The organism is Flavobacterium sp., from assembly GCF_039930565.1.
In the GTDB taxonomy this organism is placed as follows: Bacteria; Bacteroidota; Bacteroidia; order Flavobacteriales; family Flavobacteriaceae; genus Flavobacterium.
This window is the reverse complement of record NZ_JBDTTP010000019.1, coordinates 1-56,762: the sequence shown is the minus strand read 5'-3', so window position 1 is coordinate 56,762 and position 56,762 is coordinate 1. Positions and strand designations below refer to the sequence as shown.

Here is a 56,762-nt window from a genome sequence, read left to right as displayed (position 1 = left end):
GGGCGGCCGCGACGTCCATAGCGCGATGTCGTCCAAGGGCAAATGGCTGGGCAATAATGACTATGGTAGAATTACTTGAAGTATTACCCAAGAATCATCCTGGACACTCTCAGGTTTTAGCACAATTGCAAAAACACATTGCCGGATTAGTACAATATCAGGATGGAACCGGTTTTTGGCATCAATTGCTAGATAGAAATGATTCGTATTTAGAAACTTCAGCGACTGCGATTTATACGTATTCAATTGCTCGTGCCATTAATCGCGGATATGTGGATAAAATGACATATGCCCCTTGTGTTTTATTGGCCTGGAATGCAGTAGCTTCTAAGGTAAATCAGAAAGGTCAGGTAGAAGGGACTTGTGTTGGAACAGGAATGGGTTTTGATCCTGCATTTTATTATTATCGTCCTGTAAATGTATTTGCGGCTCACGGCTATGGCCCTGTTTTATTAGCCGGAGCCGAAGTGATTTTGTTATTAAAAGAGAATCAGTTTGAAAGTAACGATAGTTCGATACAATTGAAAGTACCTGGTAAAAACAATCAGCTAAAATGAAAACAAGAAATCTTTTAAGCATATTATTGGTATGTTTTACGGCAACAGTTTTTAGTCAGATTGGAACACGATTTCCATCAGAAAAAAAGATAATAAAAGATCCTGTTACAGGTGTTGATTTAATCTTTTTAACCACTAAATCAGCAGGAGATTCCAAAACCTATCCTACGCATCCGCAATGGACATCAGATGGGAAATGGCTTATTTTTAGAACCAAAAGAGCCAATGGAGAAGCAGTAGCGGTTAATGAAAAATCAGGTATAATGGTTCAGGTTACCGAAGGCGGTTATACCGGAACTTTATGCATGGCTCAAAAATCAATGAAACTGTATTTTATGCGCAAAGCAGACGGCGATAAAATGCAGATCATGGAAGTCAATCTCGAAGCTGTTTTTAAAGATAGTCAGGCTGGAAAAATGAAGCAGGTTTCTGCTTACGAGAGAATTTGTGGTATCACGAATCCTGAAATGGGTGCCTCTGGCGATATGGCATTAGATGCTGATGAAGAAAAGGTTTACTTTAGAATTGGAAAAGAAGAAGCAGGAAGACATCTGGATCCGAATATCAAAATTGAAAAAAGTTTTGGACCAAGAAACATGGGCGCAGGTCCGGGCGGAATCAGCAGTATCAATTTAAAAACCGGTGAATTTAAACATGTTGTTTCTGTACCTTTTCAGGTGGGACATATTCAGTCAAACATCTGGAATCCGGGTGAATTGGTTTTCTGTTGGGAAACAGGAGGGAAGTCTCCTCAAAGAACATGGACAGTTATGTCAAATGGAACTGGTTTAAGACCTTTATATCCTGAATCTGATTTTGAATGGGTGACTCATGAAGCTGTTATTTCTAAAGATGAAGTAGCCATCGCAATTATGGGACATCGAAAAATCGATATTCAGAAAGATGTATCTGTAGAAACGGCTCTAAACGACGACTTTAGAAATCCTGTAAATCCGGGACAGGAAAGCAATTGGGGAACAACAGGAACACGCGAAAAGCCAACAGGTTTGGGAATAGTAAATCTTAGAACCCGCGAAATGATTATTGCCGGACAAACCAAAAGTGGCAGCGGATTATGGCATGTACATGGTTCTGCTGACGGAAGATGGGCAGTTGGAGACGACTTTTCAAGAAGTTTGTATTTAATAGACAGAAGCACCAACGAAATGATGATGCTTACCACCGGGCATAAAGAAACTGCAGCCGATCATATTCATCCTACATTTAACAGAGACGGTACCAAAATCCAAATCCAGTCCGCTATGCTGTCTGAGGACAATCGCACGATGAATATTTGCATTGTAAATGTACCTAAAGAATGGCTGAAACGAAAAGTCAAATAATTAATTTATAACAATATTCTTTATAAAAATAATCCAAATAATAACAAAAAAATAAAATATTTTAAAATAAATGATACTAAACAGTTGTGATTTAGTTTATAATCGAATTCAAGTTATAACTATTTCACTTTATTCTGATTAGAATTAGGTTTCAACTCATCAGGGCTGTCTTTAGTAAAGGTTTTAAATTGTTCTTTTGAAGGATTCAGAAAAACATCTTGCAATACTTCAAAACTCAAACTCTCTTTTGGCTTAAAAGTATCTGAATTCATGTATTGTTGAAGCGAGACGAATAATTGTTTTGCAGCAGGTTTATTTTCTAAATGAGGCCCTAAATCGGCACTGCTTACTATAATTTTTCCATTACCTACTTTAGCTTCAATTATTAATGCCAGTCTGCGATTCATAAACCAGGTATCAATTGGCTGAACCAACGGACGGAAATCTGCAGGAAAATCTTCCAAATTCATGACCTGTGACCTATTTTGAATTTCCCACCACTGCAAATCACTGTGAAAACTGGTTGGAAAATCAGCAAAAGCAGGACTTTTATCCTGAATTAGCATTCCGGTAACATGAGGCGGACGCATTTTAAACCAGGAGGTATTCCAAAAAACAGGAAGAAAATGCATTTCTACCTCTTTTCCTTTGACAACCTTACCTGAGGCATTCAAGAATACTTTTCCTCCATTTTGCAATATTTCTTTGGCTTTATCATCTAATACGGTAGTGTAATAAATAGAATTTACAATTTCAATTCTGGTGTCAGGATATACCCAAAAATCCCAATCGTTTACAAAAGGAGTATTATTGACTTTTACTTCCAAATTTAGTTTAGATGCCGTCTTAATTTCGTTCAATGGAAAAGTCAGGCTTCCAACATAAATACCATTTCCATTTCCGAAAGTTTTAGCATCGAAATTTCCGGCAGAAAGACTACTTCCTTTTTCGTCTTTGATAGTCCAGCTTATCACAGCATTTTTTAAAGGTGATTTCCCCGAGTGAAAAAGCACTATTTCGGCTTTGAAAGCTTCACCATTCGTGTAAACAAACTTTGGAATTTTTGCTAACGGAACTGTTTCATTACAAAAACGTTTATATTCTTGAGAAGTTACATATCCTTTTTCCTGAAAAAAAGCATCCAAAACGCCTACTAAAGCTGTTCCCTGACCCGGAAAATCCTGTAAACCTAACGATTGGAAACCTGCAAATCCGGGAGTCCTTAACATTTTTTCAATCTCGTTCTTATAACATAATACCTGTAGCTTTCCTGAAGCATTCAGGAAGTCTTTTGCCTGATCTGCCATTTTATGATCTTCAAGGTCCTGACGAAACATTTCGAAATTTTTGGCTCTGTAAACACCTTTGTATTTCTCAATTTCTTCAAAATTAGGAAAAACACAATACTGACCGATTTCGTGTGCCACAAATGGAACTTTAAAGGCCGCAATCCCAGTACTAAAATCCGTTTCGGTTTCAGGTAATTTATTCCAATTCAAGCCTCTTACACCGCCACGTGACTGGTATTCGGCATTAGGAACTACAGGCCAGCTTCCGCCAACCGACATTCCTGTATAAACTCTTCTGTTATCTTTTGCTTTCCAAAAATCGACAAAGTCATTCAGATATTTTACCTGATTTCCTGCAGGTTCATTTCCGGCAGACAACATAGTGAAAGAAGCATAATTACCATATTCTTTTGCCATTCGTGTGGTTTCGTCATATAAAAACTGATCAACAGGCTGACCCAATCCAATTTTAGGTCCATGATTAGGCCAGCTAGGTCCTTCGGGCTGTAAATAGAGTCCAATTTTATCCGCAGCAATAAAAGCGGCTTCTGGAGGACACCACGAATGAAAACGGACATGATTTAATCCATACGATTTAATGGTTTTAAAGATTTTTTCCCAAGCCTCAACCCTAGTAGCAGGATAACCTGTTAATGGAAACTCGCAATTATGAACCGTTCCACGAAGAAAAACCGGAACATCATTGATTAAAAATTTGTTTTCTTTAATTTTAAATTCACGCATCCCAAACTGAACTTTTTTCTCAGAATTAATTCCTTTACCATTTAGTTTTAGATTCAGATGATATAAAGAAGGGTCAAACTCGTCCCAGGTCAGCATTTCTTTTCCAAAAGACAGTTCAATTTCAATCGTTTTGGAATTCGTATCAGGGATATTTATTTTAGTAACAATCTGTTGAGTCTGGTCTGATTTTACAGTGTTAAAACTTTTTGCTGATAAGGATAGCTTTCCATTAAACTCATTTGACGTACTATTCTGAATCGTGATTTTCACACGTGCTTTTCTGTTTTTTATATCAGGATAAATCTGTACATCATCAATATAAACAGGCGAAAATGATTCCAAAGCAATTTTACCAATAATGCCATTCCAATTTCCCTGTGTGTGATCAGTAATGCTATGGGAATCAGGTCCTACATTTATTTTAGTAATTTGATTATCAATTCGAATTGAAATACGGTGTTTTCCAGGTAAAAGTAATGTACTTAAATCGTATACATGAGGAGCTACTAATGAGTTTTGCAACCCTACTTCTTTATCGTTTATCCAAACTCTGGTTTCTATGTGAGCCCTTTCCAAATGAAGGAGAATTCGTTTGCCTTTCCAATTCGCAGGAACATTAACTTCTTTTTGATACCAGGCGGCTCCTACATAATGTTTTGCAGGAGTAAGCCAAAACGGAATATGAATATTCCCAGGTTGGCGGTATTTCTCTAATCGTGGAATAAAATAGAAAGAGCTGTCATATATCGAACCAGTCCATTTTGTTTTTAAAGTTATATCGTCTCCTTTCAGGAATTCAGCCATTGAACCCGGAAGTTTTATAACATCCGAAAGTTTTTTGTTGTACCATTTTTCAGTTATCCCCTTATCATTTCGGTCAATTTCAAAATGCCAGGTACCTTCGAGATTAATCTCGTCATCATTTTTAAAACTGCTTAAAGTCAATAAAACAGTCATTAATAGACATATATAGCTGTATTTTTTCATCATAATCAAGGTTTAGTAAAAAGTAAAAATAACCGAACAGGCTAGAATTGTTATCCTGTTGCATCCTGTCTATTTATTTGATTCTTATAACCGATAGTACAGGATACAAAAAAAAACAGAATAGTATAAATTTGATTGATTAAAAATTAAAATCGTAAAAATAAATCGAAATAATTATTCTATTTTTAAATATTTATGAAAGTTTGTACTCGTAATCATCCTTCAGATAGATATAAGTATTTCATTTGGAAAACTACAATAAAAAATGAATGCTCTTTATTCCAGAACTTCTTTGTTTGATCAAAATGGAAATATAGTTAGCGCTGATGGTGCTATATTATTAAAGAAAAAGACATATTTAAATAATTACATTAAATAAAATTCAATATCAAAATTCAATAACAATGAAAAAAATCTTAACTCTGGCAATTTGCATTTTTGGGATTTCCCAGTTTACCTATTCACAAAAATACAGTAATGATACTTTTCCTGACGGAAGTGCCATTATACCCTGGTTTAAAGATTATACCAAACTTCAATTGAAAGATTTAGGGAAACAATACATTATTACCGATTTTGGTGTTGGTAAAGACAGTACCAAAATTCAGACTGTTGCCATTCAGAAAGTGATTGATAAGGCAGCTAAAAATGGCGGTGGAGTAATTGTAATTCCAAAAGGTGTTTTCCTTAGTGGTGCTTTGTTTTTTAAACCTAAAACAAGCTTGTATGTTTCTGAAGGAGGAACTTTAAAAGGTTCTGATAATATTGCCAATTATCCGATTATGCCTTCACGAATGGAAGGTCAGAACCTGGATTATTTTCCTGCTTTGGTGAATGCTTATGGTGTAGATAATTTTTCTATTTCAGGAAAAGGGACCATCAACGGAAATGGCTATAAATACTATGAGGCTTTCTGGGCAAGACGTAAAATAAATCCAAAATGTACCAATCTTGAAGTTTCAAGACCAAGATTAGTTTTTGTATGGAATTCCAATAACGTTCAATTTCAGGATGTAAAACTGATTAATTCAGGTTTTTGGACAAATCATTTTTATAAATGCAATAATGTAAAACTACTCGATTTATACATTTTTTCGCCACATTTAGAAGTTAAAGCCCCAAGTACAGATGCAATTGATCTTGATATTTGTTCCAATGTTTTGGTAAAAGGATGTTTTTTGTCTGTAAATGATGATGCGATTGCATTAAAAGGAGGAAAAGGACCTTTTGCAGATCAGGATAAAAATAACGGTCCCAACTCTAATATTATCATCGAGGATTGCAGATTTGGATTCTGCCATTCAGCATTAACAAACGGAAGTGAATCAATCCACAATCGAAATGTGATTATGCGTAATTGTCAAATTGACGGAGCAACAAGAATGCTTTGGCTAAAAATGAGACCAGATACACCTCAAAGATATGAGTACATCAGGGTTGAAGATATAATAGGACAGGCAAAAAACTGTTTGGTTGTTTTGGCGTGGAAACAATTTTTTGATTTAAAAGGCCGTCCTGATGTTCCATTATCTTATGGTGATCATGTGACTTTAAAAAATATTGATATGAAATCGGATACGTTTTTTAATGTAGAAAAAGATCCAAATGTTCGTCTATCTAATTTTATTTTCGAAAACCTGAATATTGAAGCCACAAAAACAGCTGTCGATAAAAGCATTGTAGAAGGAATTACCTTAAAAAATGTGCTTATAAACAAGCAGTTAGTTGAGTGATTTTTATAAATTTTAAAGATGCAGGAGTTCAAAGTTGTAACGTAATTGGTTGTAAACTTTGGACTTTTGTTTTTTAGAAGAACTTAATATAATTTAAAAATGAATAAAAAGATATTTTTCGGTCTCATTTTGATACTTAATTTTTTAGGGATCAATTCGTATAGTCAGAATAAAAATCCAGTTGATTTTTCAATTGCAGATTCAAATCAATTGACCTCAATTTATATTGATAAAAATACAGATGCCTTAATTGTTTGGGCTGTAAATGAATTGGCTGATGATGTAAAAGAGATAACCGGAAAACGACCGGAAATAATTCAATCTGATAAAGTATCAAAAAGAGGAATTTATATAGGAGAACTTTCTTCCAGTTTTTTTAAAACCAAAGCAAATCAAAAAGAATTATCCAATCAATGGGAGAAATTTTCCATTAAAAAAGAAAAAGAAAACCTTTTAGTTGTTGGGAGTGATGTAAGAGGAACTGTCTTTGCTGTTTTTGAAATTACTGAGCGTTTAGGAATTTCTCCATGGAAATGGTGGGCAGATGTCAATGCTGTCAAAAAAGAAAAATTAGTATTCAATATTCCCCAAAAAGGAATAGTTTCTTCGCCATCAGTTCAATACCGAGGAATCTTTTTAAACGATGAAGATTGGGGATTGGAACCCTGGGCCGAAAAATCCTTTGAACCCGAAGTTGGCAATATGGGACCTAAAACGTATGAAAAGATTTTTCAGTTGTTATTACGATTAAAAGCCAATACTATCTGGCCAGCAATGCATCCTTCTACGAAAGGTTTTTTTACCATTAATGGAAATAAAGAAATGGCTCAAAAATACCATATGATCATCGGTTCTTCTCATGCAGAGCCAATGCTTCGCAATAACGTTGATGAATGGAAACCTAAAATTCATGGGGATTATAATTATTTTACCAATAAAACCCAAGTCGATAAATACTGGCAGGATAGATTAGACGAAATAAAATTGGCTAATAACGAAACTGTCATAACACTTGGAATGCGAGGTGTTCACGACAGCAAAATTGAAGGCGCCAAAGATTTGAAAGAGTCAATAGAAATGGTTGAAAAAATCATTGTCAAGCAGCGTGAAATGCTTTCGAAGACTTTTAAAAAACCTTTAAAAGAGATTCCGCAAGCCTTTGTCCCTTACAAAGAAGTTTTGGAATTGTATGATAAAGGACTTAAAGTTCCCAATGATATAACCCTTGTCTGGCCTGATGATAATTACGGTTATATCCGTCGTTTGAGTACTGAAGAAGAACAAAAAAGGGCAGGGGGAAGCGGTGTTTATTATCACATCAGTTATTGGGGAAGACCTCACGATTATCTTTGGCTAAGCACAACACAACCGGGATTAATTTGGTATGAAATGACTAAAGCTTATGAAAACGGTGCCCAAAAAATGTGGATTGTAAATGTAGGAGATATAAAACCTGCGGAATATGATACCGAGTTTTTTCTGGATCTGGCATGGAATATCAACAGTGCAAAATCTGACGGAATCAATAAGCATTTGAAAGATTGGATTACGAGAGAGTTTTCTCCTCAAATTGCAGATTATTTAGCTCCTGTATTTGAAGAACATTACCGATTGGCATTTCTTAGAAAGCCGGAATACATGGGATGGAGTCAGACAGAACCTACTATACCAATAAAGATTTCTGATTTTACGGAAGAAGAATGTCTGGAAAGAATAAAAGCCTACGATAACTTGATTAACGAGGTAGATATGTGGAGTTCAGCTGTTGCTGCAGATACCGGCCCTGCTGTTCCTGATGGAAGAGAAGATGCTTATTTTCAGTTGGTAACTTACCCAATTGAAGGAGCGGCTTACATGAACCATAAATTTTTGTATTGGAATTTAGCTGCCATGACAACGGATTTGAAAGAAAAGGAAAATTATTTGAATTTATCGGCGAAAGCTTATGAGAAGATCAAAGAACTGACCGATTTTTATAATACAAAAATGAGCAATGGAAAATGGAATCACATGATGTCAATGAAACCAAGGAATTTACCGGTTTTTGATTCAATAAAAGAAAACCCAATGGTGAAAGAGGAAGAAATTAAAAAACCTTCTAATACTATCACCATTCAGGCCAAAGATTTTATTACAAAAAAAGAAACTAAAAATTATGAATGGAAAACGATTAATGGCTTAGGTTTCAGTAACAATGCAATTACGTTATTTCCGTTTTATCACAGCTATTTTAAAGCAGAAAAGCCTGTTGTTTCATATGAATTTGAAATGGAAAAAATTGGTGATTACGAAATAGAAATTCATTTGCTCCCAACTCACAGCAATAATTTTGACAATGAAATTGAAGTGCGAATTGACGGAAACGTAACAAAGTCATTTTTGATTAACACGAAAGACAGGGATAAAACCTGGAAAGAAAATGTTTTAAGAAACAGTGCCATTGTAAAACTTCCAGTTTATATTACAAATAGAGGAAAACATACCATCAATATTGCAGTAAACCAAACAGGAATTGTACTTGATTATATAACTGTAAATTCAAAAATATAAGTAGAATTAAATTCTAATATGGACTATAAGATTGAACTTTACAATATCAAAAAAACTCAGGAAAAGAATAATGTTTTTTAGGGCCATAGCTAAAAAAATGAAAATTGACCTTCAAACCAATTTAATAAAGTACGTAAAAAAGCAAATTATAATGAGTTTAAGAAGTTTAAGAGATCTGACTATATTTATTTTAAAAAAATAAACAGCTTATAAATTTTGTAATTGCCTGATAATTAGACATAAAATACAAGAATAAAATAATACTAACTCAATTGTAAAAAACTGTGATAATTTTAACACAAAACTTACGTTAACTATACAGCAAACTTTTATTTTTGCTACTTAATTTAACATATATAAGCATGAAAGATCTATTAGTAAAAATCAACGCCGAACTTGACACATTCAAAACTGAATCTGAATCATTATCTGAAAAAGGTGTTAAAGCAGCAGGAGCAAGAGCCCGTAAATCATCTTTGGAAATTGAAAAACTTTTAAAAGAATTCAGAAAAGTTTCTATCGAAGAATCAAAAAAATAATATTGGCATTCAAAAGATAAAACCTCGTTTAATTATTTAAAACGAGGTTTTTTTATGGATTTTTTATTTCGGAATTTCAATATATTCCTTCAATCCGCAATCTTTTATATTTTTGAGACTTTCCGCTACTGCAAGCGCATTAAAAGCAGCTCCTTCTAAGCCGGTATGCGTATGATCTTTGGGGAAAAATGGTTTTACTTTTTCTTTTCCCAAAGCTTCGTATTTCAAGGCAACAATTTCATTCAGATCAATATAAAAAGCATCTTGATTTTCAGCAGCTGTTTTAGACCATTTTCCATACGAATCACTTCTGCGTTCTACTTTATCATTTGGCCATTCGTTTCTGGGTGTCTGGCTTAAAACAATCGGAACAGCTCCTTTTTCTTTGCTTTCTTTAATGAATTTTTCCACATACCAGCCAAAAGTATGAACCGTTTCAGTTAAACTGTCCCGAACGACTTGTTGTGTTTCATCACCGTTTCCTTTTAATGAACCTCTGAATTTTTCTTTGTCAACCGCTCCGGCATCGTTATGACCAAACTGAATCATTACAAAATCCCCCGGTTTCAATTGATTTTTAACTTCATCCCATAATCCCTCTTTTGTATAAGTGCGGGTACTTCTTCCACCACGTGCTTTATTGATGACTTCAATTCTGGTGGTATCGCAATATTGAGGAAATGCAACTCCCCAGCCAACAGCATCCGGATTATTGCCGTTGTTTGCCATAGTAGAATCTCCAATTAAAAATACTCTTTTCTTTGCTGGTAGTATTATTTTCGGATTCTCTAAAATGTATTTTTTTAAAGAATTTTTACTCAATTTTAATTCATTGATTATTAGTGAAGCTGCTAATACTGCCCCTTTTGCAGAGGTGTGTGTATGATCTTTTTTATAGAAATAAGTTCTGGTTACTTTTTGCTCACCTAACTTTTCCATTTCAATAGCCATCTTATCATTCAAATTGATAAAAGTTACTTTTTCCTTTTCTGCAATTTGTTTAGCCCACAATCCATAAGACGTATCATTACGAGGCACTTTTCCCTCTTTCCAGTCATTTCTTGGAATAGGGGAACAAATAATCGGAATAGCGCCTTTTGATTTGGCTTCACGAACTACTTTCTGAATGTACCATCCGTACGTATGTACCGTTTCGTGTTTTTTGGTCAGGATATTATCAATTTCTTCAGTTTCATTTCCGATTCCTTTGATAGTACCGCGCGCACGAAGGCTGTCGTTTACTGCTCCGTTATCATTATGCCCAAACTGAATCAGTACATAATCACCTTTTTTGAGTTTATTCAAAACAGCAATCCACAAACCTTTATCCTGAAAAGTTCTGCTGCTGGTTCCGCCCAAAGCATGATTCTCGATACTGACTTTTGTAGTATCCAAAAACTGCCCAATATAATCTCCCCAGCCCCAAAGACCTCCGGATCCGTCGCCTCTGCCATTTTTTACTGTTGAATCTCCCACGGTGTAAACAGTAGGCTTTTTGTTTTGTTTTGGAGTAAAATTGAAAAATAATAAACCTAAAAACAGTATTGTAATTATTTTAATCGATTTCATACGAATTGTAAATTGTGAATTGTAAATTGTGAATTGTGAATTGTGTAATTCCGTCCAGCTTGTCATTCTGAGGAACGAAGAATCTTCGTAAGTAACTCTACAAAGATTGACAATCGTTACGGACAATTTTAGCTAAGATTCTTCGTTCCTCAGAATACAAAGCTATAAGTACATATTGTAGACAAAGAGCAAAACATGAAACCTGAAACAAAGAAAACCTGAAACAAATTTTTTACTTTCTAAAATCAAACCATAAATTCATTTTAATTCCATCATCTCCACTTTTGATACGGATGTTTGTTGGCTGGCTTTCAGGACCCTGGTGTTCCAAAGGTTTGAAGTCTCTCATCGCCGGAATCTCATACATAAACGAAATATCTCCTTCAGGAAATGTAGGCTGAGGATAACTTCCTGCGAAACCATTTTTAGGCAAATCAGGTGTAAATAATCTCAAAAATAAATTATCAGATTCGCTGAAAACTTTAAACGATGATGCGCCTGCTTTTAAATTGGCTCCTAATAAGTTGGCATGATAGCCTTTAAACTCCGGATATACCAGATTTTCAAAACTTTCGCCTGTTATGGTGGTGTTGTAGTGTTTCTCCCAAATACCGTAAGTAGTTCCTTTGATTCTGTTTTTCCAAACATGATAAGGACCTCTTCCAAACCATTTGATACCCGTAACTCCTTTTTCAGGAAAACTGAAGGTGATACCGAAAGCACTTACTTTATCTTCAAAAAAAGCACCGTCGAATCCTTCACCGCCAGAAGCATTTTTTAAGGCAATCAATTCCATTTTAAATCTTCCGTCCGCTTCCATAATCCATTTAATGGAGGATAAACCTCCGGAATAATTCACGGTACAAATAGCTTTATCACCTTCCTGTAGAATCTGAATGTCTTTTAATTTGGCTTTCATTCCAATCGGACGAGGACCATTTGTTAACGGAATAGTGGATGTTCCGTTTTTAACAGAAGAAATTTCTCCTGTCAAAGCATCCAAAGTTACCATTACATCACTTCCTTTTAAAGTAATTTCATTGCCATTTTTTGTTGCTGAAGCTTTTGCTTTTGTATTTTGAACCGCTAAGAATTTTTCAGCATAATATTTTGCTTTATGAATTGGCCATGTCCAGGTATATATTTCTTTATTAAACTGATCATAAGCCGAAATGGATAAAATATCGCCTTCGACAAAATTATTAGGGACAACAAATTGTATTTTGCGTGTTTCTCCCGGATCAATACTCGGAATCTCAATTTTTCCTGAACTAATTGCTGCTGAAGTTCCATTTGTATAGAGCACATCTTTATCAGACTGTAATACTTTGAATTCCATTTTACAGGAATTCAGATTGCTGAAAAGATAATCATTGGTAATCAAAAACGATCCGTCAAAAGTAGGAGTGACCTGTTTCGGCTGAAACTGAATGGGTGCCCAAACTTCTTTTACGGTATAATAACTCCCTTCTTTTTCACGGTGTGGTCCTAAAATTCCATCAGCCGCCAATGAACCTTTTGAGTCGAATTTAGTATCTCCTGTCCAATCAGAACGGAAGACAGCTTCGTCTAACATCGCCCACATAAATCCTCCTGCAAAAAGCGGACTTTGTTTATAACGTGTCCAGAAATCTTCCAAAGCGGCTCCGTGTCCGTTGTCGTAAGTTCCGTGCATAAATTCGGTTGGAAAAAAGACATTTTCACCATTATTAAAACGATGCATCCCGGTTAAATACGTTGGATAATGATGCGTATCCCAGCCATTAAAATCGGCCCAGGGGTGAATTACGATTCTTTTTTGGGGATCATTATCTTCAAAAACTTTATCAACGTTGTAATTCCATCCTCCTTCGTTACCATTATCCCAAATAATTACCGATGGGTGATTGACATCACGAACCACCATTTCAGTCACTAATTTTGTTCCGGTTTCAGTATCGTAAGAATTTTGCCAGCCTGCTAATTCATTCAGAACAAAAAGCCCAAGTGAATCACAAACTTCTAAAAAGTGTTCGTCAGGAGGATAGTGTCCACGAACGGCATTCATATTCATATCTTTCAATAATTTCACATCCAAATCACTGATTCTCTTGCTGGTGCTTCGACCGCCTTCCGGCCAGAAGGAATGTCGGTTAATCCCTTTCATGATGATTTTGGTACCATTTACATAAATTCCGTCTTGCTTTTTAAACTCTAAAGTTCTAAACCCAATCCGTTTGTTGTATTTATGAATGATGTTTCCATTTTGCTTCAATACCAGTTCCAAATCATATAAATTAGGAGTTTCCGGATTCCATGGCTTGATGTTTTTCCACTGAGCTGCAATTGATTCCTTTGTGCTTTTTGCTTTTATTGGGAAAGTAAAAGTTTGAAGATTTTCTCCCTTTAAAGTTTTAAGTGTCGCTTCTAAAGTGGTATTTTTCGAAATATTTTTAAGATTCAGATCAACCGTAATTGAGCCATCCATTTTTGGATTTACGGCAATATGCTGAATATGAGTTTTAGGGGAAACCTCTAACCAGACCGGACGATAAATTCCGCCAAACAGCCACCAGTCGGCTCTTCTTTCGGCTGCATTTACCGATTTATTGGCTGAATGTTTCCAAACATGTACTTCTAAAGTATTTTTAGATCCAAATTTTAATAATGACGAAATATCATATTTAAATTCATAAAAACCACCCTGATGAATAGGTCCGGCCAGTTTTCCGTTGATTTTTACTTCGGTATCCGTCATCGCACCGCCAAAAGCAATCAGGACCTCTTTATCTTTATAATCAGCAGGAGCTTCAAATTCGTATTTATACAAACCTTCTTCTTTGCTCGGCTCTTTTTGGTTTAGTTCTTTGTACCATCTTCCATACGTATATTCACCAAAACCTTCTAATTCCCATTGCGAAGGAACATTTATTTTAGACCATTTTTGACTGTTATTGCCTCCGCTACAATAAAAATCCCATTGTACAGGATGTTCAAAGTCTTTTCCGGAAAGGTAAACTTTATCAGTTTGCTGAGCTGTACTATTTTGATAAGAAAATAACGCAACGGCAGCAATAGCAAAGTTTTGGATGGTGTTTTTTAGTAACATAAAAAGTTATTTCTATAATGACTAGTTGCCATCTGGTTTAGTAATTTCGAAACGATCACTCATTGGAAGTGTCCAGTTCGAAAAGGAATTTGGTTTAGTTGGATTATAACTTGGAACTTCTTTTTGAATTTGCTTTTTTAACGGAATATCCAATTCACGAATTCCTTTAACAACACAGAGTGCTATTTCGTTCGCCCCAAAACTATTAAAATGAGTGTTATCTTCCAAAGCCTTTATCTGTCCCGGAAAAGTATTGGCAGGATATTGAACGAAAGCTGTTCTGGAAGTTTCATCTCCCCAGGTTTCGTATAATTCGGTTGTCATTTTAGTAACGTCAATAAGCGCTACATTTTTTTTTTGTGCCACAGCACGCATAGCAGCAGGAAAATCGCCATGTGTTTCTTTTAAAGTGCCATTTACATTGAAAGCACGGCGTTGTGTAGGTGTCACCAGAACCGCAATTGCACCTTTGTTTCTGGCAGCTTGTACAAATTCAGCTAAGAGTGTAGAGTAGGAACCCCACGCACCATTTTCTTCTCCTTTAATTTTTTCGTCATTATGAGCAAATTCAACAAAAAGATAATCTCCTTTTTTAAGGAGCGAAAGTATCTTTTTTAAACGATTTCCACCTTTGAAAGAACTCAATGCTGAACCGGAAACCGCATAATTGGCAACAACAACGGTATCATCAAAATAGTTCGTGATAAATTGTCCCCAGGATGCCCAAGGCTCAACATCCTGATCGGTAACGGTTGAATCTCCGGCTAAATAAACAACTGTTAAATTGTCTTTTGGAGTGATTTTTATGCTTTGAATAGTAATATCGCCTAAAAATTCCAATGTAAGTTTGTCATCCCAGTTAAAAATATCTTTTTCCCTGTCTTTTAGTGAAACATTTAGATTGGCATCAATTTTTGGAGTTCTGACATTCACGTTAAAAATTTTAGTAACAGGTTTTCCTTTTTTGATGGAAAGCTGATCCAGCATTAATCTTCGTGATTCAGCCTTTATCGTAACATTTGTTGATTTATCTGCACTTCCCATAACCACTTCAATCTGATAATTTCCTTCGGGAAGTTTTACCGAAAAGTAAATTGGTTTAGACGCAGAAAATGTATGCGAGTTGATTTTTACATTAGAATCCGAATTAATATCAAAACCATAACCTGTAGCATCGTTATAGATTAAAGCGGTATTTATAAGAACCCCTTTTTTGTTTTTTGATTGAGTTCCAAAATTAAATAACTGATTTTCAATGTCTTTGTTTTTAGCGATTTCAATTAAAGAATTAGTATCCACAGCATATAAATTAATCTGCATCGTAAAACAAAAAACAATCAAGAAGGATGTTTTAATTTTTATCAAGGTTTTTTATTTTAAAAATTATAAATTCAAAACTAACAGTTACTCTTTTATATAGTATCCTGTACTATGATGTTAAAAAAATGAAAGAATGTAAATTATGATATTGCAAAAATCAGGTAGGTGCAGGATGCTATACCGTAAAAAAACAAAGAAATTGCGTTTAAATTGTCAAAACAAATAAGTATTTATTGATTATACCTGCTTCCAGACAACTGAAACATATGAAAACCAAAAACCATACTATTCAAACTTTTATTGGCTTACTATTATTATGTCCTGCCTTGATTTTTGGACAGGAAAAACAAGCTGTGCGTAAAATTCATTATGCTCCGAAAGGCAATAGTTTTGTTTTAAAAAATGGTACCCGAAAATTCAACAGAGCTTTGTATGGTTCCAATACAGGGTTTAGGGTTGAAACCGGAGATTTGCCTGAATTTGCTATGTACATGCCGGGAATGGGAGGAAATTTTAAGTTAGGTTTGGTGAATGGAAAAGACAACAAATGGATTACCGAAGCATCAAAAATCAATACAAAATATGTGCTGGGAACGATGCATTATGAAATAGAAGATGCGATTTTAGGGAACGGAAAGTTGATTATTGATGTTGTTGCCCTAAAAGAAAAAGAAGGTTTTATTATAAAAGTATATGGAAAAAATGTATCAAAAAATGTGAATATAGTTTGGGCATTTGGTGGTGCAACCGGTAAAAAATTCAGTCGTGACGGTGATATTGGTGCAGATCCTGAATCCGTTTTTTATTTACAGCCTGAATATTGTACCAATAATAAGTACACATTAAAAAAACTGTCTTTTGTATTGGAATATGGCTCAGAAACCAATAAACAGAAAACAGGAAACAATAAAAGCCTGGTTGGTTATTTTCCGGAATCACAAACGAAGTTAGCGAATGCCGGGCAACAAAAAACACCTTTAGAATTGTACAATTCTAATTCGGAATCCTTGCCTGTAATTACAGGAAAAAACACTTCCGTTTCAAAAAAAGAAATATACTGGCTGTTCGCAACCGAAGATCCAAAATCAGCTGTTTCGCAAAAAGGAATAGCGCAATTATATAAAAAATCAGTTCAGGAAACACATCTTTTAGCTAACAGGGTTAAAGTAATCACTCCTGATCCCTATATCAATACTTTGGGTTCCGCCCTTTCCATTGCTGCTGACGGAATTTGGGAAAGTCCGGCGTATCTTCACGGAGCAATTGCCTGGAGAATGCATCTGAATGCGTGGCGTGGTGCTTATACTGCAGATCCTTTGGGATGGCATGATCGTGCCAAAACTCATTTTACAAGCTACAGTAATTCGCAGGTTATCGCTCCTGAAAATGGTCCTGTTGTTTTTGATACTGTTCGAAATTTCGCCCGTCAAAAAGAAGAAATTGGAACATCCATGTTTAGCAGTGGTTACATCAGCCGTAAGCCAGACAATAATACGATAGCCCATCATTATGATATGAATCTGGTTTTTTTCGATCAGATGCTGCGTCATTTTAAATGGACTGGTGATACTCAATTTATGAATGAAATGTGGCCTACTATTCAAAGACATCTTAACTGGGAAAAAAGAAATTTTGACCCGGACAATGACGGACTTTATGATGCGTATGCGACAATCTGGGCAAGTGATGCTTTGCAATACAGCGGTGGCGGTGTGATTCATTCTTCGGCGTATAATTACTATGCGAATAAAACGGTTGCTGAAATTGCAAAAAAAATCCAGCAGGATGAAAAACCTTTTTCAAAGGAAGCAGATAAAATTTTAAAAGCTTCTAATAACCAGCTTTGGATTCCGAATAAGGGAATTTTCGCTGAATATAAAGATGCTCTTGGAAACAGATTATTACACGATGTTCCGGGAATCTGGAGTATTTATCACACAATAGATTCTGAATTATCAAATCCTTTTGAGAGTTATCAGATGCTTTCTTATGTTAATAATCAGATTCCACATATTCCTATCTCGGCAGAAGGATTAGATAAAAAAGACCTTTATATGATTAGTACAACCAATTGGCAGCCTTATACTTGGTCAATCAATAATGTAGCTTTGGCAGAACAATTGCACACCTCATTGGCTTTCTGGCAAGGTGGACAAACGGAAAAAGCCTATACCATGTGGGAAAGTGCTTTGATAGAAAGTATGTATTTGGGTGCTTCGCCGGGAGGATTTGAGCAGTTAATGTATCAGGATGCGATTCGTGGAGAATTGTATCGTGACTTTGCAGACCCAATCGGAATGGCTTCAAGAACATTAGTAGAAGGACTTTTCGGAATCCAGCCTGATGCTTTGGCAGAAATTTTAACGATTCAGCCTGGGTTTCCATCAAAATGGAATAGTGCTTCGTTAGATATTCCAGATGTAGCAATTGATTTTAAAAGAGAAAATAAAACAGATTCTTACCTTATAAAAAATCAGTTTACTGTCAAAATGAACCTGAAATTGATTGTAAATGCACCGTTCGAAAAAGTTCAGCATATCACGGTTAACGAAAAATCGGTCGTATGGAAAAATATTCCGGAAAGTATCGGAAATCCAAAAATTGCAATTGAAGTTCCTTATGCTGCTGTTTTTGATGTGAAAATTAACTGGCAGGGAGATGTTTTAGAAGAAGTACAGTCAAGTTTACCTTTAACAGCCGGAGAATCTCTTTCCATAACAACATCGAAGGCAGAAATAATTTCGATTTATGATCCGCAATCTATTCTGAGTGAAATTTCAAAAACAAATAAATCATATGAGGCAATTGTTTACGGCAATAAGTCCAAAACGTTTTTTGTTCAGTTTAAACAAGGGGATTTAATTTGGTGGAAACCCATTGAATTGGATTTAAAACCTAAAATCGAATCTGAAATCATTCAATCAAAAAATAATAACATAGAAATTTCGCTAAAGAATAATTCGGAAACCAAGATTGAAGGAACTGTAGTTTTTGATGCTTCCGCAAAAGAAAATCAGCAAAAGATTGTTTTAGATGCCAATCAAAAAGAAACCGTTATAATTCCTTATCAGAAATTAGTCCCGGGAACTAACAATTTTTCGATTCATACAAATTCTAATATAAAAGAGATAACTTTTACGAACTGGGACATTCCGTTTAATGCTTCGAAAAAAACAGAAACGGTTTCGCTTTCTTCTTTTTTTAATTCGAAAGTAACGGATGTTTTCAATCAAAAGTATTTGTCTCCAAGACCGCAAACAGTAACTTTACAGCTTCCAACAAACGGAATAGGAAATTGGTGTTACCCTAATGTATCGGCAAATATTGACGATTCAGGATTACGTGAAAAAGCAAAATCAAACGGAGAAATTTCAACTCCATATGGTTTCTCTTTTAAAACCCCTTCAGATGAAAATCAGAAAAACATCATTTTTACATCACAATGGGATAATTTTCCAAAAAGCGTTAGTATTCCTTTAAGCGGAAAAGCTTCGCACATTTACTTTATGGTAGCTGGAACTACAAATCCGATGCAAAGTCGCATCGTAAATGGTGAAATTCAGGTCAATTATACCGATGGAACGTCGGAGATTTTGCAATTGAAAAATCCGGAAAACTGGTGGACAATCGAGCAGGATTATTTTGTGGACGGATTGGCGTTTACCACGGATGCTCCAAAACCTCCAAGAGTATATTTAAAATCGGGTGAAATTTCGAGAACATTTAAGGATTTCAAAAGTATAAAAGGCTTTTCAAATTATGGTGTTGATGGCGGTGCTGCAACCATTCTGGATTTGCCTTTGGATAAAAATAAAACATTAAAAAGTATGTCACTTAAAACCATTGCCAATGATGTTGTTATTGGTTTGATGAGTGCTACTTTAATTAAATAATATTTTGAATTAGAAAATGTGTCAATTAGAATAATTAGATAATTTTCGAAAACTTGAAATCTGAAACAAAGAAAACCTGAAACTATCAAAAAATATAAATTAAATATCAGATGAAAAAATATCAATTAATTATTGCATTTGTGTTTTCGATTTCGCTATCGGCACAACAAAAAATAGACAGGAAATCATTGGTAACAAGGCATAATGTTCAGATTACTGCAATAGATACTTTAGCTTCTTTAACGGTTGGTAATGGTACTTTTGCTTTTACCGTTGATGTTACGGGATTACAAAGTTTTCCTGAAAAATATCAAAAAGGGATACCGCTTGGAACACAATCGGAATGGGGTTGGGACAGTTATAAAAATACCGAAAATTATAAGTTTTCTGAAACTTTAAGAGAGGTAGATCAGTATGGTCGTAAGATTTCGTATTCAACACAAATTAAAGAACCTGCACGAAAAAAAGAAGCAGTCGAATGGTTTCGTCAGAACCCGCATTTATTGCAATTGGGAAATATAGGTTTTGAAATCACTAAAAAAGATGGCGGTTTGGTAAAGTCAGAAGATATTGAAGCTATTAATCAAAAGCTGAATTTATGGACAGGAAAAATTGAGAGCTATTTTGAGGTGGAAGGCACTCCTGTGAAAGTGATAACAGCTTGCGATCAGACAAAAGATGCTTTAGGCTTTAAAGTAGAATCGGATTTAATTCAACAAGGGCGTTTGAAAATTCGTATTCGAATCCCTTTTCCAACAGGATTATGGGGTGATATGGGGACGAAATGGGAAGAAAAACAGGATGTAACTATTTCTGCTGTTGCTATTGAGGGGACTGACATGGGGAAAAAATGGGGAGGAAAACAAGATTATAAAAGCAATCTGAAAATCAAAAATAAATCAGAAGCTACAATTACACACGTAATGGATAGTATTTCGTATGATATTAATTTGAAATGGAAAGGCACTGCATCGATTAAAGAAAAAGCAAAACATTATTTTGTTGTAGAACCTTCAAAAAGCAATACAATAGAATTGAGTTGTTCGTTCGTTCAAACACATAAAAACAGATCTGTAATTCCTTCTTTTGAAGCGATTGAAAAAAGCAGTATCGCTGGTTGGGAAACCTTTTGGAAAAGTGGCGCCGCTGTTGATTTTTCTGGAAGTACAGACAAACGGGCGTATGAATTGGAACGAAGAGTAATTCTTTCGCAATACCTGACCAAATTGCAATGTACCGGAAAAGTTCCGCCACAGGAAACGGGTTTAACCTATAACAGTTGGTACGGAAAACCGCATCTTGAAATGCATTGGTGGCACGGGGTACATTTTGCACTTTGGGACAGACCGGAATTGTTGGAGAAAAGCCTTCCGTGGTATCATAAAGTTTTCGAAAAGGCGAAAGATATTGCCAAAAGACAAGGTTTTGAAGGTGCAAGATGGCAAAAAATGACTGATCTGGATGGTAATGAAAGTCCGTCATCGGTAGGATCTTTCCTGATTTGGCAGCAGCCGCATTTTATTACTTATGCTGATTTGATTTATCAGGCAAAACCAACAGCAGCTACTTTAAATTTATATAGCGAGCGTGTTTTTGCTACGGCTGATTTCATGGCTTCATTTGCCAATTATGAAAGTAAAAACGATCGTTATGTTTTAGGGCCAGGTGTAATTCCTGCACAGGAACGTTTCAAAGCAATGGAAACTTTTAATCCAACCTATGAATTGGCGTATTGGAACTGGGCTTTGAAGACAGCGATAAACTGGAAGAAAAAACTAAACCAAAAAGTACCTGAAAAATGGGAGGATGTTTTAAAAAAACTATCGCCTTTGCCAATTGCGAAAGATGTTTATCTGGCAACAGAAAGTGCAACAGATTCATACACAAATCCCGAATTTAAAACCGATCATCCATCGGTTTTAGGAACTTTTGGAATGCTTGCTGAAACATCTCTTTTGGATAAAAAAATTATGAAAAATACTTTTGATCTGGTTTGGGATACCTGGTCATGGGACAAAACATGGGGATGGGATTTTCCAATGACGGCTATGTCTGCAGCTCGTTTGCAAATGCCTGAAAAAGCAATTGATGCCCTTTTTATGAATGTGGTAACCAATACCTATTTAAAAAACGGACATAATTATCAATCTGAAAGACTTACGCTTTATCTTCCGGGAAATGGAGGATTATTGACAGCCGTTGCGATGATGTGTGGAGGTTGGGAGGGAAATACAATTGAAAATCCCGGTTTTCCTAAAGACGGAACTTGGAAAGTGAAAAGTGAAGGGTTTAAGAAGATGTTTTAGTAAAGAGTTTAGTAAAGAGTAAAGAGCAAAGAATTATTTAAGCTATCGTAACCAAAACCTCTAATATGAATGTAATTATTAAAAATAGAATTTTATTACTATTACTTTTTTTGTCAAGTTCAATCTTATTGGGACAAAGACAAATGGAAAATCTGGACCGTGGTGTAATTGCGATTAAAAATAACGGTCAGTTTTTCATAAGCTGGCGTGTTTTAGGAACTGATGCTGATGATCTGGCTTTTAATTTATATCGAAAGAGCGGTACTAAAAAGGCAGTAAAATTAAACGAGAAACCGATTACAGGCGCAACTAATTTTCAGGATGCAAAAGCAAATGTTCAGGAAGAAAATACCTGGTTTGTAAAAACGGTTTTAAAAGGAAAAGAATTGGAAGCGAATGGTAGTTTTACTATTCCGTCTTTAAGTGCTGATAAAGATTATTTATCAATAATTATAAAGCCTATTGAAGGTTATATTCCGAATGATCTTTCCACTGGCGATTTAGATGGAGATGGCAAGTATGATTTAGTAGTTCATATGACTGGAAAAGGGCATGATAATTCGCATACAGGAATTACGGATCCGCCGATATTTCAGGCGTATACATTAGACGGAAAATTTTTATGGCAGATTAATTTAGGAAAAAACATTCGCGAAGGAGCACATTACACTCAGTTTATGGTATATGATTTGGATGGTGATGGAATTGCAGAATTAGTATGTAAAACTGCTGACGGAACAACCGACAGTCAGGGTAATGTAGTGGGAGATGCATCAAAAGACTGGGTAGAGAGAGATCCTAATTCGGGGACTTTTGGTAAAATTTTGAATGGCCCTGAATATCTTTCTGTTTTTAATGGAAAGACAGGAAAACTCGTTACCACAGTAGATTATATTGCAGAAAGAGGTGATCTTGCAGGCTGGGGCGGACATGGCGGAAGCGGAGGAAATGATACAAAAGGAAACAGAATTGATCGATTCACGGCTTGTATTGCGTACTTAGACGGGATTCATCCAAGTGTGGTCATGTGCCGTGGCTATTACGGAAGAACGGTTTTAGCTGCCTGGGATTTTAAAAATAACAAACTGACTTCAAGATGGGTTTTTGATAGTAAAGATGCTGAGAATCCGTATTCAGGAATGGGAAATCACGGACTTACTGTTGCTGATGTAGATAATGATGGAAAAGAAGAAATCATTTATGGATCGATGTGCGTTGATGACAACGGAAAAGGTTTATACACAACAGGTTTCAGACACGGAGATGCCTTGCATGTTTCTGATCTGGATCCGGATGTTCCAGGTTTGGAAGCTTTTGGAATTCATGAAATAGAAAACAAAACCACAGGTCCGGGAGTAACGCTGTTTTCTGCAGCTGACGGAAAAGTTTTGTTTACTGATTCTCTTAATGAAGATGTTGGCAGAGGAGTAGCAGACAATATTGATCCGGATAGGAGAGGAGCACAATGCTGGTGGTCCGGTTCTCCTTTTTTGTATGATATGAAAGGGAATAAAATAGGGGATGCCCCAAAATCAATCAACTTTTTGATTTATTGGGATGGTGATACTTCAAGAGAAATTCTGAATTCGAATTATATTGACAAATATGGTAAAGGGAGATTATTTACGGCAACTGGAGCAGTTTCCAATAATGGAACGAAATCAACTCCGGCACTTTCTGCAGATATTTTAGGAGACTGGAGGGAAGAATTAATTTTAAGAAGCGAAGACAATAAAGAATTACGAATTTATTCTACTACAATTCCAACTGATGTTAAACAATATACTTTGATGCATGATCCTCAATATCGTTTGAGTATTGCCTGGCAAAATGTGGGTTACAATCAGCCGCCTCATACCGGTTTTTATTTTGGAAGCGGGATGGCGCCGGCACCAAAACCTAATATTGTATTAGTTCCTTTAAAAAAGCAAAAAAGAAAGCCCTGATATATTGACCAGGGCTTTCTTTTATTTAAAAAAATATGAGCTGTTAGATTAAAAGTTCACGCAGATTAAAAAAAGCTCTAAGCCGATTTTGTTTTATAAAAAAACTTAGAACTTTTGTGCGTTCTTTTAAATAGAATTTCTGTCAATAAAATTAAACGGAACTTTTACTTCTCCTTTTTCCTTGTTTAAAATCATTCTGGCAGCAACTTCTCCCATTATAGTAAAATCAGTAGACATAACGGTTATTCCAAGTAACTCTTTTAAAGGAGTATCATTGTATGATATTACTCCAATATCCTGACCTAAAACATATTCTTCATCCCTTATTTGCTTTACCAGATTAACCAGATCAGATTCTTCAATAGTAATAAATAAGTCTCCTTTTTTCAGGATCATATCATCGTAAACTTCACTAAGTATTTCAAAATTAATTTCATGTTCAACACAAAATTTTCTAAAACCATGCAAAATTCTTCTGGGATATGGATAAACAGCCTTGTCAGGATATACTAAAATGAGTCTTTTATATCTGGTTATCTTAGAAAGACCTTCTTTTAAGGCATTGTAAATGTCATTTTCAAAATCCTGATATATCTTGATAACCTCACTTCCTAATCCAATCTTAATATTATCCATAATGACCAACTTGTTCTGTGGTATTTTTTGAATAGCTTTTGCAACTTCATCTGTAAAACTCAAATGTTTCAGTTCCTCAGTTTTAAAATGAGTAGTAATGACATAATAGTCATAAGCACCTTCAAATTTATCCAACAGATTTAAAAACAATGTCTCATCGCAATGATAAATATGCAGATCTACATGGGCATTTGCGCCTAATGTATTAATAAATGAGCTGTAGGTTTTCATTTTATAGGCACTCAGTTTATTAAACAAAAACAGAATATTAACTTTGGATTCTAGTTTTGTTCTGGTAATGTAATAACCTTTCCCTCTAATGGATGAAATGATTTTTCGCTCCTTTAATATGTTATACGCTTTTTCAACAGTATCTCTTGACATATAAAATTCCTCACTGAAGCTATTTATAGATGGAATTTTTTGATTTATCTTCAGGTTACCATTAGCAATGTTCTGCAAAATTGAATCAACAATCTGCTTGTACTTAGGAACTCTTGAATCTTCGTCTATTTTAATAAGTTTAATCATTTTTTTGGCTTGTAATTACACCGAAGTTTTCGGAAATAAATTGAGTTTGTATTTAAATAAAAAAGCTTGAGAATTATGATAATAGCAATTTCTTACAAATTAATTCAATTAAATAAGGGTTATATTATCTTTTTGTTGAATTATTTAATTAAGTTTAAATAAGTCTGTAATAATTACGAAATCGATTGCTAAAATAGAAATTTTAAATTTATATTTCGACAATACAAGTATTCTTCTTGATATTAACCTTCTGTTTTAACATAATTACAAAATCTACAAGGATAGTACAGGATAGTTTTGTTTTTTACATTCTCTTATTTTACAAAGCAGATTAAAATCTAATTAACCTAAACCAATTTTTTTTAAATGGAATCATTACTCGGAATTATATTTCACTCCATTGGAGGTTTTTCTTCAGGTAGTTTTTATATGCCTTTCAAAAAAGTTAAAGATTGGGCCTGGGAGAGTTACTGGTTAGTTGGAGGTTTTTTCTCCTGGTTAATTGTTCCTCCAATTGCAGCTTATTTAACGATTCCAAATTTTACTGAAATTATTGCTGCTGCATCACCAGATGTAAAAGTATTAGCCTACACAATGGGTTTAATTTGGGGAATAGGAGGGCTTACTTATGGTCTTGGTGTTCGTTATTTAGGAATGTCATTAGGAAATTCAATTGTATTAGGGTTTTGTTCCGCTTTTGGAGCTTTAGTTCCTCCAATTTATTATAATTTTTATCATACAGAAGGTAAGGTATCTTTTACTGATATGCTTTCAAACACAGGAGGCCGTCTCGTACTGCTTGGTGTATTGGTATGCCTGATTGGTATTGCTATTTCCGGGAAAGCAGGAATGCTTAAAGAAAAAGATTTTGCCACTGGCCACGAAGACAAAGACAGGGAATTTAGTTTGGTAAAAGGTTTAATTATTGCCATAATATCCGGTATCCTTAGCTCATTTTTTAATTTCGGAATTGAAGCAGCAAAGCCAATGGCTGATGTTGCGAATGAAGCATGGAAAGCACTGAATCCAAATCAGGGAGAATTCTTGTACCAAAATAATGTAAGCTACATTGTGATACTTTGGGGTGGACTAACAACTAACTTTATATGGTGTATGTATCTTAATTTCAAAAACAAAACTTTTGGAAATTACACCGATACTAAAACACCAATTTCAAAAAACATCCTTTTTTCGGCCATTGCAGGTACGATGTGGTTCTTACAGTTTTTCTTTTACGGAATGGGCGAAAGCAAATTAGGAAACGGAGCAAGTTCCTGGATTCTGCACATGTCAACTATTATTCTTACGGCCAATTTCTGGGGCTTTTATCTAAAGGAATGGAAAGGAGTTTCCAAGAAAACATTCAATACTTTTTTATTGGGAATCGTGCTAATCATGTTATCCATAGTTTTAGTTGGAATTGGTAACTCTTTATAATAATCAAAACATAATATATCATAAATGTCAAATATAAACACAAATAATATGACTTTTCAGCATGTAAGCTATCTTTGGGATGATGCTAAAGCTGCAGCACTGGCAGGAGATGAAGTAGCTCTTTTTATCTACCGATCTAATTTATTGGGAGCTGATTTAAGACTTACCAATTATGGAGGGGGAAATACTTCCGTAAAAATCACGGATAAAGATCCATTGACAGGTGCAAGCTCTGAAGTAATGTGGATTAAAGGTTCTGGCGGAGATATCGGAACATTAACAAAATCTGGTTGTGCAGCCCTGTATTTGGACAGATTACGTAATCTTGAGAATGTTTACAAAGGTATTGAGTTTGAAGATGAAATGGTAGAATTGTTCAACCACTGTATTTTTGATTTAGCTTCGAAAGCACCTTCTATTGATACACCATTACACGGTTTTTTACCTTTCAAACATATTGATCACCTTCACCCTGATGCGGCTATTGCTATCGCTGCTGCAAAAGACGGAGAAAAAATTACAGAAGAGTTATTCAATGGTGAAATTGGCTGGGTAGGATGGCAACGTCCTGGTTTTGACCTGGGTCTTCAATTAAGAAGCTGTCTGGAAGAAGCAGAGAAAAAAGGTAAAAGATTACGCGGAATCATGTTAGGATCTCATGGTTTATTTACCTGGGGAGATACTGCTTATGAAAGTTATATCAATACACTGGAAGTAATTGAAAAATGTGCTGACTATCTAGAAAGTAATTACGGAAAAAAACGTCCTGTTTTTGGAGGTACAAAAATAGACAGCCTTCCGGAAGCAGATCGTAAATTAAAAGCGGCAAAAATAGCTCCGATTTTAAGAGGTTTTTGTTCGTCTGAGCGTAAAATGATTGGTCATTACACTGATGATGTGAGAGTTTTGGAATTCATCAATTCAAATGATTTATCAAAATTAGCTCCTTTAGGAACTTCTTGTCCGGATCACTTTTTACGTACTAAGATAAGTCCATTGGTTTTAGAATTAGATTCAAACGAAGATTTATCAGATGTAAATGCAATAAAATCAAAATTGACTCCTGCTTTTGAAGGGTACAGAACAATGTACAAAGAGTATTATAATACATGTAAAAAATCTAATTCGCCAGCAATGCGTGATCCAAATCCGGTTGTGATTTTATATCCTGGGGTTGGTATGTTTACGTTTGCAAAAGATAAAACAATGGCTCGTCTGGCATCAGAATATTATGTAAATGCAGTAAATGTAATGAAAGGGGCAGAAGCTGTTTCTGAATATACTTCATTGCCACATCAGGAAGCTTTTGATATCGAATATTGGTTATTGGAAGAAGCTAAATTACAGCGTATGCCAAAACCAAAAGCGCTTTCAGGAAGAGTGGCTATAATTACCGGTTCTGCAGGTGGAATTGGTAAAGCTATAGCTAAAAAATTTGCGGAAGAAGGGGCTTGTGTAGTGATCAACGATATCAATGAAGAGCGTTTGGAAGGAGCAAAAGCAGAATTTATCAAATCATTTGGAAAAGATGCTGTTTCGAGCACATTACTAAACGTTACGGATGAAGTTAATACTGAAAAGGCTTTAGATGCTGCTTGTTTAGCATTTGGGGGTGCTGATATAATTGTGAATAATGCCGGAATCAGTATTTCAAAATCAATTGCAGAACACACTCTCGAAGAATGGGACAGGTTATATGACATTTTGGTAAAAGGACAGTTTATTGTTTCCAAGGCCGGAATTGAAGTAATGCGCAAACAAGGTTTTGGAGGAGATATCGTAAACATCGTTTCTAAAAATGCTGTTGTAGCGGGTCCTAATAATCCTGGATACGGATCTGCAAAAGCCGCTCAGGCACATTTAACACGTTTAATGGCTGCCGAATTAGGGAACGATAAAATTCGTGTAAATACTGTTAATCCTGATGCTGTTATCTCAGATTCTAATATCTGGTCTGGCGGATGGGCTGAAGGCCGTGCAAAAGCTTACGGAATTACCGTTGAAGAATTGCCAGCCTATTATGCGAAACGTACTTTGTTAAATGAGATTATATTGCCTGATGATATCGCCAACGCCTGTTTTGCATTCGTAGGAGGACTGTTGAACAAATCGACAGGAAATGCCCTGAATGTAGATGGGGGTGTATCAATGGGCTTTTACCGATAAGTTGTTAGTTTTTTAAGTTTATAACAAAGTGGTTTTTGTTTTCTAACGTTCGATTCTTTCGGACGTTAGATTTTTATAACAACAATTGTTTTGCAGATAAATTTATTTAAAAATAAACACAAATACATAATAGTAGTATAACTAAGGGACAATTCTGGAAATAGTCATATATTGTAAACCCTATTTAAAATAAATAAGTATGTTAATTCAATCCAATACTATAGCATCTCATAATGATGATTTATTAAAAAAGCATCAGAATAAATTAGTTTTTACAGCTTCTGAAATTGCCGAAACAGAAGCAATTATTCAGAAACTAATCGATTTTCAAATTGCTATTCCATCCTGGGCATTGGGAACAGGAGGAACGAGATTTGGACGTTTCCCAGGCGGCGGGGAACCTCGTTCTATTGAAGAAAAAATTGAAGATGTAGGTTTGCTTCATGCTTTAAACAATGCATCCGGAGCAATTTCCTTACACATTCCATGGGATATTCCAACAGATTATAATGCTATCAAAACTTTAGCCGGACAGCACGGATTAAAATTTGATGCCATGAACTCGAATACTTTTCAGGATCAGGCAAATGCAGAGCAGACTTATAAATTTGGTTCTTTGCAAAATGTAAACAAAGCAGTTCGTAAGCAAGCTATTGCTCACAATATTGAAGTAATCCAGCACGGAATAGAGTTAGGATCAGAATCATTAACTGTTTGGCTGGCCGATGGGTCTTCTTTCCCCGGACAATTAAACTTTAGAAAAGCATACCAGAATACTTTAGAAAGTTTAGAGGAAATCTACGAGGCATTGCCATCCAACTGGAAATTATTTTTAGAATATAAATGTGCAGAGCCAAATTTCTATTCAACTACCGTTGCAGATTGGGGACAGTCATACTCGTATGTGAAGAAATTAGGGGATAAAGCACAGACATTGGTTGATTTAGGCCACCATTTGCCAAACGCCAACATCGAGCAAATCGTTTCTTTATTATTGATGGAAAATAAATTGGGAGGTTTCCACTTTAATGATTCAAAATACGGAGATGACGATTTAACAGCAGGAGCGTTGAAACCTTACCAATTATTCCTGATTTTCAATGAATTGGTTGAAGGAATGGACGCCCGCGGAATGAATCATGCTAAAGATTTAGGATGGATGATCGATGCTTCTCATAACATTAAAGATCCATTGGAAGATTTATTACAATCTGTTGAAGCGATTATGATTGCTTATGCTCAGGCACTTTCAGTAGATAGAAAAGCTTTGGAAATTGCTCAGCAGGAAAATGATGTTGCCAAAGCTCAGGAAATTTTACAAAATGCTTTCCGTACAGATGTTCGTGCCTTGGTTGCTGAGGCACGTTTGCGTTCTGGGGCAGCATTAAATCCCGTAGAATTATATCGTAGTCTGGCTGTAAGAAATAATTTGATTTCAGAAAGAGGTTTAAAAACGATAGCTACAGGCTTGTAAAAAATATCTAAATGAATGTAGTTGCAATTTTTGATATTGGTAAAACAAACAAAAAGGTATTTTTATTTGATGAAAATTATAAAATTGTTTGGGAAAAATCAGTAAATCTTGATGAAACAGTTGATGAAGATGGTTTTCCATGCGAAAATATTGAAGTACTTAAAAACTGGATACTCGATCGATTATCAGAAATAAAAGAACTGAACGATTATGTACTGAAAGCTATTAATTTTAGTACTTATGGAGCGAGTTTTGTTTATGTAGATGATAAAGGCAATTCTTTGACGCCATTATACAATTATTTAAAAGAGTACCCGGAAGCACTTAAAAATGATTTTTATAAAAAATATAAAGGAGAAGAAGTTTTTGCAGTAAAAACAGCTTCTCCTGTTTTAGGAAACCTTAATTCCGGAATGCAAATTTACAGGCTAAAGGAGCAAAAACCGGAAATATTTGAGAACATTAAATATTGTCTGCATCTGCCTCAATATCTAAGTTTCCTTTTAACCGGCGAAGCCTATACCGATATTACAAGCATTGGATGCCATACCAATCTTTGGAATTTTAAAAAGATGAAGTATCATAAATGGCTAAAAAATGAAGGAATAAAAGACAAACTTCCACCAATTCATCCCGGAAGAGATGTTATTAAAAAAGAAAATGATTTGGCAGTTGGGATTGGGTTGCATGATAGTTCGTCCGCAATTATTCCATACACAATAAATTTTACGGAACCTTTTGTTTTATTGTCAACAGGAACATGGAGTATTTCACTGAATCCTTTTAATAATAAACCTTTGACGTTTAAAGAACTTCAACACGATTGTTTGTGTTACATGCAATACACCGAAAAACCGGTAAAGGCAGCTCGTTTGTTTTCAGGTAACGAACATGAAGTACAAACCAAAAGACTCGCAGAACATTTTAATGTACCCTTTGATGCTTTTAAAGAGGTTTACTTTGATAAAAAAATAGTATCCACTTTAAGAGCTTTAAATTTTGCCATTATTTATCCAAAGAAATACGATTTTGATATTCTTAAAGAATGTCAATTTCAAAAAAGAGACCTTTCTGTTTTCAAAACTTACGAAATCGGGTATCATCAATTGATGCTGGATCTCGTTGAACAACAGGTTTTTTCAACTAACTTAGTGATTCATAACAGCCCGGTAAAGAAAATTTTTGTCGATGGAGGTTTTAGTAAAAACTCCATTTTTATGAATTTACTGGCTGAGGCTTTTCCTGATGTAGAAGTTTATGCCGCTTCGATGGCACAGGCTAGTGCATTAGGTGCAGCGCTTGCCATTCATCAAAACTGGAATCCTAAACCGATACAGAATGATTTAATTGATTTGAAATTTTATAAACACTGATATATTGCCACAGATTAAGCTTAGTTTGTTATTTCGAGGAACGAGAAATCTTCGTAAGTAAATCCGCAAACATAATCTTCAATCTCTGCAGAGCTACTAGCGAAGATCCTTCCTCAGTCAGGATGACAAAAATGAGGATAAAATTTGCTTGAAATAAAATAATAGTCACAGATTAAAAGATTAGAAAGATTAAAATAAAATCTGCTGAATCTGCAAAATCTGCATGAAAATAATAATACAGTAATATGAAAATCGGACTTTTTATACCGTGCTATGTTGACCAATTTTATCCAAAAGTAGCTATTGCAACCTATGAACTTTTGCAGAAATTAGGATGTGAAGTTCATTTCCCGATGGGTCAAACCTGTTGCGGTCAGCCAATGGCGAATAGCGGATATCAACATTTAACCAAAGGTTGCGATGCTAATTTTATAGCGAATTTTTCAGAGTTTGATTATATCGTTTGTCCGTCAGGAAGCTGTGTTTTACATGTAAAAGAACATTTACATGATGAAACACAGGAAGATTTGGCTGCAGAAATGCGAAAAAAAGTTTTTGAACTAACAGAATTCATTACTGATATCCTTAAAGTAGAAACTATCGAAGGAAATTTTCCTTATAAAGTAGGAATGCACGTAAGCTGCCACGGACAACGCGGACTGAAGCTTTCGCAGATGACCGAATTAAATGCTCCTTTCTTTTCAAAACCTGAACAATTATTAAGCAATATAAAAGGTTTGGATTTGATTACATTAAACAGAAAAGACGAATGTTGTGGTTTTGGAGGTACTTTCTGTGTAACCGAAGAAGCTGTTTCCGTCAAAATGGGTCAGGACCGAATTAAAGATCATCAAAAACATCATGTGGATTATATAACGGGTGGTGACATGTCATGCCTAATGCATTTAGAAGGTATTCTGAAAAGACAAAAAAGCAATATAAAGACAATTCATATTGCTGAAATCTTAAATTCATCTTTATGAAAAAAGATAACTTAGACCACAGTCAGGCCGCAGCCATTTTTAACAAAGACGTTGAACGTGTAAATTGGCATGATGAAACGCTTTGGTTTGTTCGTGAAAAGCGTGACAAAGCGGCAAATCTGATTCCGGATTGGGAACTACTCAGGGAAACTGCTTCACAAATTAAAAACAATGTACTTTCCAATATTCATGACTATTTAGTAGAATTTGAAGCTAATGCTCAAAAAAACGGAATAATTGTGCATTGGGCTGCGGATGCCAAAGAGCATAATGAAATAGTGCATTCTATCATGACAAAACATGAGGTGAAGCAAATGGTAAAATCCAAATCAATGCTTACTGAAGAATGTCATTTGAATGATTATTTAGCCCAAAAAGGTATTGAAGTAATCGATTCAGATTTGGGTGAATTTATTGTACAGCTTCGTAAAGAGCCACCAAGTCATATCGTTTTACCGGCGATTCACCTTAAAAAAGAAGATGTAAGTGAAACTTTTCATGAGCATTTGGGCACAGAGAAAGGAAATTTTGATCCTCAATATTTAACCGAATCTGCTCGTCAGACCTTAAGAAATACTTTCTTAACACGTAAAGTTGCTTTAACAGGAGTTAATTTTGCCATTGCAGAAACCGGTGAATTTGTAGTCTGTACTAATGAAGGAAATGCAGACATGGGAGCTCATTTAGCAGATGTTCACATTGCCTGTATGGGATTCGAAAAACTGATTCCGCAGCGTAAACATTTAGGCGTTTTCTTAAGATTATTGGCCAGAAGTGCTACGGGACAGCCGATTACTACTTTTTCAAGCCATTTTAAAAAGCCAAGAGAAGGTACGGAAATGCATATCGTTATTGTTGATAATGGCAGAAGCACGCAATTGGGAAGAGAAGATTTCAGAAACTCTTTAAAATGCATTCGCTGTGGTGCTTGTATGAACACCTGCCCAGTTTATAGACGAAGCGGTGGCCACAGTTATCATAATGCGGTTGCAGGGCCAATTGGTGCGATTTTAGCTCCAAATTTAGATATGAGCAAAAATGCAGATTTGCCTTTTGCCAGTACACTTTGTGGTTCCTGTACGAATGTATGTCCTGTTAAGATTGATATTCACGATCAGTTATATAAATGGCGTCAGGTATTAGTAAAAGAAGGTCACACGTCAACGGCAAAGACCATTGCAATGAAAACGATGGCAACCGTTTTGGCAAATCCAACGATATTCAATTTAGCCGGAAAATCCGGGAGATTTGTAATGAAGAATATTCCTTCAATGGTGAATAACAAGATGAATAAATGGTATGATCAGCGGGAAATGCCAGCTGTTCCAGAAGAATCATTTAGAGAATGGTATAAGAAAAATTCAAGAGAATCTAAAGCTAAAGATAATGAGCAGTAAGTCTGAAATTTTATACAAAATAAAACAAAACCAGCCAGATGCAGTTAGTGCCCTGCCTGACTTGGATGTTTTAAATTCTGATAATCCAAATGTTTTGGAAACGTATAAAAAGATTTTGAAAAACATTGGGGGAGATAGCGTTGAAGTTGTTGATTATGCTGAAATTAAAGATTATCTAAGAAAAAATTATGCCCGTGATAAAAGAATAATCACAACTATTCCGGAACTTTCTGAACCAGAGGCTTTACATTGGAAGAATGATGACCCACACACGCTTCAAAATGTTGAATTAGCGATTATTAAAGCTCATTTTGGTGTTGCCGAAAATAGCGCTCTTTGGGTTACAGACGATTTATTAGTACAACGTGTCATACCTTTTATTGCACAGTATTTAGCTATTATTGTCAATAAAAGTGATATTTTAGCCACCATGCATGAGGCTTACGAAACGATTGGAAATCAGGAATATGGTTTCGGAACTTTTATTGCAGGGCCTTCAAAAACTGCGGATATCGAACAATCATTGGTTTTGGGAGCGCATGGAGCCAGAGGATTAATTGTATTTTTACTGCAATAATTAAATATATATAAAGATTGAAAACTGATTTTACGCTACAAGGAAAAGTAATAGTTGTTACCGGTGCAACCGGAGTTATAGGAAAAGCATTTGTTAATGGCATTGCTGCTGCAGGAGGAACAGTTTGTGTTTTAGGCAGAAATGAAAAAATTGCTAATGAAAGAGCAGAATTAATTATTAAAAAAGGAGGGAAAGCAATGGCTTTGATTGCTGACGTAACCATTGAAAATGATTTGATAAAAGCACGTGATCTGGTTGTTTCAAAATATGGAAAAATTGATGGATTGGTAAATGCAGCAGGTGGAAATATTCCGGATGCCGTAATTGAGTCTGATCAGGATATTTTTAAATTAAATATGGACGCTTTACAAAAAGTAATGAATTTAAATTTATTTGGAACGCTGTTGCCAACTCAGATATTTGGAGAAGTAATTAAAAATAATGAGTTTGGAGGAAGTATAGTAAATATTTCTTCTGTAGCAACAGAACAGGCAATAACAAAAGTTTTGGGATACAGCCTCGCCAAGTCAGCAATTGATTCTTATACAAAATGGTTTTCAGTTGAACTGGCAAAACGATATGGCGATAAAATCAGGATGAATTCTATAGCTCCGGGATTTTTCTTAACGGAACAAAATAGAAAATTACTGACCAATCCTGATGGCAGTCTAACAGAAAGAGGTAATTTAATAATTCAAAATACACCCTACAAACGTTTTGGAAATCCTGAAGAATTATCTGGTGCATTAGTTTGGTTATTAAGTGATGCCTCAAAATTTGCCACAGGTTCAAAAATAACCTTAGATGGTGGATTTACTATTTATGGCGGGGTGTAGTAATTTTTAATTTTAAAATATATTAAGCGATCTTTATGATCGCTTTTTTTTATATAGTTATTTTATAACATTGTCATATCATGATATAACCAAACATGGTAATTTGTGTTTTAATTTTGAATGTAAACGAAATAATAAAACACTATGATACACCAAATCGATACATCAGATAATGTTGCAGCTTTTAGAGCATTGGCGGAAGTAACAAAAGAAGATTTTCAAAATGTAGTAGTTCCTGCTGTTGAAAAGCTAGTAAATCAAATTAATGAAATTAACTTTTTATTGGTTTTAGATACAGATATTGAGAATTTTACTGCCGGAGCATGGCTTGAAGATGCGATGTTGGGACTTAAAAATTTAGGAAAATGGAACAGGGCTGCTATAGTTACAGACTCTGAAAACATAATTACTTTTACTAATGGTTTTAGTTACCTTATTCCCGGAGAATTCAAAGGTTTTAAAAAACTTGATTTTAATAAGGCATTGAATTGGGTTGAAGGAAATATTTAAGCAAATTTAATATCCGTCTAATTCATTTTTAAATTTAATTTAAATCCTAAGTTATGAGATCAATATGGACAGGTTCAATCAGTTTTGGATTAATCAACATTCCCATAAAAATATTTTCTGCTGTTCAGGAAAGCAGTCTTGATATGGATATGCTTGATGAAAAAGATCATGCGCATATCAAATTTAAAAGGGTGAACGAAAATACAGGTAAGGAAGTTACATTTGCCAATATTGTAAAAGGCTATAAAGTTGATGATAAATACGTTATTGTTGATGATAAGGATTTTGAAGCTGCAGATGCCATTAAAACAAAAACTATAGATATTCAGAGTTTTGCTTACGAAAAAGAAATTGAAAGTATTTATTATGAACAACCCTATTATCTTGAACCAGATAAAGGAGCTATGAATGCATACGGACTGCTTCGCGATGCTTTAGAAGCTACCGGTAAAGTAGGGGTAACCAGTTTTGTTCTAAGAAATAAGGAAAGTCTTGCCATCTTAAAGCCTTATAAAAATGTCATCCTTTTGAACAGAATTCGATTCGAACAGGAGATTCGGGATACAGAAGAACTTAAAGTTCCGGCAATTTCCAAAAAGAAAACCAAGGAAATGGACATGGCAAACAAATTAATTGAGCAGCTTACAGAGAAGTTTGATATAAGCAGTTATAAAGATGAATATACTGCTAAGCTCCTAAAAATAATTAAGAATAAGGCAAAAGGTAAAAAACCGGCAAAAACTCCTAAACTTGAAGTAGTTCACAAACAAAGTGACGATTTATTAAATATGCTGAAAGCCAGTTTAGAAAAGAAAAAATCTTCTTAGTTCGGTGCTAAATGACAGTTGATTTTTCTTATTTTAGATAATAAATTAAATAATGTTGAAATATGAAAACGACTTTTGAAGGAGGAATTAATATTGCAATCAAGATTCCTAAATCTAAATATGAAAAAACTGTTGAATTTTATAAAAATACACTATCACTCGAGGTTACCGAAAAACCAATTCACAATCCGACAGTTTCAAGAACACATCTTGTAAAATTTGGTTTAAACAATCTTTGGCTAGATTGTGTTGATAACTATAGCCATTCAGAAACCTGGCTGGAAATTAATACAGAAAATGTAGAAGAAGCTACGCAATATTTAAAATCACAAAATGTAAACACCTGTGATGAGCTGGAAGAAATTCCGGAAAATATGCATTGGATTACAGATCCTGCAGGAACTGTTATGATCGTGAAAAGAAAAGAGTAATTCAATTAACGTTATCCATTTTGCAATTATTATATTTTTCCCTTTTCCTCAAACTTTTTCATGATTTTTTTAATATTTGCTCCTTTTTCTAATACTGGTGCCCATAAATCTCCTTTATTCTCGAAACGATTAAGTACATTTTTAATCGTAAATTGTGATGGTTTTAATTTGTTATTTACTTCACTCCATTCTAATGGTGTAGAAACTTGTGCTCCTGGAACGGGCCTTACAGAATAAGGTGCTGCAAGTGTTTGACCTCTTCTGTTTTGTAAATAATCGATATAAATTTTATTATTTCTTTTCTTAATACTTCTTTCTAAAGATGTTGTTTCCGGAAGACGTGCCTGAATTTCCCGGGCAATTAATTCGGCTAAAATTTTTATAGAGTCATAATCGTATTTGGCGCCAAGCGGAATATAAACATGTAATCCTGAAGCACCGGATGTTTTACAATAACATTCTGTTTCCAGTTCGTCCATTACTTCTTTTACAGTTAATGCGGTTTGAACCACTTCTTCAAATTTATCTTTTTTTGAAGGATCAATATCAATTACCATCCAATCCGGGTTCTCAATATGTTTAATTGTAGAATTCCATGGATTAATTTCAATGCAGCCTAAATTTGCCATATAAAGCAATGTTGCCTTATCATTACAAATTAAATAGTCTAAATATTCGTCATTCGATTCTGAATATATCTTTTGTGTTTTTAGCCATGAAGGTATCTTATCCACATCAACATCTTTGTGATAAAAACCTGGAGAATTTATTCCATTAGGAAAACGGTTCATCGATTGTGGACGATCTTTGAGGTAGGGAAGGATGAAATCTGCAACTTCATTATAATATTGCACAACTTCACCTTTTATTATACCGTTTTCAGGAAAATATATTTTATTCTGATTTGTAAGATGTAAGGTGTTTTTGCCTACTTTCATATCAAAATTTTCTTCTGACTTATCCAATTTGATTTCTTCAGTAGTAGTCATAACTTCTTTATTTTTATTTTTTGAGGGTAGAAAAACTTCAGTTGCTTTTTTATCCATTCGCAGGCCTAAGTAAACCGGATGCCTAAGTCGTAAATCTTCCGTCCATTCAGTAAATTTAACCTGGCACACTAATTTTGGCTTAAGCCACTGGATGGTATCTCTGATTATTATCTTTGTATTAACTGGAGATTCACTCACAAAATAAGGCTGAAATTTTGTATATAGCTCCTTCAGGTCCTCTTGGCTAAAACCAGTTCCGCATTTGCCAATATACTGCAGTCTTTTTCCATAATATTGACCCAGCAATAGTGCCCCAAAATACTTACGTGAATTTTTAGGTGTGGTAATACCTATGATGATAGCTTCTTCCTGTTGTGCTATTTTTATTTTAAGCCATTCATCACTTCTTCTGCCTACAGTATAGGTACTATCAGCCTTTTTTGCGATAATTCCTTCGCTTTTGTTTTTAATCGCTAATTGATATTGTTTCAAACCATCACCAATTGTATGGTCAGAATAAAAAACATTAGAAAATAAGTATTTGTCCAGTAGTATTTTCAAAAGTTCTTTTCTTTCTGATAAAGGCAAACCTGTAGTTGAAAAACCATCTAGGTTTAAGATATCAAAAACATAATATTTTAAATTTCCATTCCCGGTTTTTATATAATTCTGAAGAAGTTGAAAATTGGCATTTCCTGAATTATTTTCTACAACAACCTCACCATCTAAAATTGCCGGATGCTTTATTTTCTTTAACTCTTTTTGTATAGATTCAAAGTTTTTATCAAAAGAAAGTTCATTTCTGCTAAATAAATGCACTTCATCAGAATTAATAACACTAACAGCTCTGTAACCATCATATTTATTCTCAAAAATCCAATCCGGATCATCAAAAGGATGCTCAATAAGAGTGGCCAACATGGGTTTTAAAAATGAAGTGGTCTCATTTTTACTGGATTTTAATTTGGATTTTTTTTTTGCGGTTTTGGCTTCTTCAATAGTTTCCGAAGTTTCAATTAAAGTGTCATTTTCCTTAGTTTTATTTTCTGATTTTTTTTCTTCGAATGATTCTAATGTTTTATTCGTAATGACCGACTTGTTTTTTTTCAAAATATCTTCATTTGAAGCATATTTATCATTTTTTTTAATCAACAGCCAGGCATTTTCCTGCTTACCCTTTAATTTAACCAAAGAAAACTCTCCCTTAAGTTTTTTCCCTTTTAAGATAAAACTCAAACGTCCCTTATTTAAGTCGGATTGTAATGTGCTTCCCGCAGTATCAGTGTTTTCTCCAGCAGCACTATATGTTCCGTTATCCCAAACGATAACATTTCCGGCGCCATAATTTCCTTCCGGAATAGAACCCTCAAAATCTTTGTAATCATAAGGATGATCTTCTACCATCATCGCGAGACGTTTTACCTCTGCATCAAGAGATGGACCTTTTGGTATAGCCCAGCTTTTTAAAACACCATCTAGTTCCAGTCTAAAATCGTAATGTAAGTGAGAAGCAGCGTGTTTTTGAACCACAAATATGAGGTTCTTTTCTGATTTGCCAATCTTGCCTTTAGGTTCTTCAGTTTGTTTAAAATTACGCTTTTGATTGTATTTTGAAAGTGACATAAACAAAGTATTTATGATCCATGTACAGATAGTTTATTAAGAATAAAATGATGTACTTCCAATATTTTAATTGTTTTATCAACATGGTAGTTGTAAAACAGGATTAAAATTCGGAAGTACAAAATTTAGTTTAGGCATTTCCAGGCTGGAAATCTGATTGAAAATTAGAATCTTCTGTCATTTTAGAATATTTTGATGCTCCAACTTTTTTATAGATAGCAGATGCTAATAATGGTAAGGCAATGCTTCCAATTAAGGCAGCCGTTTTTGTATGACCTGCTTTTTTTAATATAGCTCCTGCAATCAAAGTCCCAACTCCTGCAACAATCAATTGTTTGGCTGAAATACCAGAAACTTTTTGTTCTATTTCTTCAGGAATAATTCCGTGAAGTAAAGGATTTATGAAATTTAAATTTTCCATGGTTTCAATTTTTAATTTAATTTGAATTTTATACTATTTAGTGTATCTAAATTTATTTTTTATCTTCTTCAGATTCTTTTTTCTTGTCTTTAGAAATGCGGTTTGGACTATCATCTATAAATTCTTCTACAGTCTGAGCACTTTTATTTTCAGAATTCATTTTTGATTTATGAAGATTTTCTACCATTTCTTTTTCCGGACAATTTTCGTTATCCGGATCATAATTCTTTTCGGCCATAATTATAATTCTTAGAAATTAATACAGTCAAAGTTAACAGTATACCGTGCTTTCTTTTTATACAATTAAACTCTGTACTTATATAATTCTCAGTGTAAACAAATTCACTGAAAATTATATAACCGTTTTTATTTATTTTATAAAACAAATCCACTTTATAATATTGAAATTTGTATTATAAAATATTATAATTATTAGTATTTTAAGAAATATCGATATAATTGTAATGAAATACTGTTAATTATGGATAAAAAAGGACCAATAATCATAATAGAAAATAATCAGGGAGACAACAAAATATTTAAGGAAATTTTTTTAGAATTAGGGTTTTCCAATCAAATCCTTTATTTTAATTCCGGCGATGATGTTTATAATCATGTAAAGGAAAATAACATTAAACCTTTTATTATCTTTTTAGATATCGTTCAGTTAAATATGAATACAGAGAAACCAAGTAAGGTAAGTTACAAAAGTTTAGATAAGATATTTAATTGTCCTTGTTTGTTTTTTACCACTTTTTTTGAACAATGCTTTGTCATAGACGCCTATTCAGAGCCTATACAGAGTTATTTTGTAAAGCCTTATAACTATAATAAATTTAAAAATATTATCAATACTATTATAGAATATTGGCAGCAAACAAAATCAATAAAAACATACAATCAAAAACAGGATTCAGAAAAAGAATTCGAAAAGTAAATCATTTCAACTTCAACTATAAAAACTTCGTAAATATTAAATTACGAAGTTTTTTGCAATATGATAAAACGTTGAATTATAAAACATTATAATTAATACTATAAAGTTATTAATCCATTTTTTCTTCACTTTCTATTTTTTTAATTTCTACTTTTTCTTTTTTGATAGCTTGCCTTAACAAACCAAATAAGCTCATATAAACATTTGCTGTAAAAACCAAAGAAAAACCGGCTATTAAAAAGCCTCGCCAGTCAGTTAGTAAAAGCTTATAATCACAAAGGATAATAAAAAAAATAGTAATGTAATGGCTAAAACAATATTCACACGTGAATAGATAAAATAGTTTTCTTGTTAGTAAGGTCTTTGCACTTGCAGAACATTTGACACACCATTCCCTGGGCTCCTTAAATATTTCTTCATGTGTGACTGTCCAGCTGATGCAAGCAATTGGTATTGCTAAAATGAAGAGCCATACAATTTGTGTATTGATAGTCATAATACAAATTTAGTCATGGTTATTTTTTTAATAAATGTTAGGATTGCATAATTATTAATAATGATATCGAATATATTTTATAATTATAAATAAAAAACTAAATTCAATAAAATAATCATCAATTTAATATTACTCAATTAGAAATTAAATTACTAACAGATAAATGATTAGTATTACATAATTTATTTTTCCTTTTATATAATTTATTTTAAGTATTTATGAGCGTATACCTATTACTGATTATTTAGTAAGAGAATAATAACTGCTTTTTTTTACAACCTCTGTAATTTTTTCATCAAGCTGACTGCAGGAAGTAAAAAGATGATCCAGTAACTCCCCACTTTCCGGTGAATTAAGATCCATTTCTTTTACAAGATTTAATATTCCCAACATATTGGCGAGTGGTGCCCTTATAATATGTGAATGTGCAAAAGCTATTTCTTGTAACTTAGAGTTCTGACTTTCAATTGCCTGTATGTAATTTAGGCTCTCCGTAATATCATTAGCCAGTACAAGTTCATATTTTAACTTATCAATATAAATTATGTTACTTACAATTTCTACATAAATTATAGAACCATCTTTTTTTTTATGCCGGTAAATTCCATTTGAAAATAAGGTTTTATGTTTTCGGACCAAGTCTACGGCTTCTTCCAATTTTATAACATCTTCCGGAGGTCTAATATCCTTTATTGTCATATTCATAAATTCGTCTCTGCTAAAACCATATTTTCGTATTGCTGCATCATTGACCCTTAAAAATTTTAGAAATTCTAAATCATAAATCCACATCGGAAGTGGATTCATTTGAAAAAGGGTATGATATTGCCTTTGTAAAACTTTGTGTTTAATATAGTGATTATTTTTTTCAAGCATATACACAATGCTTTTAAACAATAGGAGAGAGTTTAATTCACTTTTTGATAAGTGTTCAAATGCATTGTTTTTTTGATAGGTTATTTTTGTAGAAATATCATGAATTGTAAGTGAATCAGAAATGAGAATTACAGGAATTTTAATTATTCCATCCATCATAATATTTAAATCTAAATTTTCTGTAACTAAGATTATTATATTAAACTTTAAGGAACGTAATTTCTCTTCGCTAATTTCTAAATTTTCAATTATAGTAATAGTGGGAGAAACAATCCTGTCATGGAGGAGTTGGGCAATTTCTTCAATCTCATGAATTTTATCTCCAACTATAAGTATATGATGTTCAAAAGATTGTTTTGACATAGCTATATTTTTAAAATTCAATGTTAAAAAAAATGTTTTCTAAGTCGAAAAGTAATGTAACTAAAATAAAATAATATTTATTGAATTAAAATAATTTTGAAATATATTTATAGTTTCAGTGCATTTAATTAAAAATCGAAATTCTATAGAATTGGCATTATAGTATTGAATAAAATACTTGTTTAAAATTTAAAATGATTTCACCTCAATCATTGCTTTTGTGAATTCAGTTGACTGTAATTCTTTTATTTTTTCAATTGACTGATTGATTTTTAAAACTTTAAACCTTGCCTTATAAATTATTCTTTGTATAATATAAGTGTGGCTTTATAACCTGTACCTACATTCCATTGACTTGACTCTATTACGGCTCCATTGTCATCATAAACCTCAAATTCTGCGGTGTTAGGTGATGCAAAACCCTCATTCAAAGCTTCAAAATCAATTTTATTAATGCCTTTTATTAGATTTATTTTAAATCCCTGAAATTCGCTATCCAAAATAACTTCCGGTTTAATAACCTTATCATTCAAATAGACTTTTATCTTATCACCATCTATAGAAGCAGCATCACGATAACGAATAGTAGAGATAAATGTTTTAGTCCTGAAGCCTCCTAAATATTGGTTTCTCCTATGAAAAACACCCTGAGTATTCGACTCTTTTTTATATATTTTAGTATCGTTAAAAAGTTCCTTAGGATCTATAATTAAAGTATCAGGTTTTTCAAGAACATCAAAGGGATCAGATTTAGTATTACTTTCTTTAGGAGGAACACCGTCATTGATTTTCTGATTTTTAGTAGGAATCGATCTATACTCTAATTCCTGTTGGGCATAGCTGTGTGTATAAAAACCAATCATAATCATTAAACAAAATATACTTTTCATAATTATAAAAACAGATAAATTATTAAACACATACTATTAAAGTACATAACATTTAGTTAAGGCTGTTTATTGTGCATAAAATATTTAATAGTAAGAAAGGAGAAACATGACGAGAAAAAATCAAATATTAATGATAAAAAATCCCATTTCTTAAATTAAAAAATAGGATTGATGGATGCTTTTTTCTAATTTTCAGCTTCTGTCATTATTGACGTCATTCTGTTCATCATCGTTTGTAATATTATTATCTGTTTTTTTTTTCATTTTTAATAATGTCATCTGATTGAAAATTTTTGTCTTTTTCAAAATCATTTGCCGGATGTTTGAGATCTTCAATAAATTCTTCCTGATATTGGTAAGGATCCTCGTCTTTAGCGTAATTATCAGTATCTACAACAGTATTTTGTTCTATATAATCCGGATCGCTTTCTCCAAATTCTGTTTTTTGTTCTTTATTAAGTTCCTGCTTAAATATGTCATCTGCCTGAATGTTACTTCCATCAACAAGAGTGTTTTGATCAATAAAATCGGGATCAGTTTGTCCATATTCGTGGTTGTTTTGCTTTTCCATGACTTTTTATTTTAAAGTTGTATTTAACAAATTTATCATACAACACGTTTAAAACTATTACAGAAAAATAAATTATAGTTGTATAATTAATAGTTGAAATAAATAAACTGAATGAATTACTTTAATTTACTCGCTTTTAATATAGTAACTACTTTCTCAAAACGGCCATGGTGACTTATAGAGACATCATGAAGTTTATCCGGCAGCATTTGTAAATAGGGGATACCATATTCATCTTTTTTAATGTTTTTGTTTTCGATTTCAACAGCATTATTTAAATCACCCGGCGTATTAGTGGCAATGGTATGTATGTAATCGTTATCCAGATATGATTTGGTGTAATATCGATTTTCGTTACAATTTACTTGTCCGTGAATAGAATTGTTATTCAGAAAGCTAATATTGCTACAAACCAGATTTTTAGGAATATAGGCTCTGATTTTGGTCTCCCTGTTATAGATTTTATAGACAGCTTCCTTCATACTCCAAAGCAGCCAAACCATTATTTCAGGATCTGAATGGTGGTTTATAAGCAATTGCTCCTGATTTGTAAACAGCTTTTCTAAAAAACCTTTGCGCTGCCAATTGCTCTCGTGACGTGTTTGCCATAAGTCTACCACGTCATTACCGATCATTTTGCTGCGAGTTTGGTTTCGATAATTTCTACAGCGGTTTTAACGTCGAGCATTCTTTCCATATCTGTATTGTCAATTACAACATCAAAATTTTCTTCAATATCTAAAACAATATCGACAAGATTGGCTGAATTAATACCGAGGTCGTTAATAAAATCGGTATTTTCTGTTAGGTTATCATAAGCGTCAGTATTAGCCGTGTAGGGTTTTATAATAACTTTTAATTTTTCGATTAGTTCTTCTTTATTCATTTTAATTTTTATATTTTTTAATGATTATACAGGCATTTACATCACCAAAACCAAAACTGGCTTTTGCAATAATATTAATATCTTTCTGAATTGTTTTTAAAGGTATTTTTGACACATCAATAAGTGCCGTAATTTCGGGATGAACGTCTTCACAATTAGTATTTCCAAATACAAAACCTTCGTGAAGCTGTAATACCGAAGCAACACTTTCGATACTTCCGGCGGCACTGAGGCAATGTCCCGTCATGCTTTTTAGGGAATTAATAAATGGAAAATCTTTTCCGTTCCTGTTTAAGGCTTTTGTCCAGTTTTCGATTTCGAGACTGTCTTTTGTAGTAGCCGTAAGGTGACCGTTTATTGCATCAATAGCTGACGAGGTAATACCTGAATTGCGAATTGCATCTGTAATACATCTTTGTACCGCAATGCTGTTGGGTGCAGTCATACTTCCATTACCTCTTTGCCCGCCAGAGTTTACATTTCCGCCTAGAATTTCAGCATAAATAGTGGCACCGCGTTCTAAAGCGGTATCAAGATCTTCCAGAACCAAAGCTCCTGCACCGCTTCCGGGTACAAAACCTGCGGCTGTGGCGCTCATGGGCCTTGAACCCTGTCCCGGATTGTTGTTGTATCTGGAACTGCAAACGCGCAAGGCATCAAATCCTCCCCAAATGTAAGGCCCACTGTCTCCGGTACTTCCGGCCAAAATACGTTTTGCCTGTCCTGATTTTATTCGGTCGTATGCCATAATAAGAGCTTCGGTACCTGTGGAACAGGCAGATGAATTTGTAGTGACCTGATTTCCGAGTCCAAGTTTACCACCAAGATAGGCGCTTATACCGCTGTTCATGGTTTGTGCTACGACCGTACTCCCTAATTTTCTGGTTTGCAGTTCGTCAATTTTATAAATGCTTTCGCGGAATTTATCTATTCCAGATGTTCCGGAACCAAAAATAGCGCCACTGTGCCAATCCGGTTCTTTGTTAATTTCGATAGGCAATCCGGCATTTTTCCAGGCTTCAATACCCGCCATCACGCCGTATAAAATTCCCGTGCTATTGAATCCACGCAGTTCCAGATCTGTAAAATACTGTGATTTGAGCTCGGCTGTAATTTCTGGTTTACCGGCTATCTGACATGAAAACTGAAGTTCCTGCAATTGTTTATCATGTCTTATACCTGATAATCCGTTTTTTATCGCATTAGTAAACGCAGGAATTCCAACCCCGTTTGGAGCAGTTACCCCAAGACCTGTTATTACAACGCGCTTGTTCATAATTTTGCTGTTATCATTCCTGCTAATATGCCCTTACATACTTCTTGTCCAGCTTCGTTTTTCATTACTACATTACATTTTAATTTTCCAAACCTGAAAAATAATTTTTGAGAGTTTACTGTTACTTTTTCATTTGGATACACTGGTTTTAAAAACTGCATATCTGCAGATGTAAATGCCACAACAGATTCGTTTGTAAATTTGTCATCCAATAAATAAATTCCCAGGCACACCATACCAATTTGCGCCATAGTTTCAGTTAAAATCACACCCGGAGTTACAGGATTGCCTTTAAAATGGCCTTTGTAAAAATCAAGGTCTTTTTTGAAAGTATAAGTACCACTAATACCTTCTTCATTAACATGCAGTAATTCATCTACAAATAAAAAGGGTTGGGTATAGGGTAACTTTCCTATGATATCGTTGATATTCATTGTTTGTTTATTTGTTTGTTTTTGTTTTCGTGATTACCATTACCATTGCAACAAAACTCTTTGTGCCGAAAATCCGGGACCAAAGCTCAGCATAAGTCCTTTCTCTCCGGATTTTGGCTGATTGTCCATAATTCGTTCTAAAACATAAAGTACAGTGGCACTAGACATGTTTCCATACAGTTTGAGTACTTCTTTGGTATCATTAATATTTTTACCCAAACCTGCAAAAAGCGCTTCAACTGTATTGACAATTTTTTTACCTCCAGGATGAAATATCATGTAATCAATGTCTGCAATTTCAAGATTATTTTGTTTGAGGAAAGGGTGAATAATATTGCCAAAATTTGAAGCAATTGTATCCGGAACTTCAATATCTAATACCATCTGCAAGCCGCCATTAGTAAGTTTGAAACCCATCATGTGTTCGGCATCAAAAAAATGATACATTTCCTCATGAACTATTTCCGGCCCATTATCGCCTTTGTGGGATGATAACAGGCAACACGCTGCTCCATCTCCAAAAATGGCAGCGCTAACAATATTTGGCATTGAAAAATCATCCAGCTGAAATGTTGCAGTAGGTGATTCAACCGCAATTACTGCGGCTCTTTTTCCAGGATTGGCTTTTAGAAAATTTTTGGCATAAATTATTCCCGAAATTCCCGCAGCACAGCCCATTTCTGTAACTGGCAAACGTACAACATCCTGCCTGAGTTTCATTTTATTGATCAGGTATGCATCTAAAGAAGGAATCATAATACCGGTACAGCTTACTGTAATAATATAATCGATACTTTGTGGATCCCAGTTTGCTTTTTTAAGTGCTTTTTGTAATACCTGTTCGCCTAAAATTATCATTTCACGACTGTAAATATCATTTTTTTCTTCAAAAGAAGAAGCTTTAAAAACCTCAAGGGGTTCCATAATTGAATACCGCTTGTCAACTGCTGCTCCTTCAAATATTTTTTTTACCTTTTTTATAAAGCGTTCTTCCTGACCATCGAGCCAAATATCCAAAAGTGGTAGTATTTCTTCTGTAGTACGTGAATATTTTGGTAGCTGCTTGGCTACTGTAATTATTTTAACACTCATATTTTTGTAATTATCCATTGGTAGCGAAAAGCCCATTTCCAATTTATGGTATAGTTTTTTAAATTTATTATTTTAGAGAACTTCTCCAGTTCTTCTTTTTTAAAACCTCTTAAAATTGAGACAAGCCCATCTTCGCGGGACATCTTACTTAAATTAAATATTTTGCAGATCAGTCTAAAAAGTTGGTAAGCCAGCGTACTACGATGCAAATCGTTAACCACAATTCCTAAACTTGCGTTATTATTAAAGGTAGTAATTATATTTAATATTTGCTCGTTTGTAAAATGGTGCAGTGTCAAGGTACATAAAACAATATCATATTCAAGCTGAGCAAATTCATCATTAAAAATGTCCAGGCACAAATACTCAATATTTTGATATTCGTTTGATAATGTCCTGGCGTAATTAACGGTAAATAAGTTAGCATCTATGCCAATAAGTTTGAATTTAAGATTGTTCTTTAATCCATAATCTGCCAGCATACGCAGCATATCGCCGTTTCCGCATCCTACATCAGCAATTATCAGAGTTTGTGAGGTATTGACTTTTTTTATTATTGTCTTTATTCCGTTTAATGTTACTTTATTACCCCCAAGTAATTGGTTTATGCGTGCAATTTGATCAAGCGCAGTCCGTAATTCCCTTCCCTGAAGTGAAAAGTCGTCCATTATTTCTGCTTCCTGTGTTCTGTATTTTGTATTTATTGACATTTAGTTAACAGCTATAGGTTTTCCGTGCGTTTGTTTAATTACTTTCGATAATAATGTTGGCATTGTTGCTACTATTAAAACAAACACGTTAGTAATTGTTTTGTTAATTAAAATTTTTGCCAATATTCTTCCCATTAAAAGTCTCTTTCCAAAATGTTTTTTCCATTGTCTGGTGTAGGCTTCTTCTAATGAGTTACGCAACCCAATTTTACCCGATTGATATTCTAATACTAATTCTGATGCTATTTTGGCACTGTGTATCGCCATTGACATTCCGTTTCCACACATCGGATGAATAAGGCCTGCAGCATCTCCAATCATCAAAATGTGCTTTTCTACAGGTTTTTTTTTATCAAAAGATATTTGGCTGATGGTAAGTGGTTTTTCGAATAAAAGGCGCCCGTTTTCAAATACCGATTCAAGCTGTTTGTTTTTGTAGAGCACATTTTTTTGATACTCTTCTATATTCTTATATTTTTTGAAAGTTGTGTAATCAGCTAGATAACAAATGTTTACAATATTGTTTTCAACTTTTGAAACGCCACAATAACCACCATTAAAATTATGAAGCGCTACCACATCGTCTGGAATGTCAACTAAATAATGCGCTTTGACTGCTAACCAGGGTGATTTATTATGAATAAAACCGCGGGACAAAAACTGATCAATATTAGAGCGTTTTCCAAATGCCCCTAAAACCAGTTTTGATATTATCAATTGATCTGATGTAGTTACTGAAAATTCATCATTTTCAAAAGAAACGGCAGTCACGGTTTCTTTTACTACAGAACAGCCGTTTGATATAACTTTTTGGTATAAAATATCATCCAGTGTATATCGGCTAATGCCAAAACCTCCCAAAGGAAGTTTTGTTCTGGCAATGCGGCCATTCTGTGTGGTAAATTCAAACGAAGAAATCTGTTGTGGATTAAATTTTCCGATATCAATATCTAGCCAATTGAGGTAAGGTAAAATTTCGTTGGATATATATTCTCCACATACTTTATGACGTGGAAATTCGGATTTTTCGATTAACGTCACTTTTAATCCTTTTTTTGACAGATGTATCGCTCCTGTCAAACCCGCAAGACCGCCACCAATAATTACTACATCCGGATTTGTTTTCATATACACAATTTACCAAAAAAATCTTATATAAACTAGCGCTATCGTATTATAAAATTGTATTTTATTTTTAGATTTAAATAATTTTAAGTTGATATTTATCTGATAATGTGCAAGATAAATATTGTAATTTTTGATTTAAATTCTGTAAAATGTCCTTGTCAGGTTAGTTTAATTTTCAAAAATTAATTTTAAATAGAAATATTATGTTATTTGACAACGAAAAAACAGAAGGTGCAACCGCGAAGGCAATTGAAGAACAAACAGCAAAATTACCATCAGATTTATTTTTGTATGCCTCTTTGGCTGCTATGGGAACCTCATTAACGCTTAAATGCATGGGGAAATCTCATAATGCATTATTTGTAGGGCAATGGGCGGCTCCATTTTTATTGCTGGGAATTTATAACAAGCTTGTCAAGCTTGAAGGTCATGATGCTAAGGATAAAAATGAAAATCATTATTAGTATGGAAAATCAAGGAAAAAGTTCAGAAGAACAGAACTTAAGCAGCGATTCCGGATTTGATTCAAGAAATCAATACAGCGGATCGGGTAATTTTAGTCCGGACGAAAAGGAAGGACCTTACAAGGAAGAAGAAGAAGGAGAATTATCTGACGGTGGAAATACTATAGAAACAGATTTCCCAAATGAATTAGAACAAGATGATTCAGGTCATTCTAAATCGGATATAGATCCTAAATTTCAGGGTAAATAAAAAATTCATTTAATATAAAGCTGCCATTTGTTTTGGCAGCTTATATATTAAATTAAAGGATTTGATATATCAAACTCAATTTTAAATTATTTTGAACTTTATAATTAAAAATATTATAGCTATAGTTTAAAATAATTCTAGTTGATTATTTGGATTTGAAGGTTTGTTATTGGGTGGTTTAGAATCTCCAAAAATTGTTTTTCCACCATATTTGTAGGACTCACCACGCTCTCTTTGAACCAAGGAATCGAAATTAGAATTAGGCGTAAAACTTTCCTCAGCTTTTCTTGAGATCTCTGATAATTTTTGAATAGCTTGTATTTTATCACTATTTCCGATTTTAGCACGGTTGATTGCTCTTTGTAAAGTATCAATTGTCTCATCATAAATTTTTACCGGAACAGGAAATGGATGGCCGTCTTTTCCTCCGTGAGCAAATGAAAACCTCGCAGGATCCTCAAATCGGGTAGGAGTACCGTAAATTATTTCGCTAACTAATGCTAATGACTGCAAAGCCCTTGGCCCCATCCCTTTTAAAAGCAAAAGTTCTTCAAAATCTTCCGGCCTATTTTCATGAGTTGTCCATAGCATTGCACCGAGTCTTTTCATATTAACATCTTCCATTCTGACATCATGATGTGCAGGCATAGAAAGATATTGCATTTCCCTCATGATTTTTATCGGAGATTCTTTTGATAATTCTAAGATCCCTTGTCTGGATTTTGTTGCGCCTTGAGCGGTAAGATTTAAAATAGTGCCCTGATTTTCACCATATATAAAAGTATGAGGCTCATTTACAAAAGACTTCAAATCAGGAGAATGCCAATGATATCTTCTTGCTGTTTTTGAGTTTGGATTCATACCCTGCTGTATAACAGTCCATTGTCCTTTATTGTCAACGATAAAATTGTGTTGGTATAATTGAAACCCATCCTGAATGGCTGTATTATCAACTTTGGCGGTAAGTCTGCTGCAATTTGAAAGATTTATACCGTCAAGACCTGTTTTTTCACCAACAATTAGAAGTTCCTGGGGTGTTAGCATTGAATGTTTACCTTTTCCGCCACAGATATATATGCCTAATTCTTTTGAATGTGGATTAACTGATTTTTTTAATGCTCCAAGCACAGAAGTTGTAATTCCGGATGAGTGCCAGTCCATCCCCATTACTGCACCAAAACTTTGAAACCAAAAAGGATTACTGAGTTTGCTTATCACCTCAGAAGTAGAAAACTCCATTGCAATAGTTTCAACAATTGCCAAACCGAGTTTAGACATGCGCTCTGAAAGCCATAATGGAACATGTCCATAGTGCAAGGGAAGATCTGCTGTACCTGAACGTTTCATTTTTTGGATTTAGATGTAATACAAAAATAAGTAAAATGATACCATAGTGTTCTCTAATTAAACTAAAAACGTCCCAAATATATTTGAGACGCTTGATTCACTTATTTTTTTCTACATTATTTAGTTTATCATCAAACTCAGGCTCTTCGCCTTTAAATTTTTGAGTATCAGAATCATAATTTTCATCATTAGTTAAAACTTCATCATGATCCTTGTATTGATGCTTTCTTGTATCACTTCTTTTATCATTACCTGTCTTATTAATATTTCGCGGATTTTGATTATTTGTTTTCATATCTGTTTTATTTAAGTTTTACTTAAAATTACTCAAATACGGACACTTGTATTTTATAAAATTATATATAAAAGTTATAAAATATCATTAATCAATTTAATTGAAAAAATCTGCTTAATCAAAAATAAATTTTCCAACTGGGAATTGTGTAACATCCTTTTAAAATTAAGTACTTCTTTCTCTTTACTCATTCGTATCTTTAAAAATAGTATTTTAAACTATTTATAATTAAAAAAAAATAAATTATGGCAGAAATTAAAATTGAGAAAAAAAAACCTATATGGCCATGGATTGTAGCTGTGCTGATAATAGGAGCACTTATATACTACATCTTTGTAAATGATCAAGCTACCACTGAAAACAACGTAGAAATCGAAAACACGACAAGTGCACAATAATATTTTAAAAATTATGGAAAATAAAGACAAAAACTTATATAGACTGGATGAACTATCTGATTATAAAATTGCTTCCAATTATTCTGATGTAAGAGGATGGAAGATAGTTGATTCTGAAAACCATACAATCGGCAAAATTGATAATCTTTGGGTCAATAAAGATATGCAACGCGTAGTCTACCTGGATGTGAAACTGGATAAAGGATTACTAGATGACCGAAATGAATTGCATGATAAAATAGCGAATGACAACGGAAAAGAATTTATCTATAAAGAAGGTGACAGCCATATTATCATACCAATTGGATCTGTAAACATAAATAAAGACACCAAAATTGTTATGGCTAACAGTATCGGATATGATACATTTAGAAATACAAGCAGGTACAACACACAGCATAATTTTGACAGGGAGTATGAAAGAAAGGTAATGAAGTCTTATTATCCTGAAAATGATCCTGGTTCTGGTCATGATAGTAATGATGACGAATTTTATAAACGCAGGGAATTTGACAACCACTAATATTACTGATAACATATTTACATCAGAAATAACATTTATAAAATAAAATTAGAAAGATCAAACGTTAATATGTTTGATCTTTTTTTTTATCAAAATGATTAAAAAAAAACATAAAAAAAAGGCATATCGTTAAACATGTCTTAATAGTAGTGACCTCGACTTGACAAATTTGTATAAATTTTATGAATGATTTAAAGAAACTGGCTTATTTTTAAGTGAATTTGCAACATAACTATTTAGTTTTTCCTTAGGAGCGGTTTGTATGTATCGTAGGGGTTAAATGTTAAAGAACGTTAAGTATATTGTTTTTTAGTTTTTTAAGACACGTTTTTAAAACTAAAAATAGGGCTTGTTTTGTTTCTTATTTTCTAATTCGGATAAACAATTAAAGCTTGCTCTTCATTTTTGTGTACGGTTTGCATACTGGCTGATATAGGCTATTAATTTTTGTGCATTAGTTTGATAATTCATTAAAACAATTCAATGTAAAAAAGGGCTTTATTTCACAGCATCATTTACAGACTGGCTATCTACAAACTGTTCAAAACTGATAATCTTACTGTCTTTCAATTTCCAAATATGAGCTACTCTGGCGGTGAATGATTTACCTGTAATTTTATAAGTTCCCGTGTAAGTTCCGTAAGCAACCACTTTATCATTGCTGGCAACGTAATCTTCGGGAGTAAATTTGTAATCAATCCATTCACTTCCTAATCGGCTAAAGACATTTTGAGTTACATTTTCTAAACCAATGTAAGTTCCTGCATACGGAAAACCTTTAGCTTCTGTCCACGAAATATCTTCGACAACATATTTAGCCAAATTTCGACCATTTTCTTCCGAAGTTTTTCCTTCGTAAGTGCTTTTAATTATTTCAAGATTTGTCATCGTCTTTTTATTTAAAGAACAGCCTGAAAATACAAAGAGTACTGTCAGGCTGTAAATGATTGATTTTACCATTTCATTTCTCCAGTATTCACTTTTGCACCAATCATTAAGGCAGTTTCAAAAGTAAGTGTTGGATATTTTGTTTTCAAAGCCGTAATTAAAGCTTCTGATGTTTTATTGGTTTTCAAAGCTTCTTCGTAGAATTGAATGTAACTTTTGGTGTGATTTACGGCAGCGATATCAAATGGAGAATTGGAATTAGCATGAGCCGGAATTACAATTTCAGGTTTCAATGCCGAGATTTTATCTAAAACGGCAATCCAGTTTTTACGGGCTTCAGTAGTTTGAGCATCCGCCATCCAAAGATGGAAACTAGTTCCAAAAACATTAATTCCGCCTACAACTGCTTTGATAGAAGGAATCCATACAAAAGTTTTATTTGGAAATTCTTCCAAACCAACGATTTCTAATTTCTGACCTTCCAGTTCAATGCTGTTTCCTTTTAAAACCTGAGGTAAAACAACATTTGATGTAATAGCTTTACCTAATCGTTCGCCCCAAACGTCTAATTTTTTTTGTGCTGTAGCCTTAATTGCTTCTACAGAAGCAGGTGATGCATAAGCAACTACATCCGGGAAATATTTTTTAAATACTTCCAATCCAAAATAGTAATCAGGGTCTGCGTGAGAAACAAAAATGGTGGTTAATTTTTTACCGCTTGCTTTAATCTCCTGCGCTACTTTTTCGGCATCTGCCAAAGTAAATTGCGCGTCAATTAAAACTGCATCTGTTTTTCCCGATACAATTACCGATGCTACGCCAAAACTGTTTTCTGATGCATTGTAAACCTGAAGTTTTAAATCTTTACTTTGAATTGTTTTAAAACTTTGTGCTTGTGATTCCATATTAAATAAAATTAAAATTGTTATAAATACTCTCGAGATAGTGTGTTTCATTTCTTGCGTTGGTTTTAAATTAACACTGCAAAGATGAAACGAAACACGATCTTAAAACATTAAACTAGTTTAATAAATAAAGGAAAATCTTATTTTTTGACAGCAATTTTCTTTCGAATATTACTCAGAAAAACATTGGTAATGCCCAAATAAGCAGCTATTTGTATGTTAGAAAGCCGTTGAACAAGCTGTGGGTATTTTTCTATAAATTCGATATAACGGGATTCTGCTGTTTTGCTAAGGTTATCTATCATTCTTCGTTGAAGGGCAACGTGCGTTTTTTGTGTCATTACCCGAAACAGCTTTTCAATTTTAGGCAAATTAGCGTAGGCAAACTCTTTATCTTTTTTAGAAATTACAAGCACTTCGCTGTCTTCGAGCGCTTCTATGAAAAGTTGTGAAGGGGTTTCAGTAGTAAAACTATCAATATCAGTAATCCACCAATTTTCAATAGCAAAATAGAGTATTTGTTCAAAACCATTTTTATCAATATGATAAACCCGAAAAAGCCCTTTGGTAACAAAACCTTCAAATTTGCAAATCTCGCCTTCTCTGAGTAAAAAGTTTTTTTTTGGGATTAACTTTTGCTCAAATAAATGGCAAAACTCTTCTGTTTCATTTTCTGCAAGAGAAATATGTTTAGCGATATTTTGTTTTAAAAGGGCTTTCATATTACAGTATGTAAAAGTGCTACTAAAGTATTTCTTTACTGTAGCTAAGGTACATAAAAAGTTAAATAAGCTATTGAGTTTGACAAAGGATAATCATATTTTAAATCATTTTGTAAATTGACGGGCTAACTTTTAAATTGCTTAAATTCTTATATTTGATTCTGACAGATGCGACAGAACCATATACAATCCTACCTTTTAGGAGCTCTTCCCGCTATACGTTCCAATCTTTTGTGCTGAACCCCGGCACAAAAGGATTTCACTGCTATCGGGACTAATAGGACAAGGTCATCATTGTTGTTTTTTACTGTGATTCTAAAAAGGAAATGAAAACGAAAAACGAGTTAACTCATTTATTAATATAGGGTTAAATTAAAGAAAAGGCGCCAATTGAAGACAATTGGCGCCTTTTGGCTTTTGGTGACCTCGACTGGACAAATTTCTATAAATTTTATGGATGATTTAAAGAAATTGGCGTATTATATGTAATGTCTGTCTTTCATTGACTTTGTATTTTTGGTTTAGATGTCCTGTTGGGGATTGATGCAAAAAATATAAAACACAATTTATTTATGATATTAAACTAGTAAACAATTCTACAATTATTGCGGAGGATTTGGAAAATTGTTATGCTTAAGGTAGATTTGTCTTTCTACGGCCCTATGAATTACGGTCTGTGATTTAATAGATGTGCTAACGAAAAATGTAGATGAAGTTAAGGGTGTAAAATGCATCCTTATTTGTTTTAAATCTGATGTTTAAAGTGAAAGGCAATTTTAAAAATTCGCCTTAACTTTTTGTATGAAAAAGGTATGAAGTCCAAAAGTACAGTTCCAGTTTCACATACTATAAAAATAATACAATAAAATTTTTATGAGAATAACATTTTTTTTATCCGTTCTTTTTTTATTATTTTCATGCAAGGAAAATGATAGAAAAAATGATTTAGAATTTAGAAAAGAAAATCCAATCACTGCAAAAAAACATTCAGAAGATTTTGATCCATTTTTTAAAATATTTGCAGAAGACAGTATTTATCAAAAAGAAAGGACAAAATTTCCGTTAAAATGTATAACTCCCGATGAGGATGACATGATGGGCGAAAAAATGAAAACGAAATTGATCAATATTTCAAATTTTGGATATATAGATTTCAGTCAGGATTCTTTGGCTATGAAAAGAGAGACTGACAAATTTACTATTGAAAAGAAAGAAAAAAACGGGTATATGATTTAC

Annotated in this window: 49 protein-coding genes; 25 read left to right on the top strand and 24 right to left on the bottom strand. The window is 33.9% G+C overall.

Annotated elements, in window-relative coordinates:
* Both ABI657_RS07110 and ABI657_RS07105 read left to right on the top strand, forming a co-directional pair.
* A partial coding sequence (locus ABI657_RS07110; RefSeq protein WP_348096550.1) for a glycoside hydrolase family 88 protein occupies nt 1-557 on the top strand: 557 nt, incomplete at its 5' end.
* The gene (locus tag ABI657_RS07105; RefSeq protein WP_348096549.1) at nt 554-1,900 is read left to right on the top strand and encodes a hypothetical protein; all 1,347 of its coding nucleotides are present in this window, start codon (nt 554-556) and stop codon (nt 1,898-1,900) included. The genes ABI657_RS07110 and ABI657_RS07105, both read left to right, overlap by 4 nt.
* 119 nt (nt 1,901-2,019) lie before the next feature.
* On the opposite strand, the gene ABI657_RS07100 is transcribed toward ABI657_RS07105, so the two are convergent.
* Nucleotides 2,020-4,923, bottom strand: a complete 2,904-nt coding sequence (locus ABI657_RS07100) for a sugar-binding domain-containing protein (RefSeq protein ID WP_348096548.1) — start codon at nt 4,921-4,923, stop codon at nt 2,020-2,022.
* A 401-nt stretch (nt 4,924-5,324) separates the two neighbouring features.
* On the opposite strand from ABI657_RS07100, the gene ABI657_RS07095 reads away from it, so the two are divergent.
* From ABI657_RS07095 to ABI657_RS07085, 3 genes are all read left to right on the top strand, one after another.
* Nucleotides 5,325-6,653, top strand: a complete 1,329-nt coding sequence (locus ABI657_RS07095) for a glycosyl hydrolase family 28 protein (RefSeq protein WP_348096547.1) — start codon at nt 5,325-5,327, stop codon at nt 6,651-6,653.
* A 99-nt stretch (nt 6,654-6,752) separates the two neighbouring features.
* Entirely contained in the window at nt 6,753-9,203 is a 2,451-nt protein-coding gene (locus ABI657_RS07090; RefSeq protein WP_348096546.1) for a glycosyl hydrolase 115 family protein, read from the top strand.
* Between the two features lie 362 nt (nt 9,204-9,565).
* Nucleotides 9,566-9,742: a histone H1 gene (locus ABI657_RS07085; RefSeq protein ID WP_348096545.1), complete on the top strand. Its 177-nt coding sequence runs from the start codon at nt 9,566-9,568 to the stop codon at nt 9,740-9,742.
* A gap of 63 nt (nt 9,743-9,805) precedes the next feature.
* On the opposite strand, the gene ABI657_RS07080 is transcribed toward ABI657_RS07085, so the two are convergent.
* The 3 genes from ABI657_RS07080 to ABI657_RS07070 all read right to left on the bottom strand — a co-directional run bounded on the left by ABI657_RS07080 (nt 9,806) and on the right by ABI657_RS07070 (nt 15,764).
* Nucleotides 9,806-11,437: a rhamnogalacturonan acetylesterase gene (locus ABI657_RS07080; RefSeq protein ID WP_348096544.1), complete on the bottom strand. Its 1,632-nt coding sequence runs from the start codon at nt 11,435-11,437 to the stop codon at nt 9,806-9,808.
* Nucleotides 11,438-11,543: 106 nt separating this feature from the next.
* Nucleotides 11,544-14,399 carry a glycoside hydrolase family 2 TIM barrel-domain containing protein gene (locus ABI657_RS07075; protein WP_348096543.1) on the bottom strand — a complete coding sequence of 952 codons (2,856 nt, stop codon included), beginning with the start codon at nt 14,397-14,399 and terminating at the stop codon, nt 11,544-11,546.
* Nucleotides 14,400-14,420: 21 nt separating this feature from the next.
* The gene (locus ABI657_RS07070) at nt 14,421-15,764 is read right to left on the bottom strand and encodes a rhamnogalacturonan acetylesterase (protein WP_348096542.1); all 1,344 of its coding nucleotides are present in this window, start codon (nt 15,762-15,764) and stop codon (nt 14,421-14,423) included.
* A gap of 221 nt (nt 15,765-15,985) precedes the next feature.
* On the opposite strand from ABI657_RS07070, the gene ABI657_RS07065 reads away from it, so the two are divergent.
* The 3 genes from ABI657_RS07065 (at nt 15,986) to ABI657_RS07055 (ending at nt 23,864) form a co-directional block, all read left to right on the top strand.
* A complete protein-coding gene (locus ABI657_RS07065) occupies nt 15,986-19,612 on the top strand; it encodes a DUF4450 domain-containing protein (protein WP_348096541.1) in 3,627 nt (1,208 codons plus the stop codon).
* 110 nt (nt 19,613-19,722) lie between these two features.
* Entirely contained in the window at nt 19,723-21,918 is a 2,196-nt protein-coding gene (locus tag ABI657_RS07060) for a hypothetical protein (RefSeq protein WP_348096540.1), read from the top strand.
* A gap of 65 nt (nt 21,919-21,983) precedes the next feature.
* Complete coding sequence (locus tag ABI657_RS07055; protein ID WP_348096539.1) at nt 21,984-23,864, top strand: rhamnogalacturonan lyase; 1,881 nt, start codon at nt 21,984-21,986, stop codon at nt 23,862-23,864.
* Between the two features lie 126 nt (nt 23,865-23,990).
* Here the strand turns inward: ABI657_RS07055 and ABI657_RS07050 are convergent, their stop codons facing one another.
* Nucleotides 23,991-25,031, bottom strand: coding sequence for a GntR family transcriptional regulator (locus ABI657_RS07050; protein ID WP_348096538.1), 1,041 nt, complete (start codon nt 25,029-25,031; stop codon nt 23,991-23,993).
* A 366-nt stretch (nt 25,032-25,397) separates the two neighbouring features.
* Here ABI657_RS07050 and rhaT point away from each other — a divergent pair, with 366 nt between their 5' ends.
* The 11 genes from rhaT (at nt 25,398) to ABI657_RS06995 (ending at nt 37,042) form a co-directional block, all read left to right on the top strand.
* Nucleotides 25,398-26,468, top strand: a complete 1,071-nt coding sequence (rhaT, locus tag ABI657_RS07045) for an L-rhamnose/proton symporter RhaT (protein WP_348096537.1) — start codon at nt 25,398-25,400, stop codon at nt 26,466-26,468.
* Nucleotides 26,469-26,492: 24 nt separating this feature from the next.
* Nucleotides 26,493-28,634 (top strand): bifunctional aldolase/short-chain dehydrogenase, encoded by a 2,142-nt coding sequence (locus ABI657_RS07040; RefSeq protein ID WP_348096536.1) that lies wholly within the window; start codon nt 26,493-26,495, stop codon nt 28,632-28,634.
* Between the two features lie 199 nt (nt 28,635-28,833).
* On the top strand, nt 28,834-30,108 hold the full coding sequence (locus ABI657_RS07035) for a TIM barrel protein (RefSeq protein WP_348096535.1): 1,275 nt from the start codon (nt 28,834-28,836) through the stop codon (nt 30,106-30,108).
* Between the two features lie 11 nt (nt 30,109-30,119).
* Nucleotides 30,120-31,481, top strand: coding sequence for an FGGY family carbohydrate kinase (locus tag ABI657_RS07030; protein WP_348096534.1), 1,362 nt, complete (start codon nt 30,120-30,122; stop codon nt 31,479-31,481).
* A gap of 245 nt (nt 31,482-31,726) precedes the next feature.
* The gene (locus tag ABI657_RS07025) at nt 31,727-32,464 is read left to right on the top strand and encodes a (Fe-S)-binding protein (RefSeq protein WP_348096533.1); all 738 of its coding nucleotides are present in this window, start codon (nt 31,727-31,729) and stop codon (nt 32,462-32,464) included.
* Nucleotides 32,461-33,861, top strand: a complete 1,401-nt coding sequence (locus ABI657_RS07020; protein ID WP_348096532.1) for a lactate utilization protein B — start codon at nt 32,461-32,463, stop codon at nt 33,859-33,861. Before ABI657_RS07025 ends, ABI657_RS07020 begins: the two co-directional genes overlap by 4 nt.
* Nucleotides 33,851-34,438, top strand: coding sequence for an LUD domain-containing protein (locus tag ABI657_RS07015; protein WP_348096531.1), 588 nt, complete (start codon nt 33,851-33,853; stop codon nt 34,436-34,438). Before ABI657_RS07020 ends, ABI657_RS07015 begins: the two co-directional genes overlap by 11 nt.
* A gap of 17 nt (nt 34,439-34,455) precedes the next feature.
* Nucleotides 34,456-35,274 (top strand): SDR family oxidoreductase, encoded by an 819-nt coding sequence (locus ABI657_RS07010; protein ID WP_348096530.1) that lies wholly within the window; start codon nt 34,456-34,458, stop codon nt 35,272-35,274.
* Nucleotides 35,275-35,418: 144 nt separating this feature from the next.
* Entirely contained in the window at nt 35,419-35,784 is a 366-nt protein-coding gene (locus ABI657_RS07005) for an STAS/SEC14 domain-containing protein (RefSeq protein WP_348096529.1), read from the top strand.
* 53 nt (nt 35,785-35,837) lie between these two features.
* Entirely contained in the window at nt 35,838-36,611 is a 774-nt protein-coding gene (locus ABI657_RS07000) for a Ku protein (RefSeq protein WP_348096528.1), read from the top strand.
* A gap of 62 nt (nt 36,612-36,673) precedes the next feature.
* The gene (locus ABI657_RS06995; RefSeq protein WP_348096527.1) at nt 36,674-37,042 is read left to right on the top strand and encodes a hypothetical protein; all 369 of its coding nucleotides are present in this window, start codon (nt 36,674-36,676) and stop codon (nt 37,040-37,042) included.
* A gap of 29 nt (nt 37,043-37,071) precedes the next feature.
* Here ABI657_RS06995 and ligD read toward each other — a convergent pair whose 3' ends face one another.
* The 3 genes from ligD to ABI657_RS06980 form a co-directional block, all read right to left on the bottom strand.
* A complete protein-coding gene (ligD, locus tag ABI657_RS06990; RefSeq protein WP_348096526.1) occupies nt 37,072-39,654 on the bottom strand; it encodes a DNA ligase D in 2,583 nt (860 codons plus the stop codon).
* A 130-nt stretch (nt 39,655-39,784) separates the two neighbouring features.
* Entirely contained in the window at nt 39,785-40,075 is a 291-nt protein-coding gene (locus tag ABI657_RS06985; protein WP_348096525.1) for a PrgI family protein, read from the bottom strand.
* A gap of 52 nt (nt 40,076-40,127) precedes the next feature.
* A complete protein-coding gene (locus ABI657_RS06980; protein WP_348096524.1) occupies nt 40,128-40,313 on the bottom strand; it encodes a hypothetical protein in 186 nt (61 codons plus the stop codon).
* 243 nt (nt 40,314-40,556) lie between these two features.
* On the opposite strand from ABI657_RS06980, the gene ABI657_RS06975 reads away from it, so the two are divergent.
* The gene (locus tag ABI657_RS06975) at nt 40,557-41,012 is read left to right on the top strand and encodes a response regulator (RefSeq protein WP_348096523.1); all 456 of its coding nucleotides are present in this window, start codon (nt 40,557-40,559) and stop codon (nt 41,010-41,012) included.
* A 109-nt stretch (nt 41,013-41,121) separates the two neighbouring features.
* Here the strand turns inward: ABI657_RS06975 and ABI657_RS06970 are convergent, their stop codons facing one another.
* The 11 genes from ABI657_RS06970 to ABI657_RS06920 form a co-directional block, all read right to left on the bottom strand.
* Nucleotides 41,122-41,508, bottom strand: a complete 387-nt coding sequence (locus ABI657_RS06970) for a hypothetical protein (protein WP_348096522.1) — start codon at nt 41,506-41,508, stop codon at nt 41,122-41,124.
* Between the two features lie 240 nt (nt 41,509-41,748).
* A complete protein-coding gene (locus ABI657_RS06965) occupies nt 41,749-42,747 on the bottom strand; it encodes a PAS domain S-box protein (RefSeq protein WP_348096521.1) in 999 nt (332 codons plus the stop codon).
* Nucleotides 42,748-43,046: 299 nt separating this feature from the next.
* Entirely contained in the window at nt 43,047-43,637 is a 591-nt protein-coding gene (locus tag ABI657_RS06960; protein ID WP_348096520.1) for a hypothetical protein, read from the bottom strand.
* A 244-nt stretch (nt 43,638-43,881) separates the two neighbouring features.
* Nucleotides 43,882-44,208 (bottom strand): hypothetical protein, encoded by a 327-nt coding sequence (locus tag ABI657_RS06955; RefSeq protein ID WP_348096519.1) that lies wholly within the window; start codon nt 44,206-44,208, stop codon nt 43,882-43,884.
* A 116-nt stretch (nt 44,209-44,324) separates the two neighbouring features.
* Entirely contained in the window at nt 44,325-44,843 is a 519-nt protein-coding gene (locus ABI657_RS06950) for a 4'-phosphopantetheinyl transferase superfamily protein (RefSeq protein ID WP_348096518.1), read from the bottom strand.
* Complete coding sequence (locus ABI657_RS06945; RefSeq protein ID WP_348096517.1) at nt 44,840-45,094, bottom strand: phosphopantetheine-binding protein; 255 nt, start codon at nt 45,092-45,094, stop codon at nt 44,840-44,842. Before ABI657_RS06945 ends, ABI657_RS06950 begins: the two co-directional genes overlap by 4 nt.
* 1 nt (nt 45,095) lies before the next feature.
* Nucleotides 45,096-46,370: a beta-ketoacyl-[acyl-carrier-protein] synthase family protein gene (locus ABI657_RS06940; protein WP_348096516.1), complete on the bottom strand. Its 1,275-nt coding sequence runs from the start codon at nt 46,368-46,370 to the stop codon at nt 45,096-45,098.
* Entirely contained in the window at nt 46,367-46,804 is a 438-nt protein-coding gene (locus ABI657_RS06935; protein ID WP_348096515.1) for a 3-hydroxyacyl-ACP dehydratase FabZ family protein, read from the bottom strand. The genes ABI657_RS06940 and ABI657_RS06935 overlap by 4 nt, the downstream gene beginning before the upstream one ends.
* A gap of 39 nt (nt 46,805-46,843) precedes the next feature.
* Nucleotides 46,844-47,896 (bottom strand): type III polyketide synthase, encoded by a 1,053-nt coding sequence (locus ABI657_RS06930; RefSeq protein WP_348096514.1) that lies wholly within the window; start codon nt 47,894-47,896, stop codon nt 46,844-46,846.
* The gene (locus ABI657_RS06925) at nt 47,893-48,606 is read right to left on the bottom strand and encodes a methyltransferase domain-containing protein (RefSeq protein ID WP_348096513.1); all 714 of its coding nucleotides are present in this window, start codon (nt 48,604-48,606) and stop codon (nt 47,893-47,895) included. Before ABI657_RS06925 ends, ABI657_RS06930 begins: the two co-directional genes overlap by 4 nt.
* Complete coding sequence (locus ABI657_RS06920; protein ID WP_348096512.1) at nt 48,607-49,734, bottom strand: NAD(P)/FAD-dependent oxidoreductase; 1,128 nt, start codon at nt 49,732-49,734, stop codon at nt 48,607-48,609. It abuts the gene before it with no gap.
* A 203-nt stretch (nt 49,735-49,937) separates the two neighbouring features.
* Here ABI657_RS06920 and ABI657_RS06915 point away from each other — a divergent pair, with 203 nt between their 5' ends.
* Complete coding sequence (locus tag ABI657_RS06915) at nt 49,938-50,198, top strand: hypothetical protein (protein WP_348096511.1); 261 nt, start codon at nt 49,938-49,940, stop codon at nt 50,196-50,198.
* Nucleotides 50,182-50,448, top strand: coding sequence for a hypothetical protein (locus tag ABI657_RS06910; protein WP_348096510.1), 267 nt, complete (start codon nt 50,182-50,184; stop codon nt 50,446-50,448). The genes ABI657_RS06915 and ABI657_RS06910 overlap by 17 nt, the downstream gene beginning before the upstream one ends.
* A gap of 126 nt (nt 50,449-50,574) precedes the next feature.
* Here the strand turns inward: ABI657_RS06910 and ABI657_RS06905 are convergent, their stop codons facing one another.
* Nucleotides 50,575-51,795, bottom strand: coding sequence for a DUF763 domain-containing protein (locus ABI657_RS06905; protein WP_348096509.1), 1,221 nt, complete (start codon nt 51,793-51,795; stop codon nt 50,575-50,577).
* A 97-nt stretch (nt 51,796-51,892) separates the two neighbouring features.
* Entirely contained in the window at nt 51,893-52,090 is a 198-nt protein-coding gene (locus tag ABI657_RS06900; protein WP_348096508.1) for a hypothetical protein, read from the bottom strand.
* Between the two features lie 245 nt (nt 52,091-52,335).
* On the opposite strand from ABI657_RS06900, the gene ABI657_RS06895 reads away from it, so the two are divergent.
* Both ABI657_RS06895 and ABI657_RS06890 read left to right on the top strand, forming a co-directional pair.
* The gene (locus tag ABI657_RS06895; protein ID WP_348096507.1) at nt 52,336-52,488 is read left to right on the top strand and encodes a hypothetical protein; all 153 of its coding nucleotides are present in this window, start codon (nt 52,336-52,338) and stop codon (nt 52,486-52,488) included.
* A 13-nt stretch (nt 52,489-52,501) separates the two neighbouring features.
* Nucleotides 52,502-53,011, top strand: coding sequence for a PRC-barrel domain-containing protein (locus tag ABI657_RS06890; protein ID WP_348096506.1), 510 nt, complete (start codon nt 52,502-52,504; stop codon nt 53,009-53,011).
* 498 nt (nt 53,012-53,509) lie between these two features.
* Here ABI657_RS06890 and ABI657_RS06885 read toward each other — a convergent pair whose 3' ends face one another.
* From ABI657_RS06885 to ABI657_RS06875, 3 genes are all read right to left on the bottom strand, one after another.
* Nucleotides 53,510-53,899 carry a nuclear transport factor 2 family protein gene (locus ABI657_RS06885; protein WP_348096505.1) on the bottom strand — a complete coding sequence of 130 codons (390 nt, stop codon included), beginning with the start codon at nt 53,897-53,899 and terminating at the stop codon, nt 53,510-53,512.
* Nucleotides 53,900-53,964: 65 nt separating this feature from the next.
* Nucleotides 53,965-54,804 (bottom strand): MBL fold metallo-hydrolase, encoded by an 840-nt coding sequence (locus ABI657_RS06880; protein WP_348096504.1) that lies wholly within the window; start codon nt 54,802-54,804, stop codon nt 53,965-53,967.
* Nucleotides 54,805-54,944: 140 nt separating this feature from the next.
* A complete protein-coding gene (locus ABI657_RS06875; protein WP_348096503.1) occupies nt 54,945-55,526 on the bottom strand; it encodes a Crp/Fnr family transcriptional regulator in 582 nt (193 codons plus the stop codon).
* A gap of 873 nt (nt 55,527-56,399) precedes the next feature.
* Here ABI657_RS06875 and ABI657_RS06870 point away from each other — a divergent pair.
* Nucleotides 56,400-56,762, top strand: a 363-nt coding sequence (locus tag ABI657_RS06870) for a hypothetical protein (RefSeq protein WP_348096502.1), incomplete at its 3' end; no start/stop codon positions are given.

Excerpts from the sequence above, each read along its gene's own strand:
- ABI657_RS07105 (WP_348096549.1), top strand. The coding sequence starts at position 554 with ATGAAAACAAGAAATCTTTTAAGCATATTATTGGTATGTTTTACGGCA.
- ABI657_RS07100 (WP_348096548.1), bottom strand. The coding sequence starts at position 4,923 with ATGATGAAAAAATACAGCTATATATGTCTATTAATGACTGTTTTATTG.
- ABI657_RS07095 (WP_348096547.1), top strand. The coding sequence starts at position 5,325 with ATGAAAAAAATCTTAACTCTGGCAATTTGCATTTTTGGGATTTCCCAG.
- ABI657_RS07090 (WP_348096546.1), top strand. The coding sequence starts at position 6,753 with ATGAATAAAAAGATATTTTTCGGTCTCATTTTGATACTTAATTTTTTA.
- ABI657_RS07085 (WP_348096545.1), top strand. The coding sequence starts at position 9,566 with ATGAAAGATCTATTAGTAAAAATCAACGCCGAACTTGACACATTCAAA.
- ABI657_RS07075 (WP_348096543.1), bottom strand. The coding sequence starts at position 14,399 with ATGTTACTAAAAAACACCATCCAAAACTTTGCTATTGCTGCCGTTGCG.
- ABI657_RS07065 (WP_348096541.1), top strand. The coding sequence starts at position 15,986 with ATGAAAACCAAAAACCATACTATTCAAACTTTTATTGGCTTACTATTA.
- ABI657_RS07060 (WP_348096540.1), top strand. The coding sequence starts at position 19,723 with ATGAAAAAATATCAATTAATTATTGCATTTGTGTTTTCGATTTCGCTA.
- ABI657_RS07055 (WP_348096539.1), top strand. The coding sequence starts at position 21,984 with ATGAATGTAATTATTAAAAATAGAATTTTATTACTATTACTTTTTTTG.
- ABI657_RS07050 (WP_348096538.1), bottom strand. The coding sequence starts at position 25,031 with ATGATTAAACTTATTAAAATAGACGAAGATTCAAGAGTTCCTAAGTAC.
- rhaT (WP_348096537.1), top strand. The coding sequence starts at position 25,398 with ATGGAATCATTACTCGGAATTATATTTCACTCCATTGGAGGTTTTTCT.
- ABI657_RS07040 (WP_348096536.1), top strand. The coding sequence starts at position 26,493 with ATGTCAAATATAAACACAAATAATATGACTTTTCAGCATGTAAGCTAT.
- ABI657_RS07035 (WP_348096535.1), top strand. The coding sequence starts at position 28,834 with ATGTTAATTCAATCCAATACTATAGCATCTCATAATGATGATTTATTA.
- ABI657_RS07030 (WP_348096534.1), top strand. The coding sequence starts at position 30,120 with ATGAATGTAGTTGCAATTTTTGATATTGGTAAAACAAACAAAAAGGTA.
- ABI657_RS07025 (WP_348096533.1), top strand. The coding sequence starts at position 31,727 with ATGAAAATCGGACTTTTTATACCGTGCTATGTTGACCAATTTTATCCA.
- ABI657_RS07020 (WP_348096532.1), top strand. The coding sequence starts at position 32,461 with ATGAAAAAAGATAACTTAGACCACAGTCAGGCCGCAGCCATTTTTAAC.
- ABI657_RS07015 (WP_348096531.1), top strand. The coding sequence starts at position 33,851 with ATGAGCAGTAAGTCTGAAATTTTATACAAAATAAAACAAAACCAGCCA.
- ABI657_RS07005 (WP_348096529.1), top strand. The coding sequence starts at position 35,419 with ATGATACACCAAATCGATACATCAGATAATGTTGCAGCTTTTAGAGCA.
- ABI657_RS07000 (WP_348096528.1), top strand. The coding sequence starts at position 35,838 with ATGAGATCAATATGGACAGGTTCAATCAGTTTTGGATTAATCAACATT.
- ABI657_RS06995 (WP_348096527.1), top strand. The coding sequence starts at position 36,674 with ATGAAAACGACTTTTGAAGGAGGAATTAATATTGCAATCAAGATTCCT.
- ligD (WP_348096526.1), bottom strand. The coding sequence starts at position 39,654 with ATGTCACTTTCAAAATACAATCAAAAGCGTAATTTTAAACAAACTGAA.
- ABI657_RS06985 (WP_348096525.1), bottom strand. The coding sequence starts at position 40,075 with ATGGAAAATTTAAATTTCATAAATCCTTTACTTCACGGAATTATTCCT.
- ABI657_RS06980 (WP_348096524.1), bottom strand. The coding sequence starts at position 40,313 with ATGGCCGAAAAGAATTATGATCCGGATAACGAAAATTGTCCGGAAAAA.
- ABI657_RS06975 (WP_348096523.1), top strand. The coding sequence starts at position 40,557 with ATGGATAAAAAAGGACCAATAATCATAATAGAAAATAATCAGGGAGAC.
- ABI657_RS06970 (WP_348096522.1), bottom strand. The coding sequence starts at position 41,508 with ATGACTATCAATACACAAATTGTATGGCTCTTCATTTTAGCAATACCA.
- ABI657_RS06965 (WP_348096521.1), bottom strand. The coding sequence starts at position 42,747 with ATGTCAAAACAATCTTTTGAACATCATATACTTATAGTTGGAGATAAA.
- ABI657_RS06960 (WP_348096520.1), bottom strand. The coding sequence starts at position 43,637 with ATGAAAAGTATATTTTGTTTAATGATTATGATTGGTTTTTATACACAC.
- ABI657_RS06955 (WP_348096519.1), bottom strand. The coding sequence starts at position 44,208 with ATGGAAAAGCAAAACAACCACGAATATGGACAAACTGATCCCGATTTT.
- ABI657_RS06950 (WP_348096518.1), bottom strand. The coding sequence starts at position 44,843 with ATGATCGGTAATGACGTGGTAGACTTATGGCAAACACGTCACGAGAGC.
- ABI657_RS06945 (WP_348096517.1), bottom strand. The coding sequence starts at position 45,094 with ATGAATAAAGAAGAACTAATCGAAAAATTAAAAGTTATTATAAAACCC.
- ABI657_RS06940 (WP_348096516.1), bottom strand. The coding sequence starts at position 46,370 with ATGAACAAGCGCGTTGTAATAACAGGTCTTGGGGTAACTGCTCCAAAC.
- ABI657_RS06935 (WP_348096515.1), bottom strand. The coding sequence starts at position 46,804 with ATGAATATCAACGATATCATAGGAAAGTTACCCTATACCCAACCCTTT.
- ABI657_RS06930 (WP_348096514.1), bottom strand. The coding sequence starts at position 47,896 with ATGAGTGTTAAAATAATTACAGTAGCCAAGCAGCTACCAAAATATTCA.
- ABI657_RS06925 (WP_348096513.1), bottom strand. The coding sequence starts at position 48,606 with ATGTCAATAAATACAAAATACAGAACACAGGAAGCAGAAATAATGGAC.
- ABI657_RS06920 (WP_348096512.1), bottom strand. The coding sequence starts at position 49,734 with ATGAAAACAAATCCGGATGTAGTAATTATTGGTGGCGGTCTTGCGGGT.
- ABI657_RS06915 (WP_348096511.1), top strand. The coding sequence starts at position 49,938 with ATGTTATTTGACAACGAAAAAACAGAAGGTGCAACCGCGAAGGCAATT.
- ABI657_RS06910 (WP_348096510.1), top strand. The coding sequence starts at position 50,182 with ATGAAAATCATTATTAGTATGGAAAATCAAGGAAAAAGTTCAGAAGAA.
- ABI657_RS06905 (WP_348096509.1), bottom strand. The coding sequence starts at position 51,795 with ATGAAACGTTCAGGTACAGCAGATCTTCCCTTGCACTATGGACATGTT.
- ABI657_RS06900 (WP_348096508.1), bottom strand. The coding sequence starts at position 52,090 with ATGAAAACAAATAATCAAAATCCGCGAAATATTAATAAGACAGGTAAT.
- ABI657_RS06895 (WP_348096507.1), top strand. The coding sequence starts at position 52,336 with ATGGCAGAAATTAAAATTGAGAAAAAAAAACCTATATGGCCATGGATT.
- ABI657_RS06890 (WP_348096506.1), top strand. The coding sequence starts at position 52,502 with ATGGAAAATAAAGACAAAAACTTATATAGACTGGATGAACTATCTGAT.
- ABI657_RS06885 (WP_348096505.1), bottom strand. The coding sequence starts at position 53,899 with ATGACAAATCTTGAAATAATTAAAAGCACTTACGAAGGAAAAACTTCG.
- ABI657_RS06880 (WP_348096504.1), bottom strand. The coding sequence starts at position 54,804 with ATGGAATCACAAGCACAAAGTTTTAAAACAATTCAAAGTAAAGATTTA.
- ABI657_RS06875 (WP_348096503.1), bottom strand. The coding sequence starts at position 55,526 with ATGAAAGCCCTTTTAAAACAAAATATCGCTAAACATATTTCTCTTGCA.